Origin of the sequence: Vibrio ouci, from assembly GCF_004551525.1 — a bacterium.
GTDB classification, from domain to species: Bacteria; Pseudomonadota; Gammaproteobacteria; order Enterobacterales; family Vibrionaceae; genus Vibrio; species Vibrio ouci.
The window spans coordinates 1-57,671 of record NZ_SATR01000026.1 but is presented as its reverse complement, the minus strand read 5'-3'; the positions used below and the strand labels follow the sequence as shown (position 1 = coordinate 57,671).

The window sequence follows — 57,671 nt, the reverse complement described above, 5'->3', positions numbered from 1 at the left end:
GGGCTTGCCGAACTTGCCATCACGTAGCTGCGTTTTCCCTCTAGTTGACGCGCTTTGGGCTTGAGAACCGCTACATCAAGCAGTTCAGTCATACGGTCAATTAACGATTTCATCGGGGCGGTGACAGCGTGCCAATAAACGGGGGAGGCAAACACTAAGTGCTCGGCGGCCAACATTTTCTCTACCAGTGGATAGAAATCATCAGCGGGGTAGTCATTGTTGTAGTTGTAAGGGGTAATGTTTAGAAAGTCGATATCTACGACTTCAGCGTGGTGATGTTGAGACACTTCTGAAACCAGCTGCGCGGTATTGCCTTGTTTGTTGGCGCTTGAGAATAAGACTAGGGTTTTCATTTGTGATCCTTTCAAGAGAGTAAAGCGTTGAAAAGGACTATAAAACCTCAACCTAGGTTGAGGTAAATAGGGAGGTGAAAGTTATTTTATCAGCTCTCGTAAGTACTCAATACGCAAGGTCGCTTCGGGTAGCGCTGTGTTCTGATTGTGGAGCAACACCGTATTTAAACCAGCAGCTTTGGCTGGGTAGATATCTTTTTCCAAGCTATCGCCAACCATAGTGACATCACTTGCCGGCTGCCCAACAGAATTGATGATTGCCCGATAGAACTCTGGATCTTGTTTCTCTAGGCCTAAATTTGCTTTACAGAAATAGCCACTGATATATGTGTCTAGACCGACACGTTGAAAGGCTTGCTGTATTTCAGACTCACTTGAATCTTGGGCGCTGGTGGCGATGTAGATAGCCGAAGATTGGCTAAGATATTTCAGTGTTTCTTCCGCTCCTTCTACGGCTTCGACATGCGGCCACAAGTACATTTTCCCTTTTTGAACGGGGAAATCGACCATTAGTGTGTTCCCCCAATCGAACAAATAGACTTTACTCATTGAGACTTCCTTGTAGTAAAAACAAACAAACGCGATCAAACAACCATCATATTGCTTCAAAACTCATCAAACAAAAGAAAAACGCACTTTTTTGTTTGACTCTCAAGGCTCAATCCGTAAAGTATGCAGCGAACGCAGCGGTGGGTAACCTAACGCGTTGAAAGAAAAGGGCGCCTTGGCAGAGTGGCTATGCAGCGGATTGCAAATCCGTGGACCTCGGTTCGATTCCGGGAGGCGCCTCCATTCTTTATTAAATTTTAGATGGTGTTTATTGTTCTAAACGGCATCACAAAGAAATTTGTGTGCCCTGGTGGTGGAATTGGTAGACACAAGGGATTTAAAATCCCTCGACGTTCGCGTTGTGCCGGTTCAAGTCCGGCCCGGGGCACCATCTCAATTTAGCTTTATGAGCAACCAAATAATGGCGCCTTGGCAGAGTGGCTATGCAGCGGATTGCAAATCCGTGGACCTCGGTTCGATTCCGGGAGGCGCCTCCATTATTTCGATTAAACCAGCCTAGTGCTGGTTTTTTTGTATCTGCTGTACAAGCAAATACAAAAAAGGCCGCCTGCATACACAAGTGGCCTTTGTTTGAAATTCGGTACTCTTAGAAGTTAACCGTAGTCTCTGAGCCCGCAGTAACAGTTAAGCCACTATCTGCAGCGTGGATATCAAAGTTACCTGTTAAGCCTTCTTCTGAGTCATTATTTGCGGTACACGTATAGCCCACTGAGTATGTGCCCGGTTTTACAAAGCCAAACTCATATTCGTAGGTTACGCCACCATCATCAAGAGTCACATTAGCAGCCGTAATTGGTGCTACTGTGCCTGAATCACTAGCAAATGAATCCATTTCTGCTTGAGTTACATTGCCCTCATATAAGTAAACAGCGTGGCTGTAAGCAAACGAAGAAGTGCTACTTTCACAGGTTCCCATTGTACTATCCGCAACATTACCAGCAATCTCACCGGCTTCAGTCGTATTCACAAGTGAAACAGAGGTTCGTTGGATTGTATAGGTATCTGAACCGTTCTTAGGTTCTTTTAGACCGCGACGTAAATCAAATTCAACTACGTAGTCATTATTGTCGTTGTTTACAGTGAACGTGTCGTTGAAGTACAACACACCCGCATTGTCGATAGAGCCTACACCTTGAGGGCATTTACCTTCGCCTTGTACGGTTAAAGGGTGATTACCAGTACCAACTGCTTCGACGTAAGAAGGGTATGTAGGGTGGTCGCCGTCGTTGGCAAACAGGCACAGTTTGTAATCTCCCGTTGGGATGTTTTGGTTTTCAATCAGCTCTTGAGCATCACCACCTTGGAAGTCAAGTAGGTTAACGCTTAATGGGATTGGGTCTTCGCCATCAGGAAGAGGGTTACCATTTTCATCAACAGGATTCCCTTCATCATCAGTTTTATAGACATCAAATAGGATAGGTTTATCAGAACCGAGCGGTAAGAATGCAACTTTGCTATAGGTGACCACAACTTGGGATACCTCATCGACAGGCGCATCAGAGACAGATAGCGTGACCGGAGTGGTACCTGATGACGAATCATCTGAGTTACACCCGGATAGAATTAGAGCGATGGAAGCGCTGAGTAAGCCCAGTTTAGTAAGTTTCATTCTATTTTGACCTCATTGGTTTAGTTGCGCGGCAGTATACAGTGAGGTCTAGGAGACGATAGTGAGTGAAAAGTTAATAATGACGACGAAATGTCAGGGAAAAGTGGGGAAAAGTCCTACATTGATAACCGTTCCAACATAGGCAGTTGGAACGGTACTTATAATACTAAACGGCTAAAGGCATTTGATCGTTAGACTGATCGTGCTTACGGTAGACGCGAATCAACCCGATTAACGCCAATAGCGACATTAGTAGCATGAGTGCTCCTAGTGGCATCTGGTCCGTAGTAGGAATCACTGAAGCTGCAAGCGTTGCTAGGCCAGCTCCAAGGTTTTGCATACCGCCAAGGACGGCGCCGCCAGTACCTGCGTGATACGGTAAAGGAGAAAGCGCACCTGTGGTCGCAGCTGGGAACAAGATACCAGCACCCAAAAAGTAAATGGTTGCACCGCCAATTAAGGTTAGTGCGGTTGTTTGCCCCATTAAACCAGGGATAAGAACAATCAATGAACCCGCCATGGTGGCAAACAGTCCAAACGTGAGTGCACTTTTCTCGTTCTTTTTCGCTGCAATGATGCTAGAAAGCGCTGCGCCAACCAAATAACCCGGAATTGGCAATACAAACAATAAGCTGACTGTTGTTGCAGGTAGCTGCAGTACGCCACCTAGCAGTACACCAGCTGCTGCTTCAAAGATTGCGACACCCGAGAAGATTGCAACTAAGCAGATCAAGTAACCCTGAAAGCGACGATCTGACAATACATAACGGTAGCTGTCTGTTACACGTTCGTAGCGGCGGTTTTCTTTTGGTAATGTCTCTTTAAAGCTCGTCATCATGGTGATCACAACAGCGATACCAAACAAGGCTAAAAACATGTAACTAGATCGCCAGCCAAATGCTTCAGATAAGTAGCCACCTAATACAGGTGCAACCAATGGTGAAAAGATCACGCACATGCTGATTAGGCTATTCACTTTATGTAACTCTGCGCCAGAGAAAACGTCACGCGTTAATGTACGCGACATCGCGCCGCCACAGCCGATACCAAGACCTTGAATAAAGCTACCAGCAAGGAACCATTCGTACTGGTGCGCGAATAGGGCTATGAGCGTACCAATGATATAGATAAACAGGCCAACAACGATGATAGGCTTGCGGCCCAAACGATCAGACAGCGGCCCATAAACAAACTGAGATAAGCCGTAAGGGATTAGGTAACACGCCATTACTGCTTGCAAAGCGGCTGGTGATTCCAAAAACTCACTTGCCATGTAACCAATAGAAGGTACATACATGGTCTGAGTCATTTGACCAACGGCAGTCAAAATAGCGATTAAGAATGTTAATTTAATGACTTGGGAAGAAGCGGACATTTCCAACCACACCTAAATTTAAAGCGCAAAAACGGCTAGCTTTGCGGTAACAAAGCTAATAAATAACATATAAAAGGGAACTTTCAGGCGCGAGATATTAGAGGGAGTTGGAGATGCGTGCAATGAAAAAGTGTGATCTTACGCAGGATAAATATTTCGAGTTTGGATTAGAAAAACTAATCCAAAATTTTATCGTTGAAAACGCCAATAATTATGCGGTTGGAAGCTTTGATAAGCATTTTCGACACAGGCAAGTGCTGTTATTTGGCAAAGCTGAAGTATCCCTTTTTTCGATTGAGAAACACCAACAAGTCTCTTTGCCTTGGCTAATATCGCATTGTGCTGGCTCTTGGCAAGAAGGGCATGTATGACTTGAAAGAGTGCCATTAAGCTTATTGATGGCTTCTTCTCGTTCATCATCAGTGATGTGACGCCAGTTAACAATTTCATCCATCGTTCTGTGGCAACCACTGCAGATTCCATCGTTATTTTTGCATGCCGCGATGCATGGTGTTTTCACGTTACATCGTCCATCTCATTTAAAGTTGGTGGGACTATACCTCTATTATGGACACACAGCAAAGTGTGCCCGGCTGGTTACTTTTCAAAGCTAGGTGGCTGGTAGTGCAGCGAGCGATCTTGTTTCATAAATATGTTACTCGCAATAACGCTCCCCAAGCTGATAAGGGTCAATGCTAGCCACACGGTACTACTTGGCTGTTCCGCGAAAATCGGCATGGCAAGTAATGTCGCAATAGCCGGTGTTGCAGCGCCGAACGCTGCGGTTCGCTCTGCGCCTAGGACGGATATTGCATGCAGGTAGGTAAAGGCGGCGATTAAGCCCGCTCCTACACCCTGAAGGAGGGTATGCCCTAATAGTTCTTGTAAAGGCCAAGAAGAGAGCTCAGTCGATAGGAGATGGCTGTCTAACACGCCAGTGAGCGTTAGGAGAAGCAAACTACACAGTGACATCAGTGATACTAGGCCAGACGTTACAAGTGGGTTTAAATCAGAAACGCGGGCACAAATGGTAAACACAGCCCACATCGCGCTCCCAGTTAGAAACAGTAGATGCCCCTGCAATAACTGAGGTGACGGGTTAGTGATGCTTTGAGAGAGAAACGTACCTATACCAACTACGACTAACCCAAGACCAAAGATACGGTGGGAGCTAAGAGGCTGTTTAAACAAAATGATTGCTATGCTAGATACAAATAAGGGTAGCGTTCCAGGGATAAGTGCACTGCCGTCGGCAACTGGCGCAAAACTCATGCCCGTACCGGCAACAAGAAGATAGGGAAGCCCGCTACCAATGAACATGCCTAACAGGTAACGTTTAGGCACCGCAGCGATAGCTTTGCGTGACTTAATTACAATCGGTAGCAGGATAAGGCAGGGGATCACAAAGCGTGTAAACGCAATATCTGATGTAAGTAACTCTGAATGAGCGCCGCTACGTAAAGAGAGAAAAAAGCCAGACCATAATAATAGCGTGGCGGCCATTGCCAAATATCCAGAAATCATGTTCATCCGTGAGCTATGTTTTAGTTCTTACTATTATGATGCGTAAGCGAGGGTTAAATCTGGCAATATTATTCATGTAATGATTAAAGTGTGGCTGAAAACATCAATATAAATGGTGGTTGCGCTAGAAACGTGCGGTATGGGATATGGATAAAATAGATAAACACATTTTGAGTCTGCTTCAGCAAGACGCCCGACAATCAACGGCAGACATTGCAGATAAAGTGGGGCTGTCAGCTTCACCTTGCGCGAGAAGAATAAAGCGGTTGGAAGAGTCGGGGATCATTGCTAATTATCGAGCTAGCTTAAACAAAGAGCTGATTGGGGTTGGAATGACGGTTTTCGTCGAAGTCAGCCTCAATAATCACCAAGCAAGCAGTATCGATGAGTTTGAATTTGCTGTGAGGGAAATGGATGAAGTGATCAGCTGCCACGTTGTATCTGGCGCGTATGATTATTTGTTGGAGGTCGTGAGCCATGACCTTGCAGGATACGAGTCATTTACCCGCAAACTGCAACGGCTTGAGAACGTTAAAGACATTCATACCCATTTGGCGATTCGCCAAGTAAAAGGGGAGAGTGAACTGCCAATTTTTAAGTCGAGCTCGCGTGACTGAGATTGCTTTGTTCACACAGATCGATGGCTGAGCCGAATTGATTTACGTATACCGAAGTCCGATCTCTACCTTGATGCTTAGACTGATACAGCGCGAGATCGGCGCGTTTCATCCATTCTTTAATCTCTTCGAATGGTTGAGACTCCGCAATGCCTGAACTGACCGTCATTGATAGGTTGCGTGGATATTCGGCCTGACGAATCTTTTTATTGATTCTGTTCATTAAGGTGAGCACCGAATCTTGTTCTTGCCCTTGCACAACCAGCAAAAACTCATCCCCACCAAGCCTAAACAATAGCTCTTCGTCACTCGTATGAGCTCTGATGATGTCTACGATACGGATAATCACTTTATCACCGACATCGTGGCCGTAGTGATCATTGACGGACTTAAAGTTATCAATATCGATGATGACAATACACGAACAAGGGTGATTCTTGAGAGTGCGAGTGAGGATAGTTGGCAGTTCATGGCGATTGTAAGCGCCTGTCATTGCATCGGTTACCAGCAGACTTCTGAGTTCTTGCTGAAGATTACGGATTGCACCCACTACCACGTGAACGATAATTGCGGTCACAATCAGGGAAAACACGTAGCGGATCGTGATTGAGAAATCTTGGTGCGTCAGCGCGGCAAAACCTGAAGCGGAAATCATAATAAAGTTAGCGGTAATGGCTTCACTTCTGGGCAACAGAAAGATAATGCTGATTATGATGGGGTAGAGCCAATAGGTCGCCAGTGTACCGAACACTTTCACTGATAAAACTGCAGAGAAGACCAGAAGGGCAAGTGGTATGTAATGCCCAAACAAGGTTTTCTTATTGTAGATAAGTGCTGTGATTTCTAGCAGTAATGAGATCTCAAAAGCAAGCAGAACCAAGCCAAGCATGATCTCCCCAATCAGAATGTTTTTAATTCCAAGGGGGATAAAGACCACTAGGGTTATTGAAGCGATAATCTTAAGTACTTGCTTTTGCTGCTGTACATCGAGAATAGCTTCATCATTTAGGTTTTCTAATCTGTTTTTTGTCATTCATGACGCCTTTTTAGCGCGTGGAACAAAGAGGGTTGTTACCTAAATAAAAGTAAGCGTAAAAACACAGTTAGGCAAATAAACTATAGGACTACTCGGGCTTAGTAATACTGCCTAGTTCTAGCACTGGTGCTACATCGATGTCTTCCGCGTTCATCATTGATGAAATGCGCTGTACTGACGAAAGCAATAATGACTGTTCCCACTCTTCGAGGCGTTGAAACTTAGTAATAAAGCTTTGCTGTAATGGTGTCGGAGCACTATTTAGCAACTCTTGGCCTTGCTCGGTAAGGTAAGCATGCACTTTTCGTTTATCTTTGCTGCTGCGAACGCGCTGAACTAATCCGTTACGCTCTAAGCGATCAAGGATGGTTGTGGCGGTCGCTTGGCTCATATTGGTATGGTCGGACAATTGTCTAATTGTCACTTCCCCTAACTCACGGATAGAGCGCATTAATATAAGCTGCGGGCCTGTCAATCCTGACTCTTTGCTTAGCTTTTTAGAGTGTAGGTCGATTGCTCGAATGATTTGGCGAATCGATATAAGGACTTCTTCGTGCTTTTCCAATGCGCTGCCTTTATTAACTAGTGATGAGAAGTAGGCGAAAATACATCAAATGAGTGATGAAAAAAAGCCTCATGCCCAACAAAATTTGATAGCGGTTATCCCACTATAACGGAAAGTCTTAGTAACTTACTTAGAGTACGAACGGTATTGTTGTCGCAGTGTAGGACGCATTGCGGATTATTCCATCACCTGTGTGGCAATTTTCTGAAAATATGGCTAAAAAACAGCTTATTACTGGAACAATGCAGCAATAAGCGTACAATAATGAGAGGTGTATCAGGTTATTGTGTTTAGATAATCATTTTTAGCTCTAATGATTTGTTTATAGAGAGCTGATACCAAATAGGAAAAATGCTAGAGAGGAACGATGACTAAAGGCATAGATAAGTACAGTATCGATAGTACCGATTATACAATCGGTCAAGATAACGTACAGAAGTGGGGATTTGACGTGCACAACCCAGTGTTTGGGTGGAGTGCAGGTCTTATAGCAGTTTTCTTAATCGCCGTTTTGGTTATGGATGCCGAGTCAGCCAAAGCGACTTTAGATGGCATCAAATGGCAAATTATAGGTAGCTTTGACTGGCTGTTCATTTGGTCTGGCAACATCTTTGTTATTTTCTGTTTAGGCTTGATCGTATCTCCATTAGGTAAGATTCGCCTTGGTGGTACTGACGCGACAGCAGATTACTCATACGTATCATGGCTATCGATGTTGTTTGCTGCGGGTATGGGTATTGGCCTAATGTTCTGGAGTGTGGCAGAGCCTGTCGCTTACTTCACCGGTTGGTACGAAACGCCACTGGGTGTTGAAGCGAATACTCCTGAAGCGGCTAAATTGGCTCTGGGTGCGACTATGTACCACTGGGGTCTACACCCTTGGGCAATCTACGGTGTAGTGGCGCTGTCATTGGCATTCTTTGCTTATAACAAAGGCTTACCTCTTTCAATCCGCTCTATTTTCTACCCAATACTTGGTGATCGCGCTTGGGGCTGGGCGGGTCATATCGTTGATATCTTAGCGGTACTTGCGACACTGTTTGGTCTTGCGACCTCATTAGGTCTAGGTGCTCAGCAGGCAGCAAGTGGTATTCACCATGTCTTTGGTATTGAATCTGGTCTTGGCTTGCAGGTTATTGTTATCACCGTTGTGACGCTACTTGCGGTTGTCTCAGTACTACGTGGTATTGACGGCGGTGTTAAAGTCATCAGTAACATCAACATGATCGTGGCGTTCTTACTACTGATCTTAGTTGCGTTGATTGGTTACGCGATTGTGGTTGGTAACATTGGTACGACACTGATGGCGTACGTTGAAAACCTAATCCCATTGAGTAACCCACACGGTCGTGAAGATGAAGCTTGGTTCCAAGGTTGGACCGTATTCTACTGGGCTTGGTGGATCTCTTGGTCACCATTCGTAGGTATGTTTATTGCGCGCGTTTCTAAAGGTCGTACAGTACGTGAATTCATTACAGCAGTTCTACTTGTACCAACGGCTGTAACGGTACTTTGGATGTCTACATTCGGTGGTATGGCAATTGATCAGGTTGTTAATGGTGTTGGTCAGCTAGGTTCTGAGGGTCTAACGGATGTATCACTGGCGATGTTCCAGATGTTTGATGTATTACCATTTGGCTCAATCCTATCGATCATTGCGGTAGTTTTAGTGCTGGTATTCTTCATCACGTCATCGGATTCAGGTTCACTGGTTATCGATAGTATTACCGCTGGTGGTAAAGTCGATGCGCCAGTGATCCAGCGTGTATTCTGGGCCTTCATGGAAGGTGCGATTGCGGTGGCACTACTTTGGATTGGTGGCTCTGAAGCTGTACAAGCGCTGCAAGCGGGTGCGATTTCTACAGCATTACCATTTACCATTGTCCTGCTACTGATGTGTGTTAGCTTGGTTCTTGGTATGCGTACTGAGCGTCGCTAATATTAGCTATCAGACAAATGAAAAAAGGGACGTTAATCGTCCCTTTTTTATTGGCTTGTTTTCAAAGACTAGAGCCGACGAATGATTACAGCCAGAGTTGCTTAACTGGCATCTTTCGATCGTAGTGATGAGCGATTTGCGCTTGTAGCAATTCAGCGGTTGCGACGGCGTCAGTTAAGGCGTGGTGGGGCGTATACTGAGGCAGTCCGTAACGAGTTCGGCTAGCGCCTAAGCGAACAGACTCGGGCTTTTTACCAAGGATCTTATTAAAAAGCCCACCGTATTGCTTCTGTTGGAGCTGAGTTTCAATATGCATTGTATCGACAACTGGAAACTCAATACCTTCCTTAATCCGTGCGAGAAGTGCCTTATCGAAAAACTCCCGTTCAATACGTTGATAATGAACCACCATAATCTTGCCCGCCATTTGCTCCAGCACTTGCTCATAGATGCCTGACAGGTCAGGTGCATCCAAAACGTCTGAGTGAGTAATCCCATGAATGACGACGGACTCTTCAGCCAGTTGCTTGCGCGGTCTTACCGTCCAGTGTTGAGCTTGGTTGATAAAGATACGATTCAAATTGAAAGGCACGGTACCTATGGTAATGATGTCGTCGTTATCGGAATCTAGCCCTGTGGTTTCAAAGTCCATTGCAAGAAACATAACGTCTTCTAGTGGCGTGTTTGGATCGGGTAACCCCGCCTCATAGTAGTTTCTTAAGCTGCTATCTTGCACGACTTCTAGCTTACGACTGAACTTAGCAGGCCAATCGATTGAGGGCGTCGACATAAGTTTATTAATCATTGACGCCTCACTTAAAGTTATTGCTCGCTTGGTAGCGGAACTTTAGGAAGTTTTGCGCATTGCTTAAGATCTGGAATGCATCTTTAAGGTTACGGCGCTCAAAATCGGATAAGTGCTCTGGCTCGATGTTGTTATCCGGTTCGACTTCATTCTCAACATCAAGCGCTTGGTGCCTGATACGAACCATCGAAATGAATTCAAGCGCATCACTTAAATCGCGCGCTTTACCTTTTGGTAAGATCCCAGCTTCATTAATGTCATCAAGGCGCTCAAAGGAATTTTTTGAGCGAGAGCCGACTGCTAAAGCATGAACACGGATTAAATCGGCCAATGGGGCTGTGCCACGGCGTTTAAGGTTAATGGAGTTCTTATGCTGACCATCTTTCTCCATCACAAAGTCTTTGAAAAAGCCAAGTGGAGGGGTGCGGTTCATTGCGTTACGAGCTAAACAAGCTAAGAAGCGGTTGTTCTTACGTGCGCGTCGGACAATGAAACCATTGAGCTGCTCAGCCCACTTTAGGCGGCCATAAACACCGTCGAGGTCGAAAAAGATCGACGCATTTAGCAGTGCTTTAGGGTTCGGGTCATCAATCCAATCGGCGAAACACTCTTCCCACTCAGAGCGCGTCATACGCCAGTCTGGGTTTGTTGCCATAATATCGCCGGTACAGTATGTGTAACCACACTTATCAAGTCCGTCACAAACCAGTGCGGACAGTTTGGCAAAGTAGGCGTCATGTTCTGCTTTGACGTAGGTATTGTCCAAGATAATGGCATTGTCTTGATCGGTCACTAGCAGTTGTTCGTCTCGGCCCATTGAACCTAATGCTACAAAGCAGTACGGTACGGGTGGCTCACCCAGCTCTTCTTCTGCTAGCTCGATAATACGCTGTTTGAAACTACGGCCGATAACCGACATCGCACTACCAACCATGTGTGAGTTAGCGTCTTCATTAACCAAGCGTACAAAACTGTCTTTCACCTGCACAGATAGCGCGGATAGTTCTTCAATAGATTGCTGCTGGAAGATACTGCTCACCAGTAACAGTGAGTTCTGCGATTCATAGCGAACAATATCGGTTGCTTCGATAATACCGATGGGCTGTTTGTCTTTAAGAACGGGCAGGTGATGAACGTTGTAGCGCAACATGGTCAGCATGGCTTCGTACACGTATGCGTTGTGGTCAAGTGAAATGACTTCAGTGGTCATGACGCTTGAAACATCATCATTTGGGTCCAGTCCCTGAGCGAGTACTCGAGTACATAAATCTCGGTCGGTGATGATGCCCACGAGTGGGTTGTTATCATCTTCATCATCGTCGGCCACTTCTGGATCAATAATGAGCAGCGATGAAACGTTCTCTTCTGCCATCTTGATTGCGGCGTTTTGAATCGATTCGGTTTTAGGAATCGATGGAGCTTCAGTTGTCAGCAGAGTGCGGACTTTAGACGTGGTTAAGTCGTTTTGTTCATTGCTGTTTGACACCGTTTGGCGCAGACGAGCGTTGTCTTCTACCTCAACAAAATCGGCGAATGACTCATGGTTGTCATACAGTTCTTGGAATACGTCTGCAGGAATGCAATAGAGCAGGCTATCCTTGGTTGCCTTAGCGGGAAAGCGTACCTTATTGTTAGTTAACAGGCCCATTTGGCCAAATAAGGCACCTTCATCTAGGCGGTTATAGAGTTCACCTTTGCGGCGATAGACTTCAATAACACCGCTTCTCACCATGTAAAGATCACGAATCTCATCGCCAAAGTGGATCACTGGAGTGTCTTCGCGATAGTAGGAGATTTCTACGTGTTTGGTCACGTAGTTCAGGACGTCATCTTCGAGTTCGTCAAATGGAGGGTGTTGGGAAAGGAAGTTTTTAATTTCCAGTAGCTCTGCTTCCATGAAAAATCCAATTCTTCGAGGGTGTTACCTCAATGGTACATGATCTTAGGGCTAAGTTCATGACTTGTCCGTTTGCTTAAAATAAAAGAGGCTTAACCTGACAAGTTAAGCCTCTAATATTGGGTATGGGTGAGCGATTAGCTTAGGCCGATAATATTTCCGTTGTCATCGAGATCTAAGTTCATAAACGCCGGTTTTTCTGGTAAGCCTGGCATGGTCATCACGTTGCCACAGAGAGCGTAAATAAAGCCCGCTCCTGCACACAGTTTTAACTCACGAATGGAGACGTCAAAGCCGCTCGGGGCTCCTTTGATGCTGCCATCGGTTGAGATAGAGAGCGGCGTCTTCGCCAAGCAAACCGCAAGTTGGTCATAGCCATGCTCTTTTAAACTCTTAAGCTGCTGTTTTGCAGTGTCGCTAAGAGTAATGCTGGCCGCGCCGTAGCCTGCTTCTGCAACGGCCATCAGCTTTTCTTCTGTTGCTTGTTCAAATCGATACAAAGGAGTGAAGCTCGTCTCTGTAGCGCATTGAGCGATCACTTTTTCAGCGAGCTCTAATGTGCCTTCTCCGCCTTTGGCAAAGCCTTCGCTGATTGCGACCTCAACGTTATTCGGCAAAGATTCCACCAGTGCTTTTAGCTCTTGCAGTTCAGCATCGCTATCTTGCGGGAAGCGGTTAATCGCGACGACAGCAGGCACGCCATATTTATTGACGTTGTTGATATGCCATTTGAGGTTTTCAAAACCAGCTAACAACGCGTCTGAATCGTCTTCGAATAATGAGTCAGGTATTGCTTGCCCCGGTTTAAGATCGTACAGACCTGAGTTTGCTTTTAGGCCGCGTAATGTCGCGACAATTACCGCACAGTCAGGTGCTTTGCCTGAGACTTGCGCCTTAATGTTACACGCTTTCTCAAAGCCCATGTCTGAACCAAAGCCACCTTCAGTCACCGTAAACTCACTTAACTTAGTCGCGATATTATCGGCTATGATCGAAGAGTTACCATGCGCAATATTAGCAAATGGGCCCGCGTGAATAAGGGTAGGGACCCCTTCAAGGGTTTGCATCAATGTTGGCTCAATGGCTTCCTTCATGCTAACAGCCATTGCTCCGGCAACTTGCAGATCTTCTGTTGTGACAGGTTTACCATCAAGATTGTAGGCAACCACAATTCTACCGATACGCGCTCGTAGATCTTTTAAGTCGCTAGCCAGTGCAAGAATTGCCATTAATTCAGATGCAGCCGAGATATCAAAGCCATCTTCACGTTCGTAGCCGTTGATATGTTTGCCCGGTTCATTATGGCCGACGGTTACCATACGTAAGGCGCGGTCATTGTGGTCCATGACGCGCTTCCATACGACGCGTTTAGCATCAATACGTAGCGCGGTTAATCCACTGCGTGCTTCAAAGTCATCATATCCATTGCGCTGCTCATGGTAGATGCGAGCGTCAATCGCTGCTGCCGCTAGGTTATGAGCTGCTGTTACGGCGTGAATGTCGCCGGTAAGGTGTAAATTTAACTCTTCCATCGGAGCGACTTGTGAATAGCCCCCCCCAGCCGCGCCCCCTTTTACCCCGAAGACAGGGCCCATTGATGGCTGACGAATACATGCGGTCACGGTTCGATTCAGCTTGGCAATGCCTTGAGCCAGACCAATAGTGGTGACTGTTTTGCCTTCACCGAGCGGCGTAGGGGTGATGGCCGTGACGAGTATTAACTTACCTGTATCACATTGCTGCAAACGCTCTAGGCTGTTTAGCGACACTTTCGCTTTATACGCCCCTTGGCTTGCGAATTCTCCTTCGAGTAATCCTACATGGTGAGCAATATCAGTGATCGGTGACAATGGTGTGTTTCGACAGATATCAATATCAGACAGCATAAAACCCTCGAAGTGGACACGGAATAAAGTTAAGCAAACGTTTGCGCGAAGATAATATCGACAAATTTGTCTTTGTAAAGTGGGGTGAAGCAGTTGGTTGTCTCTGCAGGGGATTATACGTTGTACATCTGATCTAAATCAAAACAATCGTGCGCATTTTGAATAAAGCGCGCGGTTTATTCAGAAGTATGTCGATAGAAAAAGTGCCCTTGGACGGGCACTTTCTTGGTTAAATTGTGGTGTTAAAACCAATCGTCATCAGGGAAGAGCTTCCCTTCTGGAGCGTATGGATCATCATCAAAAGGATGGGACGCTTTACTGCGTAAGCTATCCAGCTGATGTTCAAGCATTTGTACGGTGTCATAATCACCTTCTGAGCAAGCAACATATATCTGCTGTTCCAATGCTCTGATGCTATCGTCGATACCCATAGTGTCCTCCCTATGCGTTACCTGTGCCTGAAGCGGTTCTACCTATTCTCAAATCTATTGTAGTCAAGCAGGCCAAATTCGATAGGTTGATTTTCCTTATACCATGCATGAACTCGGTCACTGAATGTCCAGAATTCTTCAGAGCTACGTCTAATTGCAAAGGTATCCAACAACTTAACGTAATCTTGTTCTGTTTTAATATTTTTCAGCATAGTGACCAGTTTTGGAATCTCTTTCTCATCAAGAGATAGATACGCCGCTGGGTAACTTCCGATCACCCCGCGAACCAAGGTTAAATCGTCATTGTGTGGGTCGCGATTACTTTCCTCATCAAACAAACTGGAGATATTGGTATGGGCATTATTGTGCAGAAGGGTGAACAACTGGTCCTCACCTTGCTCAGATCTAATCATCATCATCACGATTTGAGGGACATAAAGTAGCCCATCCCCTTTAATTGAGTCGATAGAGCGCAGCAATGTTTCGTTACTGTGACTAAACCCGGTTTGCTCGATTTGGTAACGGTTAGTCAATATCGGGCTCATTTGCGTTTTGATGATGTCGTAAAGCTCAGCTTTAGGGTCGTCAGTTTGATAAGGAACCTGAGTTGGCTGATCGAACGGCTTAACATTGCGTTGTAAAAAGTCACTCATTTGTGAGCTTTGGTTTTGATACCAGCTCGATTGTTCAACATGGCGAACATCGCGTGGGAGTAGGGCAACAAAATTACTTTCACCTTCAAGGCGCAAGAAGTCCATAAACATACGAGTAATCAACTGATGACCAAAGTTGCCATAAACGTCAAAGCCCGCCACAAGTAGATAGTGAATACGCTCGATCAAAGCATAATCGAGAATCCACGCAGTTTTAGGTGGCTTACCGACCATCCCTTGCACGACAGAAGCACTATCGAAGTGTCTAAATACCGTTAACGCGGCATTTTGATTGGTCCCGTTACCTGTCCAAAGCACATCTGTGGTTAGGTATTGGCCACCTTCAAACCACTTGTTGATAAACTTAGACTTCGCTTCTAAGTAACGTGCTTGCTGACGAGAATACGAGACCCAATTTGAAATAGGTAACGTATTGCTTTCTAGCTCGCCAGGCAGTTTCAAATTATCCGCTTGTGAACGATAGAACTCGTTGATTTCCGGAAGATCAGCCTTATCTGGATCAATAAAGAATACCCAGAAACGATCGTTAATAACGTTAAGCGCAAGCTGACCACGGCACACAGGGCCTTTAATAAAGGCATTGATGGTGTTTTGCGCATTATCAAGCATGAACTGGAAGCGCGCGTTCACAGGCAGTTCAATAAATGCTGTCATTGGGTTGGCTGCTATCTGTGGTTCATATCCCGGTAGCTGAGCGACATGGTAGTCTGCATCGATGAACCACTCTTTCCAGTTTCTCATTCGTTGTTCATTCAATGCGAAAGGCATATGCGTTTTATCAACGATCGTGCCTTGCTCCGGGATCAGGCGATAGTAAACACGATTAACACCTGGGTCATCGTATGGGCGTCGTGTTGTAATACGCTTAACTGGTTCGCCCGGTGGCGTGCTTGAACGCACTAAGGTGAAGAATCGAGGTGTCGCTTCGTTTAAATCCGAGAAATAGAGGTGCGATAAGAACAGATGCTCGTAGATGTAGCGAGCCGTCAATTGAACTTTGCGCGAGCCTTTATTCAGTACTGTTTCGTATTCATTCACTAATGCCTGTTGCTCAAGCGTCAGTGGGATCTGCTTGTTCATGATGGCGCCATTTTGCAGCCAATCCATCAGCGTTGCGTACTCATTACTTGTGAGGTTAGGCATACCATAAGGCATTCCCCAAGTCGGGTAGTCCTGCGCATACTGATCGTACTCTTCGATAGTTGGGCAGACCTGACTGCGGTCAACGGCGAAATCAAAACCTTCTAACTGTGTCTGATCGGGTAACGGGTGCGCTTCTTTTTGCTCAAGCATACGAGCGATAAGGCCAGCCTGCATATTAGCGGTTGGGTTTTGAATTCGTTCATTCAAAATTGGGTGAAAGCCCATCTCTCGCCATTGCTCTGTTGTTTCTGCGTCTTCAAATAGACGACTTGGTGTCGCGGCTGTTAGGCGAGTTCCTTGATACACCAACTCTTTACTTGCCCCGCGGTCGGTGCCCTCAACAGAAGACATCTTGAGCTGACAAGGCGCGTCATAACAGGCATGGCAAACCACGCAGCGATTATCAATAATTGGTTTCACATCAGTTAAGAAAAAGTCACTTTCAGGGCTTAATACATCCACTCTGCGCTCACGGACTTGCTCCTGGCCGAAGAGTTGGTCGTAATTTAAGCCTGCGTAGGTTGCACACCCTGCGAATAGGGTGACCACTGCTAGCATAAAAAAGGTGCGTAAATTCATAACTATAATGACTCTTTTATTGATTTTATCATGCGTCAAAAGGATAGACGTTTCGCAAATAAAACACCATGCCTTATTGCTTTGGAGCCACTATATGTAATGGGTATCTATTGATGATGGGCATGTTTTAGTAGGCTCACACGTATGCTGTGATGAACCACCCACATCACCATCGCTGTCAGTGTGACCGCGACAAAGATCGAGCTAAATCGGTACAAAATAGAGAAAAAGGCATCCTTTTGTTCTGGGACGAGAGAGGTAGTAAGCGGAACCGCAAGCGCAGACATCGCAGAAAAAGCGATTGCGGCTTTAGCTTGTCCTTTTGTCATCCACAGGCAAAACGGGCCTGCGGCGATAGTGAAAGCCAGCCAAAATAGCAGACCCTCACTGAACCAACGACCAAGAACAAGCTGAATAATCATACCTGCTAAGCAGCCAAGGAATGTGCCCAGTATGCGAATTTTTGCAATCGCCATAGAGCCGGCTAGCGTCATTGGAGTCAGTACAATAAGGATCGACGCTTGTGCTGACAACGAGTCGTATAAGTCAGCGACTTGGAATAATACAAAGGCTGCCATCGCGACTACCCAGCCCATTGCGACTTGGCTGATATAATCAATGTCGCTTTTGACCGGAGTAGTCGGCAATTCGCTGATGTCTGACTTAGTTTCAGGCTCAGGGAACAGCCAATAGGCGAGGGCACATACCGCAATGTTAGCAATAACAATCACCCATAGGTTGACGTTAAACTCTTCAATATCAATAAAGTCATAGCTGGCAAAGTTGAGAACAATCGAGCCTACTAACAGGCCCATATAGCCAAACAAGTAGCTTTGTGGACGCATCATTGCGATACATTTCATCAGCATCATAATTCCGACCGCGATGAACATCAGTGTCGGGTGAAACTGCAAGTATTCAACGATAAAAGTAGCTTGTAACGTCGTCCAGATGGCCGATACCACCACCATCAATAATGTTGGTAGATGGAAACGATCAGCGCGGCTCAGTACAAACAGCGGCATCATCACTGCGAAAAAACCGTAAGACCAACCGAAGATCATGCTCAGTGCTAAGCCTAACGAGCATCCGAACCAGATTCGCATTGTTTTCATGCTAACACCCGTTAGTAAATGTAGTGGAACCAGCTTGCAAAACGGATTTGTACTTTCGCTAACCATTGCCACAATACGCTTTCTTGCGGATAAAGAACCACAGTGGCACGTGACCCAACGAATAGGGCTGAAGGTAAGGTTTGCTCTGTCGTTAAGTTGACACGTGTACGTTGCGCGTCACGAACCCAGCGGTTATTGACCTCAACTTTGGTTAACGCACCGTTAGGCGTTTGCTGAGCTGCCGCGACGCCGTAATCACGACTCGCCAGTGTGAAAGGGTAGACATCGCCAGGCATAGCATCAAAAGCGACCAAGGCTTGATAGTCTTGATCAACGTTAGCGACCGATTTCTCGCGAAAGTCAGCTGCGACCCATAAAGAGCCAGTAGGAACGAAGGTGACTAACGGCATATTACTGTTTGCCATCGTACCGACGTCGACCTGAAGGTTAGTCACCACGCCATCTTTCGGTGCTAAAACCTGCGTGTTACTCAAATCAAGTTCGGCCTTTTCAAGCGAGTTTTTCGCCACTTGAACTGGTGTGCTCTGGCCTTTACCGTTGCCAAGCTGCGCTTCAATCACCACCAAATTCTGTTGCTCAGCTTTAAGTACGGAGCCGGTCACTTGGTATTGCGCTAAGGCATTATCAAGCGCCGACTTTGAAGCGAGGTTTTGCTTTGATAACTTCTGTAGGCGTTGGTACTCGCGGTGTGCATTATTGTAAGTAGCCGAAGCGCGAGCAATATTAGCTAGTGCTGCTTCGCGTTGAGCATAAAGAGTTTGCTCTTTCTCGTATGCAGAGTCGAGAGAGAGTTCAGCCTGCTTAAGCGCCAGACGATACTTACGATCATCAATTTTAAATAGCACATCACCGGCATTAACGTGTTGATTGTTTTGTACCTCAACATGGGTCACTTTGCCTGATACTTCTGGCGCTATTTGAACCACATAGCCTTGCACGCGACTTTCTGTTGTTAGGGGAACTTGTCGGTCGGCGACAATAATATAAGCAAATAGAACTACGAATAGGACAATTAATGTACGCATCCATAAACGGAATTTTTGATCGGCTGTGGTCATGATAAGGCACCTTATAGGTAAACAAGCTTGAGATTATAGAGAAAGTGTTGTGCTTCGAGTAGAATGCAAGAATGAACACTTATGAGCTAAAAGTAGGACAATGAAAGCGAGCTACGATGATCTTTATCTGTTTACACAAACGGTTCTACATGGTGGGATTAGCGCTGCGGCGAATGCCAACAAGCTCCAGCGTTCTAAAGTGAGCCGGCGACTACAGGAATTAGAGCAAGCCATTGGTTGTCAGTTATTGATTCGAACCACCAGAAACATAGAGCTAACTGAGAATGGTAAACGTCTGTTTGAGCTGGTTAATCAACCGCTAGAGCACATTCAACAGGGGCTAACCATTGTTGAGGAGTATCAGAAGGAGTTGGCCGGTACGGTCAGGCTCGCGATCCCGTCAGCGCTAATGACATCCATTGCGTTTAATAGCATCATTTCTGATTATGCTGAGCGTTTTCCGGACATCTGCGTGGAGATAGAAAACCACCAAGAAAGTGTCGATCTAAAGCGTCAAGCATTTGATTTGCAGCTATTGCCAAGTGTGGTCAAAGTGGCGGACGACAGCTACGTTCAATTTAGCCTGCTGCATTATCGTAGCCATTTGGTGGCATCGAGAAGCTATTTAGAATCTAACCCGGCAATAACTCAGCTTGCTGACTTAGCTGGCCATAGAGTGATGACCAATCGCTATAACTCAGAACTTATCCCAAATGATATTTCAATCTCGTTAAAATCGGATGATCTCAATTTACTTCGTTCAATGGCCATTTCTGGGGCAGGGGTTGCACTACTGCCGCAAGTACATTCGAAACCAGCGTTGGAATCGGGCGAACTGGTTGAGGTGCTGCCAGAGCTACAACATCCACTTCAACACCTCACGCTTATCTATCCTTCGGCGGCCTTTTTGCCAAACAAGGTCAGAGTGTTGATTGATCTGTTTAGAGAGAAATTTCGCTAGTCTAGTTAGTTGAGCAAAGTGGCTTGGCTAACGCTATGCTTCACGGTGTTTGACATAACAAACACTGAAATTGATGTCTAGGCGGTTAAATTGCGTTATCCAACGCCATTGGTTATCTTGCAGTTTATCGCCAGGGCCTTTTACTTCGACCCATTGATAATTCCCATCTTTAAACAGCATCAAATCAGGCATGCCGTTTCTAAATAGCTTAAGGTCTTGCAGCATCACTTTGAAAAGCTCGGCGATTAATTGTTTTGGCATAGATTCGATACAAGCATCGAGCAGCGTTTTGCTAAACAAAGGCCAATGGACAAAAGGATTACTCAAGCCATATTTCTGCTCATACATCGAGCAGAGATGGTCAAAGCCATCATGTTGAATAGTGTGTAAAACTTCTTCGATCTTCTCTTTTCGCTTAGCAATGAAGTCCGAGTGATAGAGATCTAAAGGGCGATGTTGATATTGGTTGATGAATGCGCCTTCAACAGGAGCAAAGATCGCATCCCAAAAGGCAAGTCCAAATAGGCCATTGAGTAGCATGTTTTCGGCGTAGAAAACTTGATAGCCCTGTTGCTCAAAATACGCTTTTACTGCGAGCTCAACTCTCTGTGAAGAAAGGTCTAGCTCTAAATGGTATTCCGACAATACTGGTTTCTTCTCTCGTGGTACTTTTTCACCTTGCTTGCGTTTCAGACGCTGTTCCAACTTGTGTGTGACTTCGAGTTCAGCAATGTCGTGTGGGTGCTGCAACATGCCAGTGACAACGTCACTCATACTGGCAATGTCGTTGAGTTTATCGTAGATGCGAGCCAGTCGCTCTTTCGCTGGGGGAAGCTTGGTTTGATTAAACCAGTAGATAGAATGCTCGTACTGCTCTAGGCGCTCAAGGTCACGAGCAATGTCGTTAATAAGATGCTGCCTTTTGCGCTCAATGTAATGATGCTCTATCTCATTGGGAAGTGATTCAAGCAGCGCCAGCAAGCAGTGAGTATCTTTACGGTCTCCTTCAGTGTATTGGCTTTGTATATCCGCAAGCAGCAACAGTTGGTCGACATCGCTGCGAAAGGTAAAGAAGCGCCTTGTTTTACTTAACGGGTAGTTTTCAAATTGATGCAGCCCCAAATCATCCAAGACGAACTGGCTCAAGTCTTGATGGGTATTAGCAAAAAACAGCGTCAGTAATAGCGAGATGATGTTTGGGCTGAGTAACTCAATAACATCAAACTCTAGTGAGTCGAAATCCGAGTAGGGCTGCGGTGATAACTCAGCAACAAGTTGTTCTTTACGTAATGATTTATTGAGCGGAGCAAACAGACTGACTAGCTCAGTTTTGGTTAACAATACCCGCCCAAGGTCTTGCTCAGAGATCGTTGAGTTAATTGCGATAAAGCCGCGCATCTCTAGCTGTTTAAGTGCGTCAGTTAGGTTAGGTATTTCAGCGTATTGGAGTTTGTCTGAACGAAACCAATGCCCTCGGCGAGAAAGCAGCCTAACCAGTAAACATTGCGCGCAGTGTTCGAGTTGGTCAAATTGAGTTAACCACTTTGACTCAGTTGGCGAGAGAAAATCTGCGTACCAATCTAGTGCGTGTTCGGTGAGCTTTTTGAAGTTATTGAGATAGTAATCTGCGGCAAGGTCGATAGGGTCAGACATAGGGTTTCAGATACAAAAAAGGCCTAACCCTAAGGTTAAGCCTTTCTCATCGTAATTCAATCAATTAAGCGTGCTTTACGTGCTTTAGCTCAGCAATTTTCGCTTCAGATAGCGGCTTAGTGATGAACGCAAGTACGATACATACTGCCATCATTACTGCTGATACTGTGTACGCTAGGCTGTAACCTTCGCCTGCAGTCATAGAGAAACCAACCACTGCTGCGCCGATTGCACCACCGATACCCCATGCCGTGTAAAGTACACCGTAGTTAGTACCGTAGTTCTTAAGGCCGTAGAACTCAGCGGTTAGAGTAGGGAATACTGCTAGAAGCGTACCGTAACCAATCGCAGCAATTGCTGTACCGATGATTAGCGTGAATTCAGTTTTGAATGTTGCGAACAGAACCATGTTGATGCCCTGAAGAACGAACGCTAGAAGTAGAGTACGAACGCCACCAATCTTGTCAGCAAGCATACCTGCAGCAACACGACCGCCTGAGTTAAATACCGCTAGGATAGACGCTAGGTAAACCGCGTTTGGTAGGTTTGCCTGAACACTTGCGATAGTCGTGATGTTACCGATGATCATAAGACCAACAGAAGCTGCGAATGCGTACATGATCCATAGTGAGTAGAACTGTGGAGTCTTAAGCATTGCTTTCCAAGTTAGGTCATCAGACTTTTTAACCGCTTTAGGTGCTTGGCCTTCTTTTACTTTAGGTTCAGCTGGCGTGTAGTCTGCTGGTGGGTTGTTGATCGTTGCCGCTAGTGGAACTGCGATTGCAAGGATACCAACACCAAGAACCATGAAGCTTGTTTGAATGCCCATGCTGTCGATCAGTGAAGACGTCACTGGCGCTAGGTAGATAGCCGCAAGACCAAAACCTGCTGCAATAATACCGTTAACCATGCCTTTCTTAGACGAGTGGAACCACTTCATTGCTGAAGGAGATAGACATGCGTAACCGAAACCGATACCAGCACCTGTGATAACACCGAAAGTGATGTTTAGCATCATCGGAGTGTTAACAAAGCCAGAAGCGATCATGCCTAGGCCTGTAAGAACAGTACCTAGGATTAGGATCAGACGTGGACCCATACGGTCTTGAAGGATACCTGCTACAAGAAGACAGATAGAGAATGTGATAGTAGCAGTCGCGTAAGGAGCAGAAGCTTCCGCAGCACTCCAGCCAGACTCAGTGACTAGCGCTTTGTTAAATACACTCCAAGCATACAGGATGCCAAGACACAGGTTGATACAGAAACCTGCTAGCAGGATGCGCATTGCTTTATCAATCTTGCTCATTTTTCTTCTCGTTTGTCCTCTAAAAAGAGGATGGGTTAACTGGTCATTTTTTCAAATTAAGTTTGCGTTTATCAACATAAAGCGCAATGGGCGCGAATTATAACCAATTAAAGTGTGATTGGAATCTCTTTTTAAACGAATTCTGACATTTTTTTGAATTGTTATTTTTATGTTTCTTGTTTGGGGGCGAAACAAGCTATCTCTTAACAAATAACTGAATGGTTCTTATGGTTTTTTTGACGAGGACAATGAGTAATAAACGGAGGAGAAAAGTGGGGATCATAGATATGAAAAGGGCGCATCGAAATGCGCCCTTTTAAGAAGAAAAAAGAGGTGAGATTAGTTGCCAATCAGCGCAGGGATACCTGGCAGTTGACCAACAATTGCAAGTGAGCCCACACAGATAACGAATGCGAGACCAGGGATCAGGTATTTATCTTTGGCAGATAGCTCTTTTGCACGTTCATGATCGCCAATAAGACCCATGTTATCGAGTAGCATTGTCGTTGCCCAACCAAATACCGGGTTCACAAATGCACAAGCGAAGATACAGATGCCTGCGCTTAGAGAATCTTTGTGTTTGTGGATCATCTGCATACCCGCTTCAAGCAGTGGCAAGAATACACCGACGATAAGCGCGACGCGCAGAACAGGTTCCCACATGGCAAGATCCATTGGGTAGCCAATAACGGCAGCAGCGATACACATAATACCGGTTAGCAATGCGCCACCTGGGATAGGACGCTTAGCGATGGCTGCAGGGATCATGTAAGTGCCCCATGAAGACGCGAGGTTACCCCCACCAAGGAAAGAACCGATACCTTGACGAATTGACGCAACCATCATGGTGTCATCCACATCCATAAGCACGCCTTTAGCATCTTTAGGGTAGTTGAGCTCTTGGAATACGCGGTGACCAAGGTAGTCAGGTGACCACATCGCAACCGCTAGCAAAGCAAATGGTGTTACCGCAATGAAGTGTTCTAGATTTGGCCAGCCTAATTGCCAACCTGTATCTTCACCCCACCAGTAGAATGGGCTGAAGTGCGGAAGGCCAGGCTCAGTAGTAAAGGCAAACTCTGCGCCTAATACGTAGGCAACAATACCTGCAATGAGAGAACACAGCGGGATAGCTAGCCAGCGTTTATTGATTTTAGCCAGGTAGGCATAGACGGCTAGGGTCACACCAATGACTGCAAACGAGATATAGCCTTGATCGGTACTTGATGCCCAAGCTTCGGTTTTATTGATCTGACCAATCAGGCCTACTGCTCCTAAATAAATAAGTAGGCCGCCCCGAACGCCAACGCCGGTGAGCGTCATCAGTTTCGAGCCGCCTTTGGTATAAGCAAGGATAAAGCCGAACATACATACCATGATACCCAGAGCCAGCGGGTGTCCTCCCGCAGCGGCAATCAAGGGTATCAACGGGATCATTGGGCCGTGAGTTCCGGCTAAGTTAGAGTTTGGGTTCAAAATGGCAGAGAAAAGGATTACAAACAGAGCGCCAGCGATCAGGAGCTCATAACGGACGTTTTCTGCAACAAACTCTGGAGATAAGCCAAACTGCGCGGCAAAGACTGCAACCATCGCAGTCACCATGACCACTTTACCGATCGTTGCTGCGAGTGCTGGTACTAAGTCTTCAAGTTCAACACTGTAATCGCGTGAAGGTAAGTGGATCCCCCAACGACGAAAGCTCATGATCTTAAGATCGTGGTTTAGAAACTCCTCTCGGCTATCAAACTCCTGCGCTTTGCGGCGCATATCCCTATAAAAGGTCTTACTTTTGTTAGACATCGTGTCTTCCTATGTAATGTGCCGAAGTTGAACCATGTCAATTAGGGCTCCGCTTTCGCTTGGTATACTAGCCTTCGACCAGTACGAGACGACATCCCAGACGCTACCAAACATCTCTATCTTATTGATAAAGAGGGAAAACATGGCTTTTTCTTCGGTGATGAAAACAAGATGAACGACTCGTCACCTTGTCAAAATTCGAATCAAATCAATGGACACATACTAGGAAAGTGGCAGTTTATAAATATTGATTTGAGTTAATTAACGGGTCGGGACTATAGGTGTGGTGATTGGTGGTTAGTAAAAATGCAACGCACATCACGTTATGAGTATTTTATCAATATGATGCTAGGTTAAGTGAAACTGAATGAAAATTTCTGAACATGCAGATCGTACTGAAAAGCAATTTGGCGTACGTGGTGAAGATATTCACCGCTGGATCGATGGCTTTTTTGACCAGAATGGCCAAGAGCATGGTGAAACCATGGCAAAGGAGCTTGATTTTGACCCGTACTCCCATCGTCGATTCCGTCACTGTAAAGAGGCACTTACTGAAGCAATCAAAGAATTTGGTGACAAATACACCACTCAACAAATCCGCGATGTCTTTGAAGCTCATATCCGTGACGATTACCATGGCTACTTACCTAGCCGGGCTGACTTTGAAAATGGCTCGTTTGCCGAGAAATACCACGATGTAGACCAAGATGAAGCATTAGGTGATGTGCTTGATGAGAGTGAACTGGCTGATTACTTCAGCGGACTAAGTCGAGAGGATGACGAACCGAGTACGCCTTTGAGTCAGTTCAACTTGCGTATTATCTTGCCGACCATCACAGCTATCGTCCTATTCATTACTGCGATTGTTTACGTGATCCTTCCTCTGGTTGAAAACTCAATGATGAGTCAAAAGCGCCAGATGCTGCAAGAGTTGACCTCAACGGCGGTAAGTGTGATTGATAGCTACGTGGCCCTAGAGCAGCGCGGAGTGTTAACCCTAGAAGAAGCGCAGAAAAAAGCCGCCATGGAAATTAAATCCATGCGCTATGGTCCTGAAAATAAGGATTATTTCTTTATCACCGATATGCAGCCGAAAATGGTTATGCATCCTTATCGTAGTGATCTCACCAGTCAAGATTTAACCCATTATGTCGGCAATGACAGCGGTCGCTCTATTCCGGTCTTTGTCGAAATCACCAAACTCGTCAGAGCGTCGCAACACGGTTTTTTAGAGTACCAATGGCAATGGAAAGATGACCCAACTATCACCGCACCTAAAATGACTTATGTTGAAGGGGTAGAGGAGTGGCAATGGATCGTCGGAACGGGCGTCTATTTTGATGATGTTCAGCATGAAATAGATAAGCTTGAAGGGACCTTATTCCGTATTTTTGTCGCCATTACGCTCGGACTGGTAGCGATCATGCTATACGTGATCGGCCAGTCAAAGGTGATTGAACGTCGTAAGAAACGGGCAGAACTGGCGTTGCATGAAGCGAAAAACCGCTATAAAGCCTTGGTTGAGTCGTCAAATGAAGGCTATATCCTAGAGGCAGACGGAAAAGTTATCTTTTCTAACAGTCGTTTACATCAACTGCTTGGCTATACCGACACGGAATTAAAATCAGGGTCAATTTGGCAGGATCTGTTTTCCGACTTACCGCAGAATAATCGCGTACTGCGCCACTTAATGAAGTTATTTAATCATGAAACTGAGCCTGCCGAGTTTGAGGCTCAGATAGTGACCAAAAGTGGCCGCACTATCGACATTATTTTGAGTACGTCACGTATCTTTTTGTCGGAAAAGCTTGGCCATGTAATTTCATTTCGCCCAATTGTGCGCAAAATTTACGGTGGCAGCTTTGGCTCGGTAAACCCTACATCCGATTATCAAAAGACCAGTGCCAGTATTGTCGTTGATATCGAACAAGGTGAGAGTCACAGCCATGTCATTGAGTCTTTGAATCGATTGACGGATTTAATCCGTGAGATGATCTCTGCGGGAACTCGCCCAGATTATCTACGTCGTTTGATCGGCAGTACCTATGACGCTGCAATCTGTCGATTTATTGATTTAACCATTGAAGAGATTGGCGAGCCTCCGGTGCCGTTCTCTTTCTTATCCTTTGGTAGCAATGCGCGCCACGATATGACGCTGTTCTCTGATCAAGACAATGCGATTGTGTTCGAAACGCCTGATGATCAAGACCTAAAAGCGATACGCCGATACTTTTTGCACTTAGCCGAAAGAGTGTGTGCGATGTTAAACCAAGCCGGCTATAGCTATTGCGATGGCTTGATCATGGCGTCTAACCACCAATGGTGTTTAAGTGAACAGGAGTGGAAAAGTAACTTCAGCCAATGGATCGAGCAAGCTACACCAGATTCGATCTTAGAGCTCAATGTGTTCTTTGATATTCGTTCGACCTATGGTGACAGCGGGTTGGCCGATAACATTCAAACTCATATACAGCAAACACTGCAAGACGGTCCTCGCTTTTTGCCGACGTACGCAAAGCACTGCTTAGCGCACCAAGTGCCTTCATTGGATGAGGCGGGCGCTACAGCCATTAATCTTAAAGAGTGTCTAAGACCAATTGAACTGTTTGCTCGCTTATATGCGTTAAAACTCAATATCAGAGAGAGCAATTCGCTATCACGCTTAAAAGGTGTACTTGCCGCGGGTGAAACGGATGCCAAGGTATATCGCGAAATGGTTTACTTATTTGATCATATTTGGCAGCTACGCTTTATGAACCAAATCATTGAATACAGCGACTTACGTCAAGTGAATGATCTATTGCCACTCAATGACTTAACGGTTATTGAGCAGCAGCACTTTAAGAACGTGCTGAGCCGTTTGTCACTGTTTCGTGACAAAATCCGCGCTGATTTTGAGATTGATGAGGCGCAATAGGCCGCGAGCTAGAACTCAAAATCTAGATTACATGGCGTTGTAGTTAGGCCCACCACCTTCTGGCGGACGCCATGTGATGTTTTGCGATGGGTCCTTTATATCGCAGGTTTTACAGTGTAAACAATTGGCGGCATTGATCTGAAATTTGCGTTTACCATCAACCTCGATTACTTCGTAAACACCCGCAGGACAGTATCGCTGGCTTGGCTCATCAAACAGCGTCATATGACTGGACAGTGGCAAGGCTGAGTCGGTCAAAATCAGATGGCAGGGCTGATTTTCCTCATGGTGAGTCGAAGACAAATAGACCGACGAGGTTTTATCAAAGCTGAGTACACCATCAGGCTTATCATAGTGAATCGGTTGGCAGCGTGAACGTTCATGAAGGTTCACGTAATCAGCTTGAGGGTCTGATAAGTTCCAAGGACTAGAACCCCCACTTAAACGTTGCCATAGGTTTTGCTCAAATGTCGCAAGAGCGCCACCCCAAATCGGCCCAAACTGATGAATAGCACCGGGAAAGTTTCGATGTTGATTGAGTTCTTGATACAGCCAAGAATCGATAAACAGAGAGTGGTAGTCCGGTTCGGATTCTTCTTGATAAAGCGCGGTAAATATTGCTTCGCCAGCCAGTAGCCCTGATTTCATTGCGGTATGGCAGCCTTTGATTTTGGCAGAGTTGAGTGTGCCTGCATCACAGCCGATGAGTAACCCGCCAGGAAATTGCTGTTTTGGCAGTGAAAGCAAACCACCTTTTGCCAGAGCTCGCGCGCCATAAGCGATGCGTTCAGCCCCTTTTAAATAGGGAGCAATCGATGGATGGTGCTTAAAGCGCTGAAATTCTTCAAAAGGGCTCAAATAGGGATTGTGGTAGTTAAGGTCTGTGATCAAACCGACCGCGATAAGGTTATCTTCTAAGTGATAAAGAAAACCGCCCCCATTGGCTTGGGACTCGGTTAGCGGCCAGCCAGTTGTATGCACTACTTTGCCTTGAGCGTAGAGTGGGTGGTCATCATTGACCTTCCATACCTCTTTAATACCTAACGCGTAATGTTGCGGCTGTGAATCCGCTGCCAAATTAAACTGTGAAATCAAGCTTTTACCAAGGTGGCCCCGAGCGCCTTCGGCAAATACAGTGAACTTGGCATTCAACTGAACGCCAGCTTGAAAGCCACTTTTACGCTGCCTGTCTTTATCTAGCCCCATGTCAGCGGTGACCACGCCGCAAACTTGGCCAGACTCGTCATAGCAGACATCACTCGCTGGAAAGCCAGGAAAGATCTCTACGCCCATTTGCTCAGCTTTGTCGGCTAACCACTGGCACAGTTTCCCTAGGCTAATAACATAGTTGCTTGAGTCATTGTGCAAAGAGTTAGGGCTAAGAAATTTAGGGACACCGACATGATTATGCTTACTGGTCAGGTAGAGTAGCTGATCACTTGAGACTTGAGTTTGAACCGGGGCGCCTTGTTCTGACCAGTCAGGAAACAGCTCATCAAGTGCACGGGTTTCAAACACGGCGCCAGACAGTATGTGCGCACCAATTTCAGGACCTTTTTCGACTACACAGATAGAGACGGGCTGATCACGTTGCTTAGAAAGTTGAGCAAGTTTACAAGCTGCAGATAACCCTGCAGGGCCAGCGCCAACAATCACCACATCAAAGTCCATACTTTCTCGTTCCATCTCTCTTCGCCTAGTTTGAGTGATCAGTATCACTAAATATAGTTACAGTTGACGTAAACGTAAACTTTACTAAGCTCAATTTATTGGATTGTATTTCGGAGAGTACGATGAAAGTTCTAGTAGCGATTAAGCGTGTCGTCGACCCCTATGTCAAAGTCCGCATCAAGTCAGATGGCTCTGGTGTCGAAACCGATAATGTCAAAATGGCGATTAATCCGTTTTGTGAAATCGCTGTTGAAGAAGCAATACGCCTGAAAGAAGCAGGCGTGGCTGATGAAGTTATCGTTACTTCACTAGGCGGTGATGAGTGTCAGGAGCAGCTGCGCTCAGCGTTAGCTTTGGGGGCAGACAGAGCGATTCACGTCAGTGTTGATCAAACTTGCCAGCCACTCAGTGTGGCAAAAGTGCTAAACGCGTTAATGGATAAAGAGCAAGCAGGCATCGTTCTACTTGGTAAGCAATCCATTGATACCGATAACAATCAAGTGGCGCAGATGTTAGCTGCGTTATCTAAGCGACCTCAAGCGACCTTTGCCTCTAAGTTAAGTGTTGATGGCGATTATATTGAAGTAGAAAGAGAGGTAGATGGTGGTTTAGAGCGGCTTAAGTTAGCGTTACCGGCAATTGTTAGTACTGATCTACGCCTTAATGAGCCACGTTATGCTTCTTTGCCCAACATCATGAAAGCCAAACGTAAGCCAATGGAAAGCGTGACGCCTGATGAGCTAGGCGTTGTGATTAAAAACTCTCAAACCATAATCGAAGTGATGGCTCCTCCAGTGAGAAGTGCTGGCGTGAAGGTAGCAAGTGTCGATGAGTTGGTCGATAAACTGCGTAACGAAGCTAAAGTGATTGAGTAGGGAGGTTCTATGAGTAATCGAATCCTTATTATTGCCGAGCATGACGGTAAAACATTATCTTCAGGCATGTTAGCGACCATAGAAGCAGCGAGCCAAGTGTCAAAGCACGCTAATGAAGCACCGATAGACTTACTTCTGATTGGTGAGATTTGTGATGACCTAGTACAGGCTTGTACCAACTTACCATTATTAACAAAAGTCGTGGTGGTTTCAGACCCACGTTTAGATACACCGTTGAGTGAGCGTCTTGCTCCTATGATTGCAGCTATGGCTGGGGCGTATTCTCATATCCTCACATCGGCGAGCTCTTTTGGTAAAGATCTCTCGCCAAGAATTGCTGCATTGCTCGATGTCGGACAGCTCACTGATGTGATCGCGATAGAAGCCGCTGACATCGTGGTTCGACCAATTTATGCTGGTAATGCCTTGGCTCGGGTTTCTTCTCAAGATGCGGTCATTGTTATGACGATTCGGGAGTCCGCGTTTGAGAAAGTCAGCAGTGATGCGCAAGCGAGTGTGCCTGTTGAAGCGATCGACGTTGATGTGCCATCCATTTATACAGAGATGCTGGGGCAAGTGGTGACTGAAAGTGTTCGACCTGATCTCTCAGCTGCCGACGTCGTTATTTCCGGAGGACGCGGTGTGGGCAGCAAAGAAAACTTCGCGATGGTAGAAGCACTAGCCGATAAGTTAGGCGGCGCGATTGGCGCTTCTAGAGCAGCCGTTGATGCCGGATTTGTTACCAATGATCTGCAAGTTGGCCAGACAGGTAAGATTGTCGCGCCTAAGCTCTATATTGCAATTGGTATTTCTGGCGCAATTCAACATTTAGCGGGCATGAAAGACTCAAAAGTGATCGTTGCCATCAACAGTGACCAAGATGCGCCGATTTTTGAAATTGCCGATTATGGCTTAGTCGGGGATCTATTTACCTTGTTACCTGAATTGATTAATAAGGTGGATGGTTAGCTCGCCATCTGATTTGGAAGGGTACTCTTTCATTTATATAAAACGCCGAATCAAAAAATTCGGCGTTTTTTCGTTTAGCGCTGTAAATGCTCGACCAGTTTTTTAGTAAACCTTGCTGCCTCACCGCCGGTACAAGCGCGGTGGTCAAAGGTAATCGATAGCGGCATCACTTTAATTGTGATTGGATTGCCATTATCCATGACGACACGCTCAATGATGCGGCCTGCGCCGACTATCGCCACTTGTGGCGGAGAGACCACAGGCGTGGCAAATATCCCAGCAATCGCTCCAAAGTTAGATAGAGTAATGGTCGCGTTTTGCAGGCTCTCTCGACCTATCTTACGCTCTCGAATCCCTTTAACGGTTTCATTAAGCCAGTTTCGAATATCATCATTGTTAAAGGTCTCAGCGTGTTTAAGTACCGGAACGTACAAACCGTGGCTACTGTCGACCGCGATACCGATGTTGACTCTGCTATGCACACACCGTGTCATGGTTTCTGCGTCAAACCAAGCGTTCATCGCTGGCTCTTGCTGACAGGCATAAACCACTGCTTTTATTAGCCTTCCAGAAATGTCCTCAGAACTTGACCAGTTAGCGAGGCTCGCCTCTTCTGTAATCGTAACCGCAGCAACGTTATGGTGAGAGTCTGACATGGTCGACACCATAGTGCGCCGCGCCCCTTTAAGGACTTCTGTCCCTGGGCTTTGCTTACGCACCTCGGTGTAAATGTCCGCGTCGGTGATCATCCCGTTGGCGCCGCTACCATCAACGGTATTCAAATCGACACCAAGCTTCTTCGCCAGTAATCTTGCAGAAGGCAGCGCAGTCACGAGCTCTTCATTGGTGGGGTTATGAGTGCTGCCAATCCAAAAGTCATCGACATCCACTTGGTGGGTAGTGTGTGAGACATTGCCCACTACAGTAGCAGCATCACTCTTCTGATTTTGTTGTGTAGCCGTAGAACCCACCAGTTCAGGTTGCTCTTCTATTTCAAGCAGTAGTGCACCAATGTTGATGACATCACCAGCTTCACCATGACGGCTAACCACGACGCCAGAGTAGGGCGCAGGAACCTCGACAACCGCTTTGGCTGTTTCAACCGTTAATACCACTTGGTCTAACTCGACACTGTCACCGACATTGATATGCCATTCGACAATCTCAGACTCGGCGAGTCCTTCGCCAAGATCGGGTAATAAGAACGTTTTCATTTCCATCCCTCCACGAGCTCTCTTGCAGCGAGCACAATGTCTTGCTCCTCAATCATGAAATAATCTTCGTTTCTGTAATAAGGCATGATGGTATCCATACCCGTTACGCGCTTCGGCGGTGCTTTGAGTAAACACATCGCATGTTCGGCGGTGCGAGCCAAAATCTCAGCTCCTACGCCACAGGTCCGACTCGCTTCATGGACAACAAGCAAACGTCCGGTTTTCTCTAGCGAACGAAGAATGGTATCCATATCAATTGGTTTGATGCTGGCGAGATCAATCACCTCAACTTCTATCCCTTGTGATGAAAGCGTTTGTGCGGCTTGAAGAGATTCCACCACGCAAGCGCCCCAGGTTACTAATGTAATGTCGCGGCCTTTACGCAGGGTAAAGCAGGTATCGAGTGGAAGAGCTTCACCGCTGTCGATTACATCAGATTTGACGGTGCGATAGATACGCTTTGGCTCGAAGAACATAACGGGGTCGTTACTACGGATAGAAGCGAGCAGTAAACCGTAGGCGCGTTGAGGCGAGGAAGGGATCACGACTTTAAAGCCAGGAATATGGGCAAATAACGCTTCAACACTTTCAGAGTGGTGCTCTGGCGCGTGTATGCCACCACCAAACGGAGCGCGAAAAACCGCAGGGCAGGTTAATCGTCCGCGAGTTCGGTTGCGCATTCGCGCTGCATGACACATCAAGTGCTCCATGGCAGGGAAGACAAACCCTTGAAATTGGAACTCGGCGATCGGGCGTAAACCTTGTGACGCCATGCCGACGGTGACACCACCAATCAGCGCTTCGGCGAGCGGTGAATCAATCACTCTTTTGAGACCAAATCGTTCTTTAAGGCCAACGGTTGCTCTAAACACACCGCCATTATCGCCAACATCTTCACCAAGGAGTACGACGCTGGGGTCTTTATCCATTTCATGGTGCAGTGCAAGGTTGACCGCTTCTACTAATGTCAATTCAGCCATGTTTGCCTCCTTGCATTCGCATTGCTTTGTTGATCAATTGATCGCGCTGTTGATTGAGCTCAAGTGGCGCTTGTTCATAGAGGTAATCAAAGGCAGTTTCTGGCGCTTGCGGGGGCAGGTTCATGTAATGCTCGACAGCAGTTTCGACTTGTTCTTTACATGCGAGGAGCCAAGCTTGTTCTTGCTCATCATTCCAAGCGTTTTTCGCAATGAGGTAGGCTCTAAGACGAAGAATGGGTTCATATTGCCAAGCTTCGGAAAGTTCATCATTACTGCGATAACGGCTCGCGTCATCGGCCGTGGTGTGGTCGCTAAGTCGGTAGCTTATCGCTTCTATCAGTGTTGGTCCTTTGCCTTTACGCGCTCGGTCCAGCGCCGCCAGCACGCAGTCATGTACGGCGACCACATCATTACCATCGACAGTGATACCATGAATACCCGCGCCTTTGGCCTTGTCTGATAAGAATTCTGCGGCAGATTGAAGCGCGCGCGGGACGGAAATCGCCCATTGATTGTTATTGACGACAAACACTAAAGGTAAGTTCCAAGCCCCAGCACAGTTGATGCTTTCGAGAAAATCCCCTTTCGAAGTGGCGCCATCACCACACGTAACGAGGGCGGCGTGGTGTTGATGTTCGATTTTGAGCGCCGCTGCGACACCGACGGCGTGAGTGCATTGAGTCGCGATAGGCACACAAAATGGTAAATCACGGCAATGTTCTGGCGATTCACCTTCGTTCGGTGTGACGTGAAAATCACTACCGCGTTCATCACCGCCCCAGTATTGAAGGTTTTTTTCCATTGGAATGCCTCTAACCCACATGGCGGGCATGTCCCGATAGTAGGGGATGAAGACATCTCTAGGGTGCATGGCATGGCCGATCGCCACCCCATAGGCTTCTGAACCTAAGTGAGAGGGGTAGGTGCCAAGTTTACCGGTTCGTTGTAAGGCGACCGCTTTATTGTCATAGGTTCGAGTTAGTACCATATCTTTATAGAATCGTACTAAGGTTGATATGTCTGCCCATGCTGGTAGCTGGTTGACTGATTCTCCTTGAAAATCAATAAACCTTAGCATCGGAAGTGTCTGAACATTCATTACTATCTCCTTGATATCGCCAAAGGTGGATCGCACCGATAGCAATGTTCTTTGGCACACAAATCATGTTTCGATAGTGGGCCAAGATAGATACCTAAACTTCATACTTCTCTTGACGCAAATTGAAATAACCTACTGACTGCTTGTTGGTAGCGAAAGTTTTTGTCTGAAAACCTCCGATAAAGTAGCGAACAATTTCAAATGCGCTGGTTATTTATAAGTGTAACCAAAATGTTAAAAATGGCTAATCGACAGAATGAAATAGAGGGGAGGGGTTGGAGCTTGGTAGAAAACGACTGGAGGATCATTCTAGTTTTTGAATTCGGCTTTGGCGAAAGCTAGAGCTTTATACTTATGAGTGATAAATCAGCAAAACAAAGGTTTGTTTGTTGTTAGTGAAAAAATGACAATAAAAAACAGCAGACCGAGGCCTGCTGCTTGTGTTCAGTAATGGTTAAGCTCGGTACTTAGAATTACTCAGGCTGTTGCGTTAGCTTGCCTTCTTGCTGAACTTTGTAAACTTTACCTGCGTTGAAACGCTCTAGGTAGTCAGCTAGGTCGCGCTTAACTTCTGGTACTAGGATGTAAAGACCAACAATGTTCACGAGTGCCATTGCAAAGATCATCGCATCAGAGAAGTCGATTACTGGGCCTAGGTTCATTGCTGCACCAATCACAACAAACACACAGAATTTAACTTTGAAGATAAGCTCTGCTGTTTTGCTCTCACCAAATAGGTAAGTCCAAGCTTTTAGGCCGTAGTAAGACCAAGAAATCATCGTTGAGAATGCGAATAGCACTACTGCGATTGCAAGTACATATGGGAACCAGCTAATTGCGCTACCGAATGCTGCAGAAGTTAGTTCTACACCCGCAAGACCAGTGTCAGTGTCTAGGTAACCAGTGATGATGATAACTAATGCCGTCATCGTACAGATAACAACCGTATCAATGAATGGTTCTAGTAGTGATACGAAACCTTCTGACATTGGCTCTTTCGTTTTAACTGCTGCGTGAGCAATAGCCGCTGAACCAACACCCGCTTCGTTCGAGAACGCTGCACGTTTGAAACCTTGGATAAGAACGCCGATTACACCACCTGCAATTCCTTCACCAGTGAATGCACCGTTAAAGATTGCCGCAAATGCGTCATCAATTCGATCGTAGTTCATTGCAATGATGATAAGAGCAGCGCCAACGTAGATAGTTGCCATGAAAGGAACAACTTTCTCTGTTACTTTCGCGATTGATTTGATACCACCGATGATTACGATACCAACGATAACCGCAAGGATCAGACCAAACAACCAACCTTTGTCTGCGAAGAATGATGCATCACCACCTGTTACGCCTACAACCTGTTTGAATGCTTGGTTTGCTTGGAACATGTTACCGCCACCAAGTGCGCCACCAATTGCAAATACAGAGAATAGAACCGCAAGAGTACGACCAAGAGCAGCATTGCCGCGCTTCGCCAGACCTTTGCTTAGGTAGTACATTGGACCGCCAGATACCGAACCGTCAGGGTTGGTATTGCGGTATTTAACACCCAGAGCACACTCTACAAATTTGCTCGACATACCGAGTAGACCTGCAAGGATCATCCAGAATGTCGCACCCGCGCCACCGATGGAAACGGCTACAGCAACACCTGCGATGTTACCAAGGCCAACCGTACCGGATAGTGCAGTCGTTAGGGCCTGGAAGTGTGAAACTTCACCGTCAGCTTTCGCTTTAGGATTAGAGAACTTACCAGAGACTAACTGAACCGCGTGTTTGAAACCGCGAACGTTAATGAAGCCTAAGTAGAAAGTGAAGAAAGTTGCTGCAACAACTAACCAAAGAACAATCCACGGCACCTGTACGTCTGTAAAAGGGAACGGAATAGTCGAAAAGATCATTCCTACAAAAGGGTTAACGATAGGTGCAACGACTTCGTTGATTTTGTCATCCAAATTGGATGCCGCAGCGCTACCTGCAAATAGACTCGCCAATACGGCCAGCGATATACGCTTTGTCATGCTTTTCCTGCCTGTGAATAGAGGTTTATATTATTAATATTTATATGAAGTTGTGTTTTGTTACATTTGTGTAACCTTGCTTATTATTCATTTTATAAATATCTAAGCAACATCATTGATGGAAAATATGATCCAGAGAACAATTCTAAATTTCGCTAATTGATGTGTAATTTATTGGTGTTAATCACTGGTAATTCTCTTTATTTATGGAATATATAACTATCGATTGTTTGTGTTGGTGGTTTTATGTTTCGATCTTGCCTGTGACAGATAACACTAATTGATTGCTACTTAACCAGATAAACATGATGGAAGAGGGTGATTAATTAGAGAGAGATATTATGCTGGTTGCGTATAAATTAAGCATCTTGTCTTATTCGGTGGGTTGTATTTTAACCAGTGAGTTTACAAGAGATGATTTATTGGTCTGTAGGAATAAACCCACCTAAAAACAGAAACTTAACACAGTAAACTTTGTGTAAAATGTTTAGTAAGAATATGGATTTAGAAATATTCAGGAGTATTATCAGCCACCTCAAATAATGATGGTGGTAAATTATGAAATCTAACGTTTTGAAAGTGGCAATTGTTGCTGGTTTAGGTCTAACTTCGTTAACAGGTTGTATGGGTCAAATGGCGACAACTGGTCTAGTATCTAAGTTCAACCTAGAAGTCGTTGATAACCGTTACGCTCGTGAAGGTATGTTCCTACTTCTATCTCCTGCATACGGTATTGCGGGTACAGTCGATCTATTCGTGATCAACGCAATTGAATTCTGGACAGGTACTAACCCACTTTCAGGCAAGTCTCCAGCTGTAGTTGATACTCCAACTAAAAACTACATCAAAGTTAACGGCAGCTTGGACAGTTCACTAAAAGACGTACCACTGTCAAACAACTCTAGTGTTGAGCACGCTACTATGCAGCAGATTGACGAGAACACAATGCAGATGGACATCACTTACATCGACGGTACACAAAAAGTACTACGTGGTGAGAAAGCTGAAGATAGCGTTGCGTTCTACCTAAATGATGAGTACGTAACAACAGTTTCAAATGACGAACTGACTAACTACGTAGCAACAACGAACATCTAATTGTTCTAGGCCTTTATACGCAATGTATAAGGGCCTTTTCTTTTTCTCTCATCTTCTATCCCTTTCGTCCTCTTTTTACTTTCTCCCTTACATCTAGCTTTGCTTCGCGTAGGACTACACTTATAACTAAAGTTTAGAAAACGTGAATAACAACTATTTTACATAATCGTAATAGCCGTTATATTGGTGCCGAGCCAAATATTAGGAGTTAGATGGATGAAACTCACGATATCAGGGAAGTTACAGCTAAGTTTTCTGTCACTTGCAGTACTTTTTATCGTTTCCGCATTTTTTACCTTTCGTAGCGTCAGCACGGTAGAAACACAGACGAGGTCATTGCTTGACCGCGACCTTCCGACCGTTGATGCAGGCCGTACACTTCAGCAATCTATTCATGCCACGGTGTCCTCTTTAAGAGCGTACATGCTGCTTGGTGGTGAAGAATCACTGCAACAAACTCAGCAAGACAATCTAACTCAAGCGATTGACCGCGTAGAGATCCTACTGATTTCACTCGAAGAGTTAGTTGATGAGCAGAGCTACCAAGAGGTAGTGGGTAAATGGGGCGCAGTGTCTCAATCGCTCAGTGCAATATCTGAGATGAGCCACAGTGAAGAAAACCTACCAGCGCATGCTCTGTTTATTAATGAAGCGGCACCTATCGCTGAAGTTGCATTGGATCAACTTCAAGGTTTGATTAATGATGAAGCTGGCAATACTGAAGGTGGCGAGCGTAAACGCTTATTCAGGTTGTATGCAGATAGCTATACGTCACTTGCTAACGCACTTTCCTCTATGCGCGATTTTCTACTTTACGGCAAGCAGGAACATCTAGATAAATACCAAGATTTCTTGAAATCTCATGCCAAATCAGTTGCTGAAATTGACTCTAAGGTTGAGCTTTTATCAAGTAGTGATCAGGGGCTGTGGTCATTATTTAAAGACATGCAGCAGCTCTATTTTCCGCTCGCTGACCAAGTCGTTGCGTTAAGAAAAGCGCCAGACTGGAACTTAGCGAACCAAAAAAATGGCGAATGAACTGGTGCCAGCGGTAGAGTCACTAAATTCAAGCTTAGAAACTGTGATCAATAAGCAGCAAGCGTTAGCCGATCGCTCAGGGGAAGGTATCTTCCAATCAGTGAGTACGGTACTGCAGCTGCTTATCGCCTCAATTGCCGTTGTCGTCGTGGTGTCTGTCTCTACGGCGCACTTTATGGGTAAGAGCATTGGTCGCCGAGTTTCCGTGATATCGAAACGAGCGGAATCTATAGCAGATGGCGATGTGTCCCAATCGCCACTGAGCGTTGAAGGCAGTGACGAACTGGCAAGCTTAACTCAATCGATTAATAAGATGAACGATGAGCTCGCCAACATCGTCAAAGGCGTAACCAGCAAAGCCAATACCGTCAGCGGCAGTATGAGTGAACTATTGAACGCAAATGCTCAGACCGTGACTCAAGTTGATAGCCAAAAAGCGACCATGGATCTCGTTGGACAACAAGTGGGTGAAGTGAGCCAGTCAGCAACGGATACAGCGCATCAGGCAGAGCAGTCAGCAAGTACGTTGGCTGAATCAAAAGTACAAATTGAAGCGGGTTCAAAGGCATTAGATTTAAACAAAACTACGATTGGTACATTGCATGACACGATCGGTAAAGCAAGCGTTCAGGTTGATGCATTGAGCAAAGAAAGTGAAGCGATCGGCCGAGTAACCGAAGTGATTGAAGGGTTAGCGGAGCAAACGAATCTTCTGGCACTCAACGCAGCGATTGAAGCGGCACGTGCAGGTGAATATGGTCGCGGATTTGCGGTGGTTGCGGATGAAGTGCGTATGCTCGCGACAAGAACCACCGAATCAACGACAGAGATAAACAACATCGTGAATGCGATTCAAACCTCGACTAGAGCCGTTGTGAGTGAAATTGAGAAGAGTAAAACTCTGGCAGAGGAAGGGGCTAACCACACCGAAGAGGCCTACGGAACACTCAGCTCAACCACCCATCAAATTGAAGCGCTCAACCAGCAGATGCAAGATCTGCTCAGTTCAGCGCAGCAGCAATCACACGCGACGGCAGAGATTCAATCCCTTATGGGTCAGGTGATAGCATCCGTCGAGGGTGTTGCAGAGATCTCCAACTCGTCAGCGCAGATATCAAGTCAGGTTCGTGGGCAAGTTGAAGAATTGAATGGTGAAATGGCTCAATTTAAAACCAATTAAACATAGTTAGCTGAGTAATTGTTGATAAGGATCTCATATCAAAATTCAAGCAAGCTTAACTATTGATATCTATACTATACCTATTAGATAACTATATAGAAGCTCAAGGATTTATACCTTGAGCTTTGTTATTTTTGAAGGTTGGTAGTGAAACGAATTCTTGTTAGCTTTTTCATCTTTATATGCGCGACTGTTTACGCGCAAGAGCCAGAAGTGAAGCAACTCATTGTTGCCAATTCTAAGGCGTGGAAACCCTTTTCTTTCATCAATAGCGACGGAGAGCCTGATGGGATCTTAATTGACTATTGGAAATATTATGGCGAAAAAAACGGGGTGGAGATTGAATTCCTACTGTTAGATTGGCAATCCTCGTTAGATGCAATCACTGACGGCAGGGCAGATGTTCATGCTGGTCTACTTTGGTCTGAAAACCGCGAGAGCTTTCTCGACTATGCCCCGATTATTATGTCGATCGACACTCAGCTCTATATTAGCCAAGAGTTAATTGGTATTGACCTCGATGAGTTCACCTTTGGTAAGCATGATTATGTTGTAGGCGTCGTAAGCGGGGGCTATGAAGAAGAGTTTACTCGTCGCCACTTTCCCCATCTCAAACTCCAGAATTTCGACAACAATCAAAAAATGATCGATGCGGCTTTCGCTGGCGGTATTGATGGCTTTGTCGCTGACTTACAAGTTGCCAACTTTTACTTATACAGTCGTAAAGAACCAAAACGCTTTGTCGGTGTGCGCCATTTGTATTCGGGTGATCTTATGGCAGCGGTCAAAGAGGGCAATAGTGACCTACAGCAACAAATCACTCAGGCAATGAATCAATTAGATTCTAAAGACATCGAGAAAATCTTTAATCGCTGGATGTATGTCAATACGGTTTACCCTGAATATCTCACTCACCTGATTATTGGTAGTATTCTGCTTGTGGGTGGGACCTATATTTTTGTCTTACGTATCTCTGTTAAGCGCAAAACTCAAGCATTGGAGCAGGCGAATAAGAAACTCAAGAAACTGTCTGAAACCGACCAAATGACAGGTATTAGTAATAGACGGCATTTTTTCATTGAGCTGAAAGCTCGCCTTAAACAGCCAGGCTCAATCGTGATTATGATTTTTGATATTGATGATTTTAAGCACATTAACGATAGCCACGGTCACAAAGTGGGCGATCGGGTCATTCGTAGCGTAGTACAGGCGACCTCTAACGTTGTCTCACACCGACATCTATTTGCACGAATTGGCGGAGAGGAGTTTGTTGTCGTCGCCAATAACCTTAGCTATGAAGGCGCTGTCGCCCTTGCGGAGAACATCTGTACCTCAATACGAAGTGTTAAGTTGGAAGAGGATAACGTTGATAAGGTAACGGTCAGTGTAGGCTGCGCATTTTATAGCACCAACGAATACGATATAAACCTCTCTACCGCCGATCATTTGATGTATCAGTCCAAACAATCAGGTAAAGACCAAGTCACCGCGCAACGCTATTCGTAAGCTGCTTTTAGCGAAATCGATGATAAGAACAGCATACTATAGGTAAATTGATGCTTAGTTCACCACTTAGTTCAATTGCCAAAGAAAACGCTTTTCTTTTCAGTCAGATGTGGCATATTAACTAGGTCTTCGACATTAAGCGTACTTCGTATAATGGCTATTACCTCAGCCTTCCAAGCTGATGATACGGGTTCGATTCCCGTAGTACGCTCCAATTTTTTTCTTGATTCCAATACACAAATCAACACCTATGATGTAGACAGCACGACTTAGTGTCACGATGTCCTACAGCTCACATTATTTTCTTGTTTAATCGTATTCAGAACATAGTTTTTAACCTTGTTTAGCATCGATATATCCACCCCAGTCTCAACCCCAATTCCTTCACACAAATACACCACATCCTCAGTCGCTACATTTCCTGACGCGCCTTTGGCATACGGGCAGCCGCCAAGCCCGGCAACGCTAGAATCTATGGTAGAAATGCCCATTAATAACGCTTGATAGATATTGGCGATCGCCTGTCCGTAGGTATCGTGAAAGTGAACGGCAATGTGCTGTTTTGGACAGTGGGTTAATACGGTTTCAAGCATGGTTGCGACTCTTAAGGGTGTGCCCGTACCAATGGTGTCGCCGAGAGAGACTTCATAGCAGCCGATATCAAGCATCTGTTTAGCTAGGTTGGCAACGACTTCCGGATCTGTTGCTCCATCATAGGGGCAATCAATTACGCAAGAAAGGTAGCCTCTTACTGGAATACTGTGCTCATTTGCCAAGGCTATTACCGGTTTAAATCGCTCTAGGCTTTCAGCAATGGAGCAGTTGATATTACGTTGGCAGAAGCTTTCAGAAGCGGAGGTGAATACGGCCACTTCATCTACATTACTCGCGATTGCCTGTTCGAGTCCTTTGAGGTTTGGTGTGAGTGCAGAATAACTCACATTAGCTTTGCGTTGAATGTGTTGAAAGACTAGATCAGAGTCAGCCATTTGTGGGATTTTCTTGGCTAAAACAAATGCGCCAGACTCGATATGGGCGAGACCTGTTTTAGAAAGCTGATTGATCAGTTCAACTTTGACTTCAAGCGGTACGGCTTTTTCATTTTGCAGCCCATCACGGGGTCCAACCTCGACGATTTTGACCGATTTTGGTAGAGCTGATGATAATGAATGAGCATAGCCGCCTGTCATTACGTACCTACTTAGTCCAATTTGGTGCGCGCTTTTCGAGGAAGGCATTCAACCCTTCTTGGCCTTCGTCCGAGACACGAACCTCAGCAATCAACTCACTGGTGTAGCGCTTTAATGGGCCATCAACCACGACTTGTTCGCATCTTGCGCAGAGCCTTTTACTGAGAGCTAAGGCATGGGGAGCAAGCGTAAGTATACTAGAGACCCACTTTTCGACAACTTGCTCAGTTTGATCGGGGTTGATCACTTGATGGATGAGCTCTAACTCTAGAGCACGTTGAGAATCGATTAATTCAGCGCTCAACATGTAACGCCTTGTTTGCCGAATACCAATCGCGCGAATCACATAGGGTGCGATGGTGGCAGGAACCAGTCCGAGCTTAACTTCACTGAGGCGAAACTTCGCATTTTGCTGGGCGATTGCCGTATCACAACAACAAATAAGGCCAAGTGCACCACCAAAGGCACAACCGTTGACGACGGCGAGAGTCGGGTGAGGGAAGGTATCGAGCTTTTCCAGTAGTGTTGCCAGTTGATAGGCGTCATGTTGATTGTCTTCTTTGCTTTTACTGACCATCGAACGCATCCAATGAATATCAGCACCTGCTGAGAAATGTCGGCCCTCGCCGGTGAGAACTAAGCCGCGAATATTGGCATAAGAGGCGAGGGTGTCTAAAGTGACGATCAATTCGGAAATCATGTGATCGTTAAAGGCGTTGGCGACATCAGGGCGATGCAGGCTAATGTGAGCAATACCGCTTCCGTCTACACGGCAGGCGATGGTTTTAGTGTTTGCGGAAGAAGACATCGTAATCACCTACATTCTAAATATGCCGAATTCGCTGTCGGCGATAGGAGCGTTAAGGGAGACTTTTAGCGCATGGGATAAGACATTGCGCGTCTGTTTGGGGTCGATAATGCCATCGTCCCACAATCTAGCGCTGGCGTAGTAAGGGTGACCCTGAGTGTTATACAGATCTAAGATTTCTTGTTTGAATGCCTGTTGTTGCTCTGCTTGCCACTCGTTTCCCTCTCTTTGCATCACTTGGCTTTTTACTTGAGTGAGTACTCCGGCAGCTTGCTCGCCACCCATGACAGAAATGCGCGCATTCGGCCACATCCACATCATGGTTGGGTTGTAAGCTCGGCCGCACATGCCGTAATTACCAGCGCCGTACGAGCCACCAATAATGATGGTGAACTTGGGTACATTGGCACAAGCGACGGCCATGACAAGTTTCGCGCCGTTTTTGGCAATGCCACCTTCTTCATATTTCTTGCCCACCATAAAGCCCGTGATGTTTTGTAAAAATAGCAGAGGAATTTTACGTTTGGCGCACAGCTCAATAAAATGCGCGCCTTTTTGTGCCGACTCCGAAAACAAAATACCGTTGTTGGCGACAATACCAATAAGGGATCCGTCTATACGGGCAAAGCCACACACTAAGGTGGTGCCAAACAGGGTTTTAAATTCATCGAACTCAGAGCCATCGACGATACGAGCGATCACTTCTCTTACATCAAACGATAAGCGTAAGTCTGAATTGACGATGCCGTACAGTTCAGAAGGGTCATAACGTGGAGTTAAGCCGTTGTTTTCTGCTTGTTCAATTAAGGCGTTGGTGTTGGATATCGCCTGTCTAGCGAGTTCCAAAGCATGCGGCTCGTTTTGCGCATAATAGTCAGCAACGCCAGACTTACGGCAGTGAACATCGGCGCCGCCAAGCTCTTCATCTGTGACCACTTCTCCAGTAGCGGCTTTTACTAAGGGAGGGCCGGCGAGAAAGATAGTGCCTTGCTGCTTAACGATAATGGAAACATCGGCCATGGCAGGAATATAGGCACCGCCTGCGGTGCATAAACCAAGTACAACCGCAATTTGAGGGATACCCTGTGCAGACATTCTGGCTTGGTTGTAAAAGATGCGGCCGAAGTGCTCTTTATCGGGAAAGACTTCGGCTTGATGGGGGAGGTTGGCGCCGCCAGAGTCAACCAAATAGACGCAAGGTAAATGGCATTGCTGAGCAACCTCTTGAGCTCTTAAATGTTTTTTCACTGTAAGAGGGTAATAAGTGCCCCCTTTGACCGAAGGGTCGTTGGCGATAACCATGCAATCGACGTTATGAATTTTACCAATGCCCGCAACTACGCCTGCGCAGGGGATATCATCGTCATAGACTTGCCACGCCGCAAATTGACCGATTTCTAAGAACGGACTGTTCTCGTCCAGTAATTGGCTAATCCTTTCACGTACGGGCAGTTTGCCCTTTGCACGCTGTCGTTCAATGGCTTTTGTACCACCACCAAGCTTAATTTTGTCGATATCGGACTCAAGTGTTGCAACCAGTTCAGACATGGCTGCCACATTCTTTTGATAGAGTTCAGAGTCTGGTTTTATTTTGGTTTTAATAATCGGCATCGACATTTCCTTATCGCGACTCTTCAAACAGTTCTCGGCCAATTAGCATGCGGCGAATTTCTGATGTGCCAGCTCCAATCTCATACAGCTTGGCATCTCTAAGTAATCGCCCTGCAGGGAATTCATTGATATAGCCATTACCACCAAGTAATTGGATCGCATCCAGTGCCAGTTGGGTTGCCAGTTCGGCACAATAAAGAATGACACCTGCGGCATCTTTACGTGTGGTTTGTCGGTTATCACACGCTTTTGCCACGGCATACAAATAAGCACGTGCAGCGTTAGTTCGGGTATACATATCGGCGACTTTAGCTTGAACCAATTGGAACTCACCGATTGAGCGGCCAAACTGTTTACGGTCATGGATATACGGGATGACCAAATCTAGGCAGGCTTGCATAATACCGAGTGGGCCGGCAGCCAGTACGACGCGCTCATAATCTAAACCACTCATCAGCACTTTCACCCCCTGGTTAAGTTCACCTAAGATGTTTTCTTTTGGAACGGGGCAATTTTCAAAGACTAGCTCGCAGGTATTTGAGCCGCGCATGCCTAACTTATCGAGCTTTTGCGCATGGGAGAAACCAGTAAAACTCTTTTCGACGATAAACGCCGTAATGCCATGAGCGCCTTTTTCTGGCTCTGTTTTGGCGTAGACAACCGTGATATCCGCATCAGGCCCATTAGTGATCCACATCTTAGAGCCTGTTAGCAGATAGTGGTCACCATTTAACGTCGCTTTAAGCTGCATGCTGACCACGTCCGAGCCAGCATTAGGTTCACTCATCGCCAGTGCGCCGATATGGCTACCATCGATCAGCTTAGGTAGGTACTTTGCTCGTTGTGACTCATTACCGTTACGGAATATCTGGTTTACACATAGGTTTGAGTGAGCGCCGTAGCTTAACGCGACTGAAGCGGATGCTCGACTGATCTCTTCCATCGCAATCACATGGGCAAGGTATCCCATGCTGGCGCCACCAAATTGTTCGTCTACCGTGACGCCGAGTAAGCCCATCTCACCGAATAGCGGCCAGAGTCGATTGGGAAAGGCATTATCTTGATCGATTTGACTAGCGAGTGGGGTAATGTGTTGCTGAGCAAAGCCTTGTACGTGCTCTCGTAACAAGTTGAGCTCTTCGTCTAGCCCAAAGTTGAGCGAGGTATATTGCGATAACATAATGCCTCCGATATCTCGGTCGTGATAACAAAATCGAAGACATTATGTATGAGTTAAATTAGCTCGCTTTACGAGTCTCTAACGCTTGTTCACAGCGCTCTCTTGCGACCTTTAAGTCGCCTAGCATACTTTCAATGTCTTCCATTTGGCGCTTCAGTAGCGCTTCCTTTTCATCAATGATCTTCAGCATTTCAGTCAGCTGAGTCTCTCCTTGATGAGTATCGTAAAGTTCAAACAACTCACGGATTTCTGCCAGTGAAAAACCTAATCGCTTGCCTCTAAGGATCAGCTTAAGGCGGGTTCTATCACGGCGATTATAGATGCGCATGCTGCCTTTACGTTCAGGCTGGATCAGTCCCTCATCCTCGTAAAAGCGGATGCTTCGAGTCGTAATATCAAATTCCTTGGCGAGGTCGCTAATCTTGTATTTTTCCACTGAACTACAATTCCTATCTCTTGGGCAATTAGGTCGATGTCACGATGAATTTATCTTTTGCTTCAAAGTTGACGTTTACGTAAATGTTAGTGCTATGCTTACGTAAACGTCAAGAAATTAAATCTGACCATAAACGGCGCTTGGTAAGGACAATCAAGGCAGTAACGGTACTTAGCCAAGCTGTAAGCAACGTCAAAGAGGGCGGAGCATGGAGCAGCAAGAAATATGGATAGTCGCAGCAAAGCGTACCCCTATGGGCAAGTTTCAAGGGGCGCTTTCTAAACTGAGTGCCCCTAAGTTAGGTGCGATTGCGATAGCCTCAGCTGTAGAGCAAGCAGGCATTAAACACGATGGTATCGACGAGGTCTTGATGGGCTGCGTACTTCCCGCGGGCTGTGGTCAAGCGCCCGCACGTCAAGCGGCAATCGGTGCAGGCCTCGCAGACAATATTCCTTGTACAACAGTCAACAAAGTGTGCGGTTCAGGCATGAAAACCGTCATGCTCGCCTACGATTTGATTCACTCAGGTTCTATTCAATGTGCGCTCGCTGGTGGTATGGAGAGCATGACCAACGCCCCTTATCTGATCAAAGAGTCGCGTAAAGGCATGCGAATGGGGCACAAGACCACATTCGACCATATGTTCTTAGACGGATTGCAAGATGCTTACGAAGGTGAGTTGATGGGTGTCTACGGGCAAAAAGTAGCAGACCAACTCGGCTTTACGCGCGAGCAAATGGATCAATGGGCAGCATTATCCGTTGAGCGAGCGTTGGCCGCTCATCGACAACAGCTGTTTCAATCTGAAATTGTTCCGGTTGATGTGGGTAATGACTTCTGCCTTGATTATGACGAGCTTCCTCCTTCAATCGATAAAGACAAAATCCGTAAACTCAAAGCCGCTTTTTCTGCTGATGGAACGATCACTGCTGCGAATTCGAGTGCGATCTCTGATGGTGCAGCAGCTTTGATGGTTATTGATTCTGCTGCGGCGAAGAAGCAAGGGCTAAAGCCTTTAGCGGTGATAAAAGCTCACGCCAGCCACGCGAGAAAGCCGAGTGAATTTACTGTCGCCCCGGTTTACGCGGTGCAGAATCTGTTAGCTAAGCTTGATTGGGAAATCGAAGACGTCGATCTTTGGGAGATCAACGAAGCATTTGCCGTAGTAACCCAAATTGCCATCCAAGAGCTTGGCATCAACCCAGACAAAGTGAACTTAAAAGGCGGCGCGTGCGCTTTAGGTCACCCGATTGGTGCTAGTGGCGCACGGATCTTGACGACACTTATCTATGCGTTACGCCAACTCCAATCCATCGGCGTAAACGGCGACGCAGCAAATAGGAAAACGATGAAAGGGGTAGCGGCTATTTGTATCGGCGGTGGGGAAGCCACGGCCATTGGCATTGAAATCCCTTTGTAAGATAACTGGAAAACGGTAAGGAAATCGCAATGACACAACTTGTCCCTCTATTTATTGGTGGAGAGTTCTGCCAATCAAACAGTGATGAATGGCTAGAAGTGACCAATCCGGCTAACAACGCCGTTATCGCAGAGCTACCGTGTGCGACGAATGATGAAATGGAGCGCGCAATTCAAAATGCGCACGATACTTTCCTTACATGGAAGGAAGTTGCGGTCTCAGAACGTGCGCGTTTGATGCTTAGGTACCAACACTTATTGAAAGAGCATCATGATGATCTCGCAGAACTGCTTTCGAAAGAAACGGGCAAAACCACCGTTGATGCGAAAGGGGATGTGTGGCGCGGGATTGAAGTGGTCGAGCAAGCTACGAATATCGCCAGTAACATGATGGGAGAAACGGTCGAGAACGTCGCCACCGACATTGACAGCTATTCGCTCATTCAACCTCTGGGTGTGTGTTGCGGTATTACTCCCTTTAATTTTCCGGCAATGATTCCACTATGGATGTTCCCTTTGGCGATAGCGGCAGGCAACACCTTTGTACTTAAGCCGTCTGAACAAGTGCCTTTAACCGCGATGCGTTTAGCTGAATTGTTTGAACAAGCAGGCGCGCCAAAAGGAGTATTACAAGTTGTTCATGGAGGTAAACCTCAAGTGGACTATCTGCTTGCTCACCCGACGATTAAGGCGGTGTCGTTTGTAGGCTCAGTTCCCGTCGCGCAATACATTTACCAAACGGGTACCTCTCACAATAAACGTGTTCAAGCTTTTGCTGGAGCCAAAAACCACATGGTGATCATGCCCGATGCTAATAAGAATCAAGTGTTGAGTAATTTAGTGGGCGCTTCAGTCGGTGCTGCGGGTCAGCGCTGTATGGCGATTTCCGTTGCTGTTTTTGTTGGCAGTTCGAAAGAGTGGATTGGCGAACTCGCTGGTGAAATGGCCAAAGTGACGCCAGGTGCCTGGAATGATGATAACGCTGGTTATGGGCCACTAATCAGTAAGCAGGCGAAAGCAAGAGTGGTCGCACTCATTGATGAAGGCAAAGCGCAAGGTGCCAAGTGTGAACTCGATGGTAGTCAGTGTGAGGTTGATGGCATGCCTGATGGCAACTGGCTTGGCCCAACTCTGTTTAGTGGCGTGACGACCGATATGTCTATCTATCAGCAGGAGATATTTGGTCCGGTACTGGTTTGTCTTGAGGTCGAAACGTTAGAAGAAGCCATCGCCCTTATCAATAAAAACCCTTATGGCAACGGGACGTCGATTTTTACTGCCAATGGTGCGGCGGCGCGAAAATATCAGCATGAAATTCAAGTTGGCCAAGTTGGGATTAATGTGCCGATTCCTGTGCCTTTGCCTTTCTTCTCTTTTACTGGTTGGCGAGGAAGTTTCTACGGTGATTTACACGCCTATGGTAAGCAGGCAGTGAGGTTCTATACCGAAACCAAAACCGTTACGGCGCGTTGGTTTGATGGTGATATTCCAACCGGCCCCAATATGACCATTCAGCTGCGATAAGGAGCGGATATGGACTTTGAACTGAACGAAGACCAAAGAGCCTTTGCGGATATCGCGACTCAGTTTTCGCGAGACAAGCTTGCACCAATGGCTGAAGAGTGGGACCAAAAGCAAATCTTTCCTAAAGAGGTGATTCGTGAAGCGGGTGAGCTAGGCTTTCTCAGCCTTTACACACCAGAAGAGCAAGGTGGTTTGGGTCTGCCAAGATTGGATGCCTCAATCATATTTGAACAATTGGCGATGGGCTGCACTTCCACCACCGCATTTATGACTATTCACAATATGGTGTCGTGGATGGTCGCCAGCTTTGCGAGCGAAACGGCGCGCCAGACCTATTGTGAAAAACTGATCACAGGCGAATGGTTAGGGTCTTATTGTTTAACTGAGCCCAATGCTGGCTCAGACGCGGCGTCGTTAGTGACCAGTGCTCAGCTAGCGGATGATGGTTATCTAATTAATGGCGCCAAGGTGTTTATCTCAGGTGCCGGTGAAACCGACGTGTTAGTCGTGATGGCAAGAACCAGTGATGACGCAGCAAAAGGTATCTCAGCCTTTGTCGTTCCAGCAAATGCACAAGGTATTAGCTATGGACGAAAAGAGCCGAAAATGGGTTGGAACTCCCAGCCAACGCGAAGTATTAATTTCGATAATGTAAAGATTCCGAAAGATCATTTGTTGGGGCAAGAAGGGCAAGGCTTTGTGTTCGCAATGAAAGGGCTAGACGGCGGACGAATCAATATCGCCACTTGCTCGATTGGTACTGCTCAGCAAGCACTGAATCAAGCAACTCAGTATCTGAAAGAGCGTAAGCAATTCGGTAAGCCTATTGCTCAGTTTCAAGCACTGCAATTCAAGCTAGCCGATATGGCCACTGAGCTGGTAGCAGCGCGGCAACTGGTGCGCCTTGCGGCGAGTAAATTAGATAACGGTGATGCAGAGGCGACGGCTTATTGTGCGATGGCCAAGCGATTTGCCACCGACGTAGGTTTTAAAGTGTGTGATCAGGCATTACAGCTCTATGGCGGCTATGGTTATATCAAGGAATATCCAATGGAAAGGTATTTCCGAGATGTGCGTGTTCACCAAATTTTGGAAGGCACCAATGAGATCATGCGAGTGATCATTGCGAAAAGATTACTTGCTGAAGGTGCACAAATTCTTTAGGGGAAAGAGCGATGACACAGCAGAACAGTTTGGCATTGCCACATGAGATTAATGGTCATGTGGCATTGGTAACGATGAATAATCCACCTGCCAACACATGGACCAAACAAAGTCTACATGAGCTTAAACATCTGGTTCACGCACTCAATAATAATGCTGACGTATACGCGCTAGTGATAACAGGAAATGGGGATAAGTTCTTTTCAGCGGGAGCCGATCTTAAGTTATTTGCATCGGGTGAGAAGGACATTGCTTGGGAGATGGCTCAAGCGTTTGGGGAAGCGTTTGAAGCCTTGTCGGCCTTTCGAGGCGTCTCTATTGCGGCGATAAATGGCTATGCGATGGGTGGCGGTCTGGAAGTGGCATTAGCTTGTGATATTCGAGTTGCGGAAACTCAGGCTGTCATGGCGTTGCCAGAGGCCAAAGTCGGGCTTTTGCCTTGTGCGGGTGGGACGCAAAACCTAACCGCACTTGTGGGTGAAGGTTGGGCCAAGCGAATCATTTTGTGCGGAGAGCAAGTCGATGCCTCAAAAGCGCATTCGATTCGTTTAGTTGAAGAGGTTGTCGAGCAAGGTCAAGCGCTCGAAACGGCTTTAGTATTGGCACAAAGCGTAGCTAATCAATCTCCAACATCCGTTACTGCGTGTAAGTCTTTGATTCAAAATAGCCGAACCGATCCAATTGCTCATGGTTTAGTGAAAGAGCGCGAGTTGTTTATGCAGCTATTTGATACCAAGGATCAAAAAGAGGGGGTTAATGCCTTTCTCGAAAAGCGTCAGCCAAATTGGAGCAATAGCTAGCTCTAAGGAGTAACGATATGAGTGATACCGTTCATTTTGTTGAACTGCCTTGTAGCGGTAGCCCTTATAAAATTGGCGTCGTGACTTTACATAATGAAGCGTCTTTAAATGCCTTAACGCTCGATATGCTAGTGTGCTTGAAAGCCAAACTCGAAACCTGGCATGAGGACGACGATATTGTGTGCGTTGTCCTTGAAGGGGCAGGCGATAAGGCGTTCTGTGCTGGTGGTGACGTGCGCACCATGTTTAACGTTATGCAAAGCGCTGGTCCCGACGAGATTGAAAACTTCTGTTCAATGTATTTCACCGTTGAGTATCAATGTGACTATCTGATTCATACCTACTGTAAGCCAATCATTGCGTGGGGGCATGGGATAGTAATGGGTGGTGGCATGGGGCTTTATATGGGCTCAAGTCACAAGGTTGTCGCGCCAGACTCTAGATTAGCCATGCCGGAGATCTCAATTGGTCTTTTTCCAGACGTAGGCGCGACATGGTTTCTTAACCGTTTGGATGCGGGGATTGGGTTGTTTCTGGGCTTAACAGGGATGATGGTTAATGCGGCAGATGCGGTTGAACTGCACTTGGCTGACCACCTAGTACTAGAAAGTCATAAAGAGAGTTTTGTAGAGCAACTGCAAGTCGCGGATTGGGACTGTGTCGACGATACCTATGAAGTAGTGACGGAGTTATTAGAAGGGTTTGAAGCTCAGATAAGTGACCAAAAGCCGGAACTTCAAATCATGCCGTATTTTAACCACATCCAACAAGCTTGCTCTGCTAATGATCTGTTTCATGTCGCAGACAACATTCTCGCCTTGGCAGGTGACGCTAAGTGGCTCAGCAATGCAAAAACCAACTTAGTTTCAGGCAGTCCAATTACCGCGCATATTTGTTTCAGATTGATGAAAGATTACAGCGAGCTCTCCTTGGCAGAGTGTTTCAGGTTGGAATTGATTCTCGCAGTGAATTGCGCGCTCTTGGGAGAGTTCAAAGAAGGGGTTCGTGCACGTCTGATTGATAAAGATGGTCAACCCAACTGGAAGTTTGCCAACATTTCCAAAGTGGATTCAAAGACCATTGATGATCTGTTTGTTTCGATATGGGACCAAGAGTCTCACCCATTAGCAAGATTGGGGCATTACTAACCGGCCCGTCGTAAAGGCCAAAATCACACCAACGACTGAAGAGGGAAGTGTTATGGGGACGGTAGCATTCATTGGACTAGGCAACATGGGCGCACCAATGGCGCGAAATCTACTATCAGCGGGCTTTAAAGTGCAAGTTTATGACGTTGTTACTGAAATGGCCAAAGAACTAGAAGCATTGGGTGCTACGCGATGTGAGTCAATCAAAGCCGTAGTAAATAGTGTTGATACGGTGATTACCATGCTACCAGCGGGGGCACACGTAAGAACGGTTTACCTTGGTGATGACGGTATTTTACAGCACGTGGGTGGCGACAGCTTACTGATTGACTCTTCAACGATTGACCCTGAGACAGCAAGACTGGTTGGTCTGCAAGCCCATGAGAAAGGGATCAGTTTTACTGATGCGCCTGTTTCTGGTGGTGTGGCTGGCGCGAAAGCGGCGACGCTAACCTTTATTGTTGGCGGTAGCGAGCAAGATTTCTCGAAGGCAGAACAAGTACTGCGTCATATGGGCAAAAATATCTTTCACGCAGGTGAAGTTGGCTCTGGGCAAATGGGTAAAATCTGTAACAACTTAATGCTTGGTATTTTGATGTCTGGGACGTGTGAAGCCTTGAATCTGGGTATAGATAACGGCTTAGACCCCAAAGTGTTGTCCAATATCATGCTTCAAAGCTCAGGACGAAACTGGGCGTTGGAGCTTTATAACCCTTGCCCAGGAGTGATGGAAAACGCGCCTGCTTCTAACCAATATCAACCGGGTTTTATGAGCAAACTTATGCTCAAAGATTTAGGTTTAGGACTTGAAGCCGCAACGAAAAGCCAGTCGTCAGTACCAATGGGTGCTCTAGCACGAAACCTATACGCTTTTCATAACATGAATGGCAATGAAGAGCTCGATTTCTCTAGCCTGTTTGAATTCTATCAGTCGCAGTCAAAGTCATAGGAGAAGCGCTATGAACTTAAGAGAAAGCGTTGTCGCGATCACGGGAGCTGGGCAAGGACTAGGGCAGATGATGGCGGTAACGCTGGCCCATGCAGGGGCTGAGTTAGCATTGATCGATGTAAATGAACAAGCGTTGAAGGTGACTCAAGACCAGTGTCATATGCTCGGAGTTAAAGCACTGACCTATATAGCCGATGTTACCAATGAGGCAGAGGTCGAACAAACCTTTAGTGACGTTGTCACTGATTTCGGTCAGTTAGATGGTTTGGTGAACAACGCGGGAATATTACGTGATGGCCTTTTGGTCAAAGTAAAAGATGATCATGTTTCAAAGATGTCTTTGGAACAGTTTACCTCGGTTATCGATGTAAACTTAACCGGAACCTTTCTTTGTGGTCGCGAAGCGGCACTGCAAATGATTCAAACCAAACGCCTGGGGATGATTATCAACATATCCAGCGTTGCGCGCGCGGGGAATATAGGGCAAACCAACTATGCGGCATCTAAAGCGGCGGTAGCGACATTAGCCACCACTTGGGCGAGGGAGTTGGCAAGGTATGGCATCCGAGCTGCAGCGATTGCGCCTGGGGTAATCGAAACGCCGATGGCCGCGCAAATGAAACCAGAGGCAATCGAGCGCCTAGAAGCCATGATTCCTGTAGGGCGTATGGGCCACACTAACGAAATTGCCAGTACGGTGAAGTTCCTGTTTGAAAATGACTACGTGAATGGCCGCGTTATTGAAGTAGATGGTGGAATCAGAATGTAACTTAAGTGGTGAACTCACTTAGCATGTCTACTTGGAATAAAAAAAATTTGATTCTCGTCGAAAAGTTTAGATTTTGTGCTTACAATTATATCACTAAGTACATATTCGTGAGCCTCAAAGCCAAAGGCTTAAGTATAGACGTATAAATAAATGTTTGTCGCGTTGGTTGGCGATTTTCCTCAATTAATAATGACGGAATGGGATTTCCGTCTGAGGTTGTCGTTATGAAAATTGCAACAAAGATTGTTCTTGCTTCGACGCTATTGTGTACCTTAGCGGTTATCGCGACCGGAACAATTGTCGGGTGGAGTTCTTCGGATTTGTCAGAGCAGGCACTATACCAACGCGCGAATAGCCAACTGATCTCTATTAGAGAAATTAAACGAAGTGAGATTGAAAGCTACTTCAAACAGATTAGTGGCCAAGTTGTCACGACCGCGAACTCTGTCGGAGTTCAAGGTGCAATCACCGCTTTTAGTGAAGGCTTCAAAAACTACCCTGTCGAGAGAGTGTCAGACGGCGATGTCGACATGTTACGTAGCTATTATCAATCAAGCTTTGGTGCCACGTATAGAGATTCTAACGGTGGCGCATCAGCCGCTGAGATGCAAAAGCTAGACAGCTTGTCCGCTAAGGCTAAGGCATTGCAAGCGCGCTATATTGGTACTAACCCCAATCCTCTGGGCGAAAAACACCAATTGATGAGCGACTCTCTTAATACCGACTACGATAAAGCGCATGCGATGTACCACCCAAGTGTTAAAGGGTTTCTAGAAGAGTTTGGTTATTACGATATCTTCTTGGTCGATATGCAAGGGAATGTGGTTTATTCGGTATTCAAAGAGCTCGATTACGCGACAAACTTAAACAACGGACCTTACGCCAATAGCGGCCTTGCCAAAGCGTATAAAAATGCCTTGTCGTTGTCCCACGATCAATATCATCTAGAGGACTTTGCACCGTACTTCCCTTCCTATGAAGCGGCGGCATCGTTCATTGCAACGCCGATAGTACAAAATGGTACAACATTGGGTGCGTTGATCTTCCAAATGCCAGTCGATGAACTTAATCTAATTATGACGTTTCACCAAGACTGGAAAAATGAAGGGTTGGGTTTAAGTGGCGAAGCCTACCTAGTAGGCCAAGATGGCTTGTTGCGTAGTGAGTCGCGCTTTTTGATTGAGGATCCGGACACTTATTTCTCCTCGTTACAGTCATCGGGTGTAAGTTCAAATATTGTCAGCCAAATTAGAGATAAGTCTTCTGCAATTGGTCGACAGCCTGTTAACACTCCAACTTCTAAAGCCTCATTGAAAGGCCAACGAGGTTCGGATGTGATCAGTGATTATCAAGGTATAGATGTACTATCCGCCTATTCACCGGTTAACGCTGCTGGACTTTCTTGGGGGATCATCGTTGAGATTGATAAGAGTGAAGCATTAGCTGATCTAAGTTCGTTAATCAGTTCACTCGCGGTGACCGTGATCACTAGCATCGCGGTTGTGGTGGTGGCTGCGGTTTTACTCTCATACTTCTTAGGTAACAGCATTGCCCGACCTATTAAGGTGGCCAGTGATAAAGTACAAATGATCAGCCAGAACAACGACCTTACCCAGCGCCTTGAAGTTGCAGGTAAAGATGAGATGACCGACCTTGCGGTTTCGTTAAATGGATTGTTTACTCATCTACAAGACATTATCGGTAAGTTTGCGCAAGCGACGAATAATCTAAACGCCAATACCCAAAGCATGGCGGGCAACATGAACAGTACTCGTGATGCGGTGACGGATCAAAATAATCGAACAGAATCGGTCGCGACCGCCGTTAACCAAATGAGTGCATCGATTTCTGAAGTCGCACAGTTTGCTATCCGTGCAGCCGAGTTTGTTAAAAATGCCAATGATACTGGTAGCGCAGGGGTTAAAGTCGGTCAAAACTTAGGTAATGAAATCTCCCGTTTAGATAATGAAATGCAAACGGCCGTGTCGGCGATAGAACGTTTGAATACTGAAACGAATTCAATTGCTGAAGTTCTAGATGTTATTCAAGGTATAGCTGAACAGACCAATCTACTAGCACTGAATGCTGCGATTGAGGCGGCAAGGGCGGGCGAACAGGGCCGCGGCTTTGCGGTGGTCGCTGATGAAGTTCGCTCACTTGCTGGTCGTACGCAAGCATCGACAGAAGAAATTCGTGGCAAAATAGAGTCTCTTCAACGTGAAACGCAAAGTGTGTCTCAAAGCATCCAAAGTGCCAATAGTACGGTTTCTCAAGGCGTAGTGACTTGTGATGAAAACACTCAAATGCTAGAGCAAATCGTTTCGATGCTCGATCAGCTCAATGAGATGAACGTGCAAATCGCGGCCGCAACTGAAGAGCAGAAAGCGGTCACGGATGATATTAGCGGTAGTATCACCTCAATCGCCGATGCCTCTTCAGCGGTGTCGGTACAAGTGCAAGATGCAGATGATGTCTTGCAAGGGCTTTCAAATGAAGCGGAAAATCTCAATGGAGAAGTATCACAATTTAAGTATTGATTGAGAGAGGTTTAACTAAGAAATTGAGTAATAGGCAGAAAATCGGACAAGCACCTTTTTTTCTGTTAGCCAGTATCATAGACTCGATGAAGATTTATCGGAGTATATGAAAAATGGAATTAAACAATTTCTTAGCAACCTTGTCAGAAACACCGACTGAGATTCAGTTTGAAGACACAATGGCTGTGATTGAGGCGAACTACGAGTTTGTCCCAACAGCTTTTGTTAATGGTGATACCAGCAACGAAGCTAATCAGAATAATGGCTCGTGCAAAATCTTCGCCTTTGCTCAGTTGAAACAACTTGATCAAGCAGCGACTCTTGCGTGTTTTGGCCGCTTCTATCGTGAAGATGTGTTGGGTAACCCTGATGGTGATGACCACGCTAATATCCGTAACTTTATCAAATACGGTTGGCCGGGCATTAAGTTTGAAGGTGAGTCTCTAAGCGCGAAAGCTTAGCAAGCCATAAAGCGTTAAATACAAAAAGCCAGACATAGCGTCTAATGCCGATCGGTTTAGAGACTTGAATGATCTTCGGGACGTATGATAATCCCCACTAACAAAGTTAGTGGGGATTTTTTATGTTGGCTCAAGAATTAGTACTGGCTCATGAAACGATTGAAGATGCTACAGACTATGAGTCTGTCGT

45 protein-coding genes, 4 tRNA genes and 1 pseudogene (1 of these 50 running past the window's edge) are annotated in these 57,671 nt (G+C 46.1%); 22 read left to right on the top strand and 28 right to left on the bottom strand.

Annotated elements, in window-relative coordinates; genetic code table 11:
* A protein-coding gene (locus ELS82_RS16345; RefSeq protein WP_134836424.1) for a flavodoxin family protein crosses the window boundary here: on the bottom strand, positions 1–353 show its 5' portion. It extends 151 nt beyond the left edge of the window; 353 of the gene's 504 nt are visible here — the first part of the coding sequence; it begins with the start codon at positions 351–353; its stop codon lies off the left edge, out of view.
* Positions 354–434: 81 nt separating this feature from the next.
* A complete protein-coding gene (locus ELS82_RS16340) occupies positions 435–902 on the bottom strand; it encodes an HAD family hydrolase (protein ID WP_134836423.1) in 468 nt (155 codons plus the stop codon).
* A 169-nt stretch (positions 903–1,071) separates the two neighbouring features.
* On the opposite strand from ELS82_RS16340, the gene ELS82_RS16335 reads away from it, so the two are divergent.
* The 3 genes from ELS82_RS16335 (at position 1,072) to ELS82_RS16325 (ending at position 1,399) form a co-directional block, all read left to right on the top strand.
* Positions 1,072–1,145 (top strand) — tRNA-Cys (locus ELS82_RS16335).
* A 61-nt stretch (positions 1,146–1,206) separates the two neighbouring features.
* Positions 1,207–1,293: transfer RNA gene (locus tag ELS82_RS16330), tRNA-Leu, on the top strand.
* 32 nt (positions 1,294–1,325) lie between these two features.
* Positions 1,326–1,399 (top strand) — tRNA-Cys (locus ELS82_RS16325).
* Between the two features lie 110 nt (positions 1,400–1,509).
* On the opposite strand, the gene ELS82_RS16320 is transcribed toward ELS82_RS16325, so the two are convergent.
* The 4 genes from ELS82_RS16320 to ELS82_RS16305 all read right to left on the bottom strand — a co-directional run bounded on the left by ELS82_RS16320 (position 1,510) and on the right by ELS82_RS16305 (position 5,431).
* Complete coding sequence (locus tag ELS82_RS16320; RefSeq protein WP_134836422.1) at positions 1,510–2,532, bottom strand: DUF4382 domain-containing protein; 1,023 nt, start codon at positions 2,530–2,532, stop codon at positions 1,510–1,512.
* A 166-nt stretch (positions 2,533–2,698) separates the two neighbouring features.
* Complete coding sequence (emrD, locus tag ELS82_RS16315) at positions 2,699–3,907, bottom strand: multidrug efflux MFS transporter EmrD (protein WP_134836421.1); 1,209 nt, start codon at positions 3,905–3,907, stop codon at positions 2,699–2,701.
* A gap of 211 nt (positions 3,908–4,118) precedes the next feature.
* Positions 4,119–4,427 carry a cysteine-rich CWC family protein gene (locus ELS82_RS16310; RefSeq protein ID WP_134836420.1) on the bottom strand — a complete coding sequence of 103 codons (309 nt, stop codon included), beginning with the start codon at positions 4,425–4,427 and terminating at the stop codon, positions 4,119–4,121.
* Between the two features lie 77 nt (positions 4,428–4,504).
* Complete coding sequence (locus tag ELS82_RS16305; RefSeq protein ID WP_208733187.1) at positions 4,505–5,431, bottom strand: DMT family transporter; 927 nt, start codon at positions 5,429–5,431, stop codon at positions 4,505–4,507.
* 146 nt (positions 5,432–5,577) lie between these two features.
* Here ELS82_RS16305 and ELS82_RS16300 point away from each other — a divergent pair, with 146 nt between their 5' ends.
* The gene (locus tag ELS82_RS16300; protein WP_134836419.1) at positions 5,578–6,048 is read left to right on the top strand and encodes an Lrp/AsnC family transcriptional regulator; all 471 of its coding nucleotides are present in this window, start codon (positions 5,578–5,580) and stop codon (positions 6,046–6,048) included.
* On the opposite strand, the gene ELS82_RS16295 is transcribed toward ELS82_RS16300, so the two are convergent.
* Positions 6,026–7,081 (bottom strand): GGDEF domain-containing protein, encoded by a 1,056-nt coding sequence (locus tag ELS82_RS16295; protein ID WP_134836418.1) that lies wholly within the window; start codon positions 7,079–7,081, stop codon positions 6,026–6,028. The two genes, ELS82_RS16300 and ELS82_RS16295, sit on opposite strands and share 23 nt — an antisense overlap.
* A 91-nt stretch (positions 7,082–7,172) precedes the next feature.
* A complete protein-coding gene (locus ELS82_RS16290; RefSeq protein ID WP_004412088.1) occupies positions 7,173–7,649 on the bottom strand; it encodes a MarR family winged helix-turn-helix transcriptional regulator in 477 nt (158 codons plus the stop codon).
* Positions 7,650–8,016: 367 nt separating this feature from the next.
* Between ELS82_RS16290 and ELS82_RS16285 the strand changes: the two genes are divergently transcribed.
* Complete coding sequence (locus tag ELS82_RS16285; protein WP_134836417.1) at positions 8,017–9,588, top strand: BCCT family transporter; 1,572 nt, start codon at positions 8,017–8,019, stop codon at positions 9,586–9,588.
* An 85-nt stretch (positions 9,589–9,673) separates the two neighbouring features.
* Here the strand turns inward: ELS82_RS16285 and ELS82_RS16280 are convergent, their stop codons facing one another.
* From ELS82_RS16280 to ELS82_RS16250, 7 genes are all read right to left on the bottom strand, one after another.
* Positions 9,674–10,393 (bottom strand): 3'-5' exonuclease, encoded by a 720-nt coding sequence (locus ELS82_RS16280; RefSeq protein WP_134836416.1) that lies wholly within the window; start codon positions 10,391–10,393, stop codon positions 9,674–9,676.
* A gap of 7 nt (positions 10,394–10,400) precedes the next feature.
* Complete coding sequence (locus ELS82_RS16275; protein WP_134836415.1) at positions 10,401–12,290, bottom strand: DUF294 nucleotidyltransferase-like domain-containing protein; 1,890 nt, start codon at positions 12,288–12,290, stop codon at positions 10,401–10,403.
* A gap of 137 nt (positions 12,291–12,427) precedes the next feature.
* A complete protein-coding gene (locus tag ELS82_RS16270) occupies positions 12,428–14,176 on the bottom strand; it encodes a formate--tetrahydrofolate ligase (protein ID WP_134836414.1) in 1,749 nt (582 codons plus the stop codon).
* 242 nt (positions 14,177–14,418) lie between these two features.
* Positions 14,419–14,607, bottom strand: a complete 189-nt coding sequence (locus tag ELS82_RS16265) for a hypothetical protein (protein WP_134836413.1) — start codon at positions 14,605–14,607, stop codon at positions 14,419–14,421.
* Positions 14,608–14,645: 38 nt separating this feature from the next.
* Positions 14,646–17,003, bottom strand: a complete 2,358-nt coding sequence (locus ELS82_RS16260) for a fatty acid cis/trans isomerase (RefSeq protein WP_134836412.1) — start codon at positions 17,001–17,003, stop codon at positions 14,646–14,648.
* 107 nt (positions 17,004–17,110) lie between these two features.
* Positions 17,111–18,118, bottom strand: a complete 1,008-nt coding sequence (locus ELS82_RS16255; RefSeq protein ID WP_134836411.1) for a DUF2955 domain-containing protein — start codon at positions 18,116–18,118, stop codon at positions 17,111–17,113.
* Between the two features lie 11 nt (positions 18,119–18,129).
* Complete coding sequence (locus tag ELS82_RS16250) at positions 18,130–19,197, bottom strand: HlyD family secretion protein (protein WP_134836410.1); 1,068 nt, start codon at positions 19,195–19,197, stop codon at positions 18,130–18,132.
* 100 nt (positions 19,198–19,297) lie between these two features.
* Here ELS82_RS16250 and ELS82_RS16245 point away from each other — a divergent pair, with 100 nt between their 5' ends.
* On the top strand, positions 19,298–20,158 hold the full coding sequence (locus tag ELS82_RS16245) for a LysR family transcriptional regulator (protein WP_134836409.1): 861 nt from the start codon (positions 19,298–19,300) through the stop codon (positions 20,156–20,158).
* A 33-nt stretch (positions 20,159–20,191) separates the two neighbouring features.
* Here the strand turns inward: ELS82_RS16245 and ELS82_RS16240 are convergent, their stop codons facing one another.
* The 3 genes from ELS82_RS16240 to ELS82_RS16230 all read right to left on the bottom strand — a co-directional run bounded on the left by ELS82_RS16240 (position 20,192) and on the right by ELS82_RS16230 (position 24,917).
* Positions 20,192–21,811: a VRR-NUC domain-containing protein gene (locus tag ELS82_RS16240; RefSeq protein WP_134836408.1), complete on the bottom strand. Its 1,620-nt coding sequence runs from the start codon at positions 21,809–21,811 to the stop codon at positions 20,192–20,194.
* Positions 21,812–21,875: 64 nt separating this feature from the next.
* Complete coding sequence (locus tag ELS82_RS16235) at positions 21,876–23,117, bottom strand: L-lactate MFS transporter (protein ID WP_134836407.1); 1,242 nt, start codon at positions 23,115–23,117, stop codon at positions 21,876–21,878.
* A 339-nt stretch (positions 23,118–23,456) separates the two neighbouring features.
* Positions 23,457–24,917 carry a DUF3360 family protein gene (locus tag ELS82_RS16230; protein ID WP_134836406.1) on the bottom strand — a complete coding sequence of 487 codons (1,461 nt, stop codon included), beginning with the start codon at positions 24,915–24,917 and terminating at the stop codon, positions 23,457–23,459.
* Positions 24,918–25,284: 367 nt separating this feature from the next.
* Here ELS82_RS16230 and ELS82_RS16225 point away from each other — a divergent pair, with 367 nt between their 5' ends.
* Entirely contained in the window at positions 25,285–27,834 is a 2,550-nt protein-coding gene (locus ELS82_RS16225) for a DUF294 nucleotidyltransferase-like domain-containing protein (RefSeq protein WP_134836405.1), read from the top strand.
* 27 nt (positions 27,835–27,861) lie between these two features.
* On the opposite strand, the gene ELS82_RS16220 is transcribed toward ELS82_RS16225, so the two are convergent.
* On the bottom strand, positions 27,862–29,520 hold the full coding sequence (locus tag ELS82_RS16220) for an electron transfer flavoprotein-ubiquinone oxidoreductase (RefSeq protein ID WP_134836404.1): 1,659 nt from the start codon (positions 29,518–29,520) through the stop codon (positions 27,862–27,864).
* 107 nt (positions 29,521–29,627) lie between these two features.
* On the opposite strand from ELS82_RS16220, the gene ELS82_RS16215 reads away from it, so the two are divergent.
* Positions 29,628–30,380 (top strand): electron transfer flavoprotein subunit beta/FixA family protein, encoded by a 753-nt coding sequence (locus ELS82_RS16215; RefSeq protein ID WP_134836403.1) that lies wholly within the window; start codon positions 29,628–29,630, stop codon positions 30,378–30,380.
* Between the two features lie 9 nt (positions 30,381–30,389).
* Positions 30,390–31,349, top strand: coding sequence for an electron transfer flavoprotein subunit alpha/FixB family protein (locus ELS82_RS16210; protein ID WP_134836402.1), 960 nt, complete (start codon positions 30,390–30,392; stop codon positions 31,347–31,349).
* A gap of 74 nt (positions 31,350–31,423) precedes the next feature.
* Here the strand turns inward: ELS82_RS16210 and ELS82_RS16205 are convergent, their stop codons facing one another.
* The 4 genes from ELS82_RS16205 to ELS82_RS16190 all read right to left on the bottom strand — a co-directional run bounded on the left by ELS82_RS16205 (position 31,424) and on the right by ELS82_RS16190 (position 36,663).
* Positions 31,424–32,563 (bottom strand): dihydrolipoamide acetyltransferase family protein, encoded by a 1,140-nt coding sequence (locus ELS82_RS16205; RefSeq protein WP_134836401.1) that lies wholly within the window; start codon positions 32,561–32,563, stop codon positions 31,424–31,426.
* Positions 32,560–33,543, bottom strand: coding sequence for an alpha-ketoacid dehydrogenase subunit beta (locus tag ELS82_RS16200; protein WP_134836400.1), 984 nt, complete (start codon positions 33,541–33,543; stop codon positions 32,560–32,562). The genes ELS82_RS16205 and ELS82_RS16200 overlap by 4 nt, the downstream gene beginning before the upstream one ends.
* Positions 33,536–34,642, bottom strand: coding sequence for a pyruvate dehydrogenase (acetyl-transferring) E1 component subunit alpha (gene pdhA / locus ELS82_RS16195; protein WP_134836399.1), 1,107 nt, complete (start codon positions 34,640–34,642; stop codon positions 33,536–33,538). Before pdhA ends, ELS82_RS16200 begins: the two co-directional genes overlap by 8 nt.
* Before the next feature lie 473 nt (positions 34,643–35,115).
* Positions 35,116–36,663, bottom strand: coding sequence for an alanine/glycine:cation symporter family protein (locus ELS82_RS16190; RefSeq protein ID WP_134836398.1), 1,548 nt, complete (start codon positions 36,661–36,663; stop codon positions 35,116–35,118).
* 558 nt (positions 36,664–37,221) lie between these two features.
* Here ELS82_RS16190 and ELS82_RS16185 point away from each other — a divergent pair.
* From ELS82_RS16185 to ELS82_RS16170, 4 genes and pseudogenes are all read left to right on the top strand, one after another.
* Complete coding sequence (locus ELS82_RS16185) at positions 37,222–37,761, top strand: DUF3332 domain-containing protein (protein ID WP_134836397.1); 540 nt, start codon at positions 37,222–37,224, stop codon at positions 37,759–37,761.
* A 216-nt stretch (positions 37,762–37,977) separates the two neighbouring features.
* Positions 37,978–39,979 (top strand): annotated as a pseudogene (locus ELS82_RS16180) (methyl-accepting chemotaxis protein).
* A gap of 147 nt (positions 39,980–40,126) precedes the next feature.
* Positions 40,127–41,485, top strand: a complete 1,359-nt coding sequence (locus tag ELS82_RS16175; protein ID WP_134836396.1) for a transporter substrate-binding domain-containing diguanylate cyclase — start codon at positions 40,127–40,129, stop codon at positions 41,483–41,485.
* Between the two features lie 139 nt (positions 41,486–41,624).
* Positions 41,625–41,699: transfer RNA gene (locus ELS82_RS16170), tRNA-Gly, on the top strand.
* A 61-nt stretch (positions 41,700–41,760) separates the two neighbouring features.
* Here the strand turns inward: ELS82_RS16170 and ELS82_RS16165 are convergent.
* Genes ELS82_RS16165 through ELS82_RS16145 form a run of 5 tightly spaced genes read right to left on the bottom strand, consistent with a single transcriptional unit; the run spans position 41,761 to position 46,710 of the window.
* Positions 41,761–42,675 (bottom strand): hydroxymethylglutaryl-CoA lyase, encoded by a 915-nt coding sequence (locus tag ELS82_RS16165; RefSeq protein ID WP_134836395.1) that lies wholly within the window; start codon positions 42,673–42,675, stop codon positions 41,761–41,763.
* Positions 42,676–42,682: 7 nt separating this feature from the next.
* Positions 42,683–43,483: an enoyl-CoA hydratase-related protein gene (locus ELS82_RS16160; protein ID WP_134836394.1), complete on the bottom strand. Its 801-nt coding sequence runs from the start codon at positions 43,481–43,483 to the stop codon at positions 42,683–42,685.
* A 9-nt stretch (positions 43,484–43,492) separates the two neighbouring features.
* Complete coding sequence (locus tag ELS82_RS16155; protein ID WP_134836393.1) at positions 43,493–45,094, bottom strand: carboxyl transferase domain-containing protein; 1,602 nt, start codon at positions 45,092–45,094, stop codon at positions 43,493–43,495.
* A gap of 10 nt (positions 45,095–45,104) precedes the next feature.
* Positions 45,105–46,274, bottom strand: coding sequence for an isovaleryl-CoA dehydrogenase (locus ELS82_RS16150; RefSeq protein WP_134836392.1), 1,170 nt, complete (start codon positions 46,272–46,274; stop codon positions 45,105–45,107).
* 58 nt (positions 46,275–46,332) lie between these two features.
* Positions 46,333–46,710: a MerR family transcriptional regulator gene (locus ELS82_RS16145; RefSeq protein WP_134836391.1), complete on the bottom strand. Its 378-nt coding sequence runs from the start codon at positions 46,708–46,710 to the stop codon at positions 46,333–46,335.
* Positions 46,711–46,918: 208 nt separating this feature from the next.
* On the opposite strand from ELS82_RS16145, the gene ELS82_RS16140 reads away from it, so the two are divergent.
* From ELS82_RS16140 to ELS82_RS16100, 9 genes are all read left to right on the top strand, one after another.
* On the top strand, positions 46,919–48,130 hold the full coding sequence (locus ELS82_RS16140) for a thiolase family protein (RefSeq protein WP_134836390.1): 1,212 nt from the start codon (positions 46,919–46,921) through the stop codon (positions 48,128–48,130).
* A gap of 29 nt (positions 48,131–48,159) precedes the next feature.
* Positions 48,160–49,653, top strand: a complete 1,494-nt coding sequence (locus ELS82_RS16135) for a CoA-acylating methylmalonate-semialdehyde dehydrogenase (protein ID WP_134836389.1) — start codon at positions 48,160–48,162, stop codon at positions 49,651–49,653.
* 9 nt (positions 49,654–49,662) lie between these two features.
* Complete coding sequence (locus ELS82_RS16130; protein ID WP_134836388.1) at positions 49,663–50,817, top strand: acyl-CoA dehydrogenase family protein; 1,155 nt, start codon at positions 49,663–49,665, stop codon at positions 50,815–50,817.
* Between the two features lie 11 nt (positions 50,818–50,828).
* On the top strand, positions 50,829–51,617 hold the full coding sequence (locus tag ELS82_RS16125; RefSeq protein ID WP_134836387.1) for an enoyl-CoA hydratase: 789 nt from the start codon (positions 50,829–50,831) through the stop codon (positions 51,615–51,617).
* Between the two features lie 17 nt (positions 51,618–51,634).
* Positions 51,635–52,765 (top strand): enoyl-CoA hydratase/isomerase family protein, encoded by a 1,131-nt coding sequence (locus ELS82_RS16120; protein ID WP_134836386.1) that lies wholly within the window; start codon positions 51,635–51,637, stop codon positions 52,763–52,765.
* A gap of 52 nt (positions 52,766–52,817) precedes the next feature.
* Positions 52,818–53,714, top strand: a complete 897-nt coding sequence (mmsB, locus tag ELS82_RS16115) for a 3-hydroxyisobutyrate dehydrogenase (protein ID WP_134836385.1) — start codon at positions 52,818–52,820, stop codon at positions 53,712–53,714.
* Positions 53,715–53,724: 10 nt separating this feature from the next.
* A complete protein-coding gene (locus tag ELS82_RS16110) occupies positions 53,725–54,483 on the top strand; it encodes an SDR family oxidoreductase (protein WP_134836384.1) in 759 nt (252 codons plus the stop codon).
* Between the two features lie 224 nt (positions 54,484–54,707).
* Positions 54,708–57,020 carry a methyl-accepting chemotaxis protein gene (locus tag ELS82_RS16105; protein ID WP_134836383.1) on the top strand — a complete coding sequence of 771 codons (2,313 nt, stop codon included), beginning with the start codon at positions 54,708–54,710 and terminating at the stop codon, positions 57,018–57,020.
* A gap of 113 nt (positions 57,021–57,133) precedes the next feature.
* Entirely contained in the window at positions 57,134–57,481 is a 348-nt protein-coding gene (locus ELS82_RS16100; protein ID WP_134836382.1) for a HopJ type III effector protein, read from the top strand.
* Positions 57,482–57,671: the final 190 nt, after the last annotated feature.

Excerpts from the sequence above, each read along its gene's own strand:
- ELS82_RS16270 (WP_134836414.1), bottom strand. The coding sequence starts at position 14,176 with ATGCTGTCTGATATTGATATCTGTCGAAACACACCATTGTCACCGATC.
- ELS82_RS16100 (WP_134836382.1), top strand. The coding sequence starts at position 57,134 with ATGGAATTAAACAATTTCTTAGCAACCTTGTCAGAAACACCGACTGAG.
- ELS82_RS16285 (WP_134836417.1), top strand. The coding sequence starts at position 8,017 with ATGACTAAAGGCATAGATAAGTACAGTATCGATAGTACCGATTATACA.
- ELS82_RS16130 (WP_134836388.1), top strand. The coding sequence starts at position 49,663 with ATGGACTTTGAACTGAACGAAGACCAAAGAGCCTTTGCGGATATCGCG.
- pdhA (WP_134836399.1), bottom strand. The coding sequence starts at position 34,642 with ATGAATGTTCAGACACTTCCGATGCTAAGGTTTATTGATTTTCAAGGA.
- ELS82_RS16300 (WP_134836419.1), top strand. The coding sequence starts at position 5,578 with ATGGATAAAATAGATAAACACATTTTGAGTCTGCTTCAGCAAGACGCC.
- ELS82_RS16225 (WP_134836405.1), top strand. The coding sequence starts at position 25,285 with ATGAAAATTTCTGAACATGCAGATCGTACTGAAAAGCAATTTGGCGTA.
- ELS82_RS16125 (WP_134836387.1), top strand. The coding sequence starts at position 50,829 with ATGACACAGCAGAACAGTTTGGCATTGCCACATGAGATTAATGGTCAT.
- ELS82_RS16155 (WP_134836393.1), bottom strand. The coding sequence starts at position 45,094 with ATGCCGATTATTAAAACCAAAATAAAACCAGACTCTGAACTCTATCAA.
- ELS82_RS16160 (WP_134836394.1), bottom strand. The coding sequence starts at position 43,483 with ATGTCTTCTTCCGCAAACACTAAAACCATCGCCTGCCGTGTAGACGGA.
- ELS82_RS16200 (WP_134836400.1), bottom strand. The coding sequence starts at position 33,543 with ATGGCTGAATTGACATTAGTAGAAGCGGTCAACCTTGCACTGCACCAT.
- ELS82_RS16295 (WP_134836418.1), bottom strand. The coding sequence starts at position 7,081 with ATGACAAAAAACAGATTAGAAAACCTAAATGATGAAGCTATTCTCGAT.
- ELS82_RS16210 (WP_134836402.1), top strand. The coding sequence starts at position 30,390 with ATGAGTAATCGAATCCTTATTATTGCCGAGCATGACGGTAAAACATTA.
- ELS82_RS16305 (WP_208733187.1), bottom strand. The coding sequence starts at position 5,431 with ATGATTTCTGGATATTTGGCAATGGCCGCCACGCTATTATTATGGTCT.
- ELS82_RS16280 (WP_134836416.1), bottom strand. The coding sequence starts at position 10,393 with ATGATTAATAAACTTATGTCGACGCCCTCAATCGATTGGCCTGCTAAG.
- ELS82_RS16255 (WP_134836411.1), bottom strand. The coding sequence starts at position 18,118 with ATGAAAACAATGCGAATCTGGTTCGGATGCTCGTTAGGCTTAGCACTG.
- ELS82_RS16230 (WP_134836406.1), bottom strand. The coding sequence starts at position 24,917 with ATGTCTAACAAAAGTAAGACCTTTTATAGGGATATGCGCCGCAAAGCG.
- ELS82_RS16150 (WP_134836392.1), bottom strand. The coding sequence starts at position 46,274 with ATGTTATCGCAATATACCTCGCTCAACTTTGGGCTAGACGAAGAGCTC.
- ELS82_RS16215 (WP_134836403.1), top strand. The coding sequence starts at position 29,628 with ATGAAAGTTCTAGTAGCGATTAAGCGTGTCGTCGACCCCTATGTCAAA.
- ELS82_RS16140 (WP_134836390.1), top strand. The coding sequence starts at position 46,919 with ATGGAGCAGCAAGAAATATGGATAGTCGCAGCAAAGCGTACCCCTATG.
- ELS82_RS16110 (WP_134836384.1), top strand. The coding sequence starts at position 53,725 with ATGAACTTAAGAGAAAGCGTTGTCGCGATCACGGGAGCTGGGCAAGGA.
- ELS82_RS16165 (WP_134836395.1), bottom strand. The coding sequence starts at position 42,675 with ATGACAGGCGGCTATGCTCATTCATTATCATCAGCTCTACCAAAATCG.
- ELS82_RS16260 (WP_134836412.1), bottom strand. The coding sequence starts at position 17,003 with ATGAATTTACGCACCTTTTTTATGCTAGCAGTGGTCACCCTATTCGCA.
- ELS82_RS16120 (WP_134836386.1), top strand. The coding sequence starts at position 51,635 with ATGAGTGATACCGTTCATTTTGTTGAACTGCCTTGTAGCGGTAGCCCT.
- ELS82_RS16245 (WP_134836409.1), top strand. The coding sequence starts at position 19,298 with ATGAAAGCGAGCTACGATGATCTTTATCTGTTTACACAAACGGTTCTA.
- ELS82_RS16240 (WP_134836408.1), bottom strand. The coding sequence starts at position 21,811 with ATGTCTGACCCTATCGACCTTGCCGCAGATTACTATCTCAATAACTTC.
- ELS82_RS16250 (WP_134836410.1), bottom strand. The coding sequence starts at position 19,197 with ATGACCACAGCCGATCAAAAATTCCGTTTATGGATGCGTACATTAATT.
- ELS82_RS16320 (WP_134836422.1), bottom strand. The coding sequence starts at position 2,532 with ATGAAACTTACTAAACTGGGCTTACTCAGCGCTTCCATCGCTCTAATT.
- ELS82_RS16205 (WP_134836401.1), bottom strand. The coding sequence starts at position 32,563 with ATGAAAACGTTCTTATTACCCGATCTTGGCGAAGGACTCGCCGAGTCT.
- ELS82_RS16275 (WP_134836415.1), bottom strand. The coding sequence starts at position 12,290 with ATGGAAGCAGAGCTACTGGAAATTAAAAACTTCCTTTCCCAACACCCT.
- ELS82_RS16105 (WP_134836383.1), top strand. The coding sequence starts at position 54,708 with ATGAAAATTGCAACAAAGATTGTTCTTGCTTCGACGCTATTGTGTACC.
- emrD (WP_134836421.1), bottom strand. The coding sequence starts at position 3,907 with ATGTCCGCTTCTTCCCAAGTCATTAAATTAACATTCTTAATCGCTATT.
- ELS82_RS16135 (WP_134836389.1), top strand. The coding sequence starts at position 48,160 with ATGACACAACTTGTCCCTCTATTTATTGGTGGAGAGTTCTGCCAATCA.
- ELS82_RS16185 (WP_134836397.1), top strand. The coding sequence starts at position 37,222 with ATGAAATCTAACGTTTTGAAAGTGGCAATTGTTGCTGGTTTAGGTCTA.
- ELS82_RS16235 (WP_134836407.1), bottom strand. The coding sequence starts at position 23,117 with ATGAGCAAGATTGATAAAGCAATGCGCATCCTGCTAGCAGGTTTCTGT.
- mmsB (WP_134836385.1), top strand. The coding sequence starts at position 52,818 with ATGGGGACGGTAGCATTCATTGGACTAGGCAACATGGGCGCACCAATG.
- ELS82_RS16265 (WP_134836413.1), bottom strand. The coding sequence starts at position 14,607 with ATGGGTATCGACGATAGCATCAGAGCATTGGAACAGCAGATATATGTT.
- ELS82_RS16220 (WP_134836404.1), bottom strand. The coding sequence starts at position 29,520 with ATGGAACGAGAAAGTATGGACTTTGATGTGGTGATTGTTGGCGCTGGC.
- ELS82_RS16340 (WP_134836423.1), bottom strand. The coding sequence starts at position 902 with ATGAGTAAAGTCTATTTGTTCGATTGGGGGAACACACTAATGGTCGAT.
- ELS82_RS16190 (WP_134836398.1), bottom strand. The coding sequence starts at position 36,663 with ATGACAAAGCGTATATCGCTGGCCGTATTGGCGAGTCTATTTGCAGGT.